Consider the following 57,671-nt stretch of genomic DNA (forward strand, 5'->3'; position numbering starts at 1 on the left):
ATTTTTTAGCTTTTCATTAATTTCTTACGTTAAAAAAAAAAGCTGATAATGTAGGATAATATGACCAATGACAACCGTAATGAGCTAAATAACAAGCTCAAACAATTTAAAAGAAGATACTACCTGAACCAATTATTAAAAGGAGGGATCTTCTCATTTGCCATCATTGCCACAGCCTTCCTATTACTGAACACTGTGGAATTCGCCAGCCGATTCGGCAGCGGAATCCGCGCAGTATTTTTTTACAGTTTCATTCTATTACTGATCGGTAATTTCGCCTACTTTATTCTCAAGCCACTATTACAATTATTGGGAATACTCCAACCGATATCTGATGAAGAAGCCGCCCAAAAAATTGGGAGTTCACTTCCTACCATCGGAGATCGACTGCTCAACCTGGTACAGCTTAAAAAAAATGCTTCCACAGAAGATGGCCTCATCCACGCCTCCATCAATCAGAAAGCTACACAGCTGGATCCATACAATTTTACAGAAGCAGAGCCTGTCAAGAAAAATAAAAAATACCTCAAATACATTTATATCCCCTCATTGCTTATCGTGCTTATCCTCTTGTTCGTGCCTTCCTTTTTTGTGGAAAGCACCAAGCGAATTGTACAGTACGACAAATCCTTCAAGCCAAAAGCTCAATTTCAATTCAACATTCAAAATAAAAAGCTGATCGCCTTCAGGAACGAAGACTTCAATGTACAGCTTGCATTGCAAGGAGAGGCTATTCCTGCACAGGTTTACTTGAAAAATGCCGAACGACGTATCAAACTGAAGCAAAAATCTGCAGACAGTTTTGAATATACCTTCCCTAAAATTCAGCAGGATCAAGACTTTCAGTTTGAAGCTGCAGGTTTTTTTTCCGAAACCTACCATATAAAAGTGGTCCCTCGCCCACAGATCAAAAACTTTGAAGTGACCTTAAAGTACCCCAAATACCTTGGCCGAACAACCGATAAAATGGCCAATACAGGGAATTTTGAGGTTCCCGAAGGAACGGAAGTGTCGTGGAAATTCATGGCGCCTGATGCAGAGGAGTTTCTTGTCCATTTCAAAAATGAAGACAGCACCTATGCGCTTGCTTCAAAAAACGATGCCTTTAATCTTCAGAAAAAGGTGATGAACTCTGATCAATATGAAATTGACCTGAATAACCAGTATGGTAAAAATATCGACCCTGTGGTTTATCAGGTAAGCGTTGTTAAAGACGAATACCCAAAAATTCAGCTTGAGCAATTTCAGGATACGGTCTTGTTCAACTATATTATTCTCGGCGGAAACATCAGTGACGACCACGGGCTACGCGCACTTAGCCTGAAGTACAGAACCAACCCCAAGGGGAAGTTCAGGACGCACCGCTTTAAAATCGACCGACAAAAAACACAGCAGGGTTTTTACCTCAATTGGCCTTTAGATACCCTCGAACTGGCCTCTGACCAGAAGGTTGAATACTTTCTTCAGGTAACTGACAACGACCAGATCAACGGACCAAAATCATCGAAAACAGGTATTTACAGCTTTAATGTCCCCGACAAACAAGCCCTGAAAGAAAAAGTCGCGGAAGGCAATAAAGCCAATGAAAAAAATATTGATAAAAACCTTGAGCAAGCCAAATCTGTCCGTAATGAACTCAAGGATTTGGAACAGAAACTAAAATCTAAAAAGACCCTCAGTTGGCAGGATAAGCAACAAATTGATGACCTGATCAAAAAAAGACAGGAACTTAATGATGGTCTTCAGGAATTGCAGAAAAAGCATCAGGAAGAAATGGCTCGGCGCGAACGGTTCGAAGAGCAGAAGAATAAATCCATTAAAGAAAAGGTGGAAAAATTGCAAGAGCTGATGAATGAGCTTCTTGATGATGAAACCAAAAAACTTTATGAAGAACTGCAAGAACTGATGAAAGAGCAGTCGCAGGATATGGATCAGGTGCAGGACAAGCTAAAAGAGATTGACCAAAAAGAACAGAACCTTGAGGAGGAACTGGAAAGAACAATGGAGCTGTTCAAAAGAATGAAGTTTGACCTCGAGGCCGATCAGCTTACCAAACAAATCGAAGAACTGGAAGATAAGCAGGCAAAACTGAATGAAAAAACAGACGAAGCCCCAAAAAGTGAACTCGAAGAGCTGAAAAAAGAACAGCAAAAACTCAATAAGGATTTTGAGGACATCAAAAAAGAGATGTCCGAATTACAAAAAACCAATAACGACCTGAAAGCACCGAACTCAATGCCTGACCTTTCGAAGGAGGAACAAAAAGTTGAACAGGGGCAAGAGCAGTTCGATCAGGCTGCCGAACAAAAGAAAAAGAAAAAAGCCAAGCAGGCTCAAGAACAGATCAGCCAAAACCTTCAGCAAATGAAGCAAAAAATGCAGCAGATGCAGCAGAGTGCTGAAATGGAAATGGTGCAGGAAAATATGGAAAACCTGCGGCATATCTTGAATAACCTCATTAACCTCTCTTTTGAACAGGAGGCCACCATGAAGGAATTCCGGCAAACAAGGCAAAGTGATCCTCGTTTTCTCGATTTAAGTCAGCAACAGTTGAAAATACAGGCTGACTCGAAAATCGTTCAGGATTCACTGAAAGCACTTGCTCAGCGTGTTTTTCAAATTTCTTCCTTCGTAACACGAGAACTCAATGAGATGAATAGCCATCTTAACCGCTCTTCTTCGTATATTAAGGAACGCAAAAAAGGAAATGCGCTCAGCGAACAGCAATTTGCCATGACTTCAATGAATAACCTGGCTTTACTGCTCGATGATGTGCTCTCACAAATGCAACAGCAAATGGCAGAAATGAAAGGTAACTCTGGTGGGAAGCCTCAAAATAAGCCAATGCCAAGCCCGAGTATGAGCGAATTACAGCAACAACTCAATGAAAAAATCAATCAATTAAAAAAGAGTGGCAAATCGGGAAGGCAATTGTCTGAAGAAGTTGCTAAATTAGCTCAAGAACAAGAGCAAATTCGTCGTGCTTTGCAGGAAGCGGAAAAAGAAGCCGAAGGTAAAAATGGCAAAGGCGGCAAAGATTTGCAAAAAGCCATTGAAGAAATGGAAAAGACTGAACTCGATTTGGTAAACAAACAGCTCAGTGATCAAATGATGAACCGTCAAAAGGACATCATGACCAGACTCCTGGAGTCTGAAAAAGCTGATCGGGAAGACCAACTGGATGAGAAAAGGGAAGCGGAGACGGCAAAGAACTATCAACAGGAAGTGCCTGAAGCAATCGAAGAATATATTCGACAAAAACAAAAAGAGCTCGAGCGGTTCAAAACTATTCCGCTAAAACTCAACCCTTATTATAAAAAAGAGGTCAATCAATATTTCAAAAGATTAGAAAACAACAATATCCGGTGATAACAATGGAGTCAATCAAAATTGAAATTCCGTCATTGAGTGAAAATATCCGTATCGTCGAAAGCTTTATCGACAATACCAAAGAAAAATACCAACTCAACGATGACATTTATGGCAATATCATGATTGCGATAACTGAGTCTGTGAACAATGCCATCCAACATGGCAACAAATTTGATAAAGATAAAAACGTAACCCTTACGGTGCACCACAATGAGGAGGCAGTAAAATTTACGGTCGAAGACGAGGGAATCGGCTTTGACTTTAATAACTTGCCCGATCCTACGGCACCCGAGAATATCGATCAGCCACATGGGCGTGGAATCTTCCTGATTAAACACCTTTGTGATGAAGTCGAATTTAAAAATGAGGGCCGTATTTTAGAGTTATCATTTTATTTAAATTAATGGAAGACCAAATTAATTTTTTCACAGAGGAAGTAGATTTCAATACAGAACAGATCAACAACACCAAAGCGTGGGTTAATCAAGTCATTGAAAATGAAGGGTTTGAGCTTGAAGAAATCAATTTTATCTTTTGTAGTGACGAATACCTGCATAAAATAAATGTGGAGTATTTGGATCACGACACCTATACCGATGTTATCACTTTTGATAACAGCGATACGGCCGGATTTATTGAAAGTGATATCTTTATCAGTATTGAGAGAATCATCGAGAATGCCAAAACCCATGAGCAGTCTTTTGATCATGAGGTCAAAAGGGTTATTATTCATGGGGTTTTGCACTTGCTTGGCTACAAAGACAAATCTGAGCAGGAAGCTTCCCTGATGAGAACAAAAGAAAATGAAGCAATTGCGCTTTTTGAAAAATCTTTTGCTTAAATTTGCGCAAGCATTTGAATATCAAAATGTTCCACGTGAAACACTTCACCTTTAACAGGTAAGCACGTTTCACGTGGAACATTTACTTTTAATACTGTTTTACACGCCAAGAAAATAAGACAAAGGGAAAGCCTATGTTTACAGAATATGATGTGATCGTTGTCGGAGCTGGCCATGCAGGCTGTGAAGCTGCTGCTGCCGCTGCCAATATGGGTATGCAAACACTATTGGTAACGATGAATATGAATACGATCGCACAGATGTCATGTAACCCTGCTGTGGGTGGGGTCGCAAAAGGTCAGATCGTAAGGGAAATTGATGCCCTTGGAGGACAAATGGGAATCATTACCGATAAATCGATGATTCAGTTTAGAATGCTGAACCGATCGAAAGGACCTGCCATGTGGAGCCCGAGAGCCCAAAGCGACCGAATGAAGTTTGCTGAAGAATGGCGTATGCGCCTGGAACAAACAGAAAATCTTGACTTCTGGCAAGAGATGGTAACGGGCTTAATCATTGAAAAAGGGGAGGCCAAAGGCGTAATCACCAGTCTGGGATTGAAAATCCGTTCCAAAACTGTTGTTCTTACAAACGGGACGTTCCTTAATGGTACCATTCATATTGGAGAAAAACAGTTTGGTGGTGGACGCGCAGGAGAAGGTGCAGCAAAGGGAATTACAGAACAACTCGTTGACCTTGGAATGGAAGCTGGCCGAATGAAAACGGGCACACCTCCACGTGTTGATGGCCGAAGCCTTAACTGGGAGGCCATGAGCGAACAACCTGGCGACGAGCAGCCTTACAAATTTTCTTTCAGCGATGAAACAAGCACACTCAAGGAGCAAAGAAGCTGTTACATCACTTACACCAACCCTGAGGTGCATGAAACATTGAAAGAAGGATTCGACCGTTCACCAATGTTCAATGGTAGAATCCAGGGACTTGGTCCACGTTATTGCCCATCGATTGAAGACAAAATCAACCGATTTGCTGAACGCGATCGTCATCAGATTTTTGTTGAGCCAGAAGGATGGAATACTTGTGAAATCTATGTAAATGGTTTTTCCTCATCGCTTCCTGAAGATATTCAGATGAAGGCTTTGCGAAAAATTGAAGGATTTGAGCAGGTGAAAATGTTCCGTCCAGGCTATGCGATTGAGTATGATTTCTTCCCACCGACACAACTTCAGATGTCATTGGAAACCCGCACAGTCAAAAATTTATATTTTGCAGGCCAAATTAATGGTACCACAGGATATGAAGAAGCTGGCGCACAGGGACTGATGGCTGGTATCAATGCCGCTTTGCGCGTAAAAGAGGAAAATCCACTGATCCTGAAACGTTCTGATGCCTATATTGGCGTTCTGATTGATGATTTGGTAAACAAAGGGACTGATGAGCCTTATCGCATGTTTACTTCACGTGCTGAATATCGAATCTTGTTACGTCAGGATAATGCTGATCTCCGCCTTACAGAGCAGGGACACAAGATTGGATTGGCAAGTCAGGAGCGTTTCGATAATATGATCAAGCGCAAAGAAAACGTAGATCAGCTGATTGAAACCTTGAGGGTGTCCAAATTTAAGCCTAAACAGGCAAACCCTCAGCTTGAAACCATGAATTCGGCACAGATCAAAGAATCGCAGTCGGCTTACCGTTTACTGAAGCGTCCCGAGCTTTCCATGCAACAGGTCGGTGTAATCACGCCTGAGTTCGAGCAGCAAATGTCCCAGTATGATCCTTTGGCAAAAGAGCAGGCAGAAATACTGATCAAGTACGATACTTACATCGAGAAGGAGCAGAAGATGGCGGAGAAGATGGATAACCTTGAAAACCTTTACATCAAGGACAGCATTGATTTTGCTGAAATAAAGGCACTGTCCTCTGAGGCAAGGGAAAAACTGACAAGGTTACGTCCAACTACATTAGGGCAAGCATCAAGAATTTCTGGTGTATCACCTGCTGATATTTCGGTATTAATGATTTACCTTGGCAAGTAGGAACAAGTGTTCCACATGAAACACCTTTTTCGGTCTACTGGTTTATGTTAAAAGAATTTAAAGATTGCCCTGTTTGTCAGGGCAATCATTTTACGCATTTTTTAAATTGTACGGATCACACCACCACTCAGGAGCAGTTCAATATTGTTACCTGTGATGATTGTGGTTTCAAATTTACCAATCCATATCCTGCGAATTTAGGGGCATATTATAAAGATGAAAGTTATATTTCGCACACCAACAAGGCGCAAAATTTAACGCAACGGATTTACAAAATTGCCCGAAAATATACGCTTGGTCAAAAGGAAAAAATGGTATCAGGGCTCTCTGATGGCCGAAAAATTCTTGATTTTGGTTGTGGTACAGGTCATTTCCTGAACAAGTGTGCTGAAAGTGGCTGGCAGGTTCAAGGCCTGGAGCCAAGTGATCAGGCACGGAGTCAGCATGGTCTACTTTTGCAGGGAAAAATTGTCAATAGTATCGACCTGCTAAGCGATGAAAAAGTGGATATCATCACCTTGTGGCACGTGCTTGAACATATTGAAGCACTCAATGAAACCCTTGACAAGCTTCGCCAAAAACTTTGTTCCACGGGAAAATTACTCCTCGCAGTACCCAATGCGGCCAGTCTGGATGCCAAAATTTACCAGGAGCACTGGGCGGCTTATGATCTGCCGAGACACCTCTATCATTTTGAGCCCCAAACGATGGCTTTGCTGGCTAAAAAACATGGCTTTAAAATCAGCGCGCAGAAACCCATGAAATTGGATTCCTTTTATGTAAGTTTACTGAGTGAGGAATATAAGACAGGCAAACAAAACTACCTGCCAGCCTTCATGGCGGGGCTAAAATCAAATTTGGCTGCGCGAAAAGACAATAATTACAGTAGTTTAATCTACATTTTGGAACATGAAAGTAAATAAATTAGCGAACCTCTTACTGGCATCGGGGATTTCTGCCCTATTTGTAACCTCCTGTGCGAATGTCAGACAACCCGCTGGTGGTCCTCGGGATACTATTCCGCCGACCCTGGTAAATTCGGTGCCTCAGGTAGGCTCTGTAAATTACAGGGGGAAAAAGTTCGTGCTTACTTTTGATGAGTACACGCAGGCTAAAAACCTGAAAACCAAGCTACTCATTACGCCTCAAACAGATGTGCGTTATCAGTTCCGCACCAAAAAGAAATCCCTGATCATTGAATTCGAGGAACCTCTGAAGGAAAATACCACCTATACTTTCAACTTCCAGGATGCCATTCAGGATATCAATGAGAATAATCCGTGGAAAAATGCCGTATTTGCATTCAGTACCGGGGATTATATCGACAGCCTGAAAATCAATGGAACGGTACGCGATGTACTCACTGGAGCACCTGTAAAGGAGGCGACAGTCGCTTTGTTTGACATCAAAGATACCTTGGACATTTACACTGGAAAGCCAGAATATTTTGCCAAAACAGATGAAGAAGGCCATTACAATCTGAGTCATATCCGTCACGGTAAGTTTAAAGCTTACGCTTATCTGGACGAAAATAACAACCTGATCAACGAGCCCAAAAGTGAGCCCGCAGGCTTGTATCCCGATACACTCAGCCTTGATACCGACCGCGACAGCCTTCATTTCAACTTAATTCTTGCGGATGCACAGCCATTCAAAATGAATTCTGCCAAAGAAAATGGAAAGTACTTTGATGTGCTGTTCAATAAGTATGTGAAAAGTTATCAGTTGTCATTTAAAAATGACGATCAGCTGATGCTGTCTACTTTCAGTCCTGAGCATAATGGTGTTCGCTTTTTTAATGCGACACAAATCCCAGAGAATGACAGTATTCCAACGCAGATTATTGCCACAGATACAGTAGGAAATAAGGTAGTAGAAAATTTCCACGTGAAATTTGCGGATGGGACAAAGCGTAAATATGCTGTACTTGAACAAGAAGTTCAGAAATATGCCAACGACAACCCCATTCAGGATACTTTAATTGAGAAAATTCAGTTTTCAAAACCAATACGAGTTGTACATCCTGACTCTATGATGGTGATTTACGATTCCTTGAACTTTATTCGCCTCGATATCGATAAAGACTTAAGCTGGAATAAACGCTTTGATGAAGTAACCATCAAAAAAGCCATAAAGCTGGACTCAATTTTCCTTCCTCCTGCAGATACGCTGTTTCTTGACAGCCTGAAAGCGGATAGTATTTATATTCAACAGCCTGAAGCACGAACTTTTACAGATATGAAGCTTCATATTCCACATGGAGCTTTTATCAGCATTGAAAGTGATACTGCCCAGGCGATTGATGAGAAGTTTACCCTGGCGAATAAGGAAAATCTCGGAAGTATCGAAGGAACAATTACGACAGACTATAAAAATTATCAAATTCAGCTGGTTACTGCTGATTTTAAAGTTGTAAAAACAACAACGGCTGATAAAAATGGCCATTATAGCTTTTATAATTTGAAGCCAGCCACTTACAAAATTCGAGTTTTAATCGATGAAAATGGCAATGGGCAGTGGGATATTGGTAATATCCTTAAAAATGAAGCCCCAGAACCTGTATTTTTCTTTCAGGATGAGGTAGCAATACGCGCCAACTGGGAATTAACCAACATTGATTTCAAAATGTAATCCCTCGATTAATCATTCAAAAATCGCCGACTCCTTAATGGAGTCGGCGATTTTTTTTGCCCTCTTTTTCACGTGGAAAATTAAAAAGGCCGTCAATTTCATGATTGACGGCCTTTTTTTTGCTCGCGAAACTCCTTTTTCCACAATGCTTTTTTCACCATTCTGAAAATCCGTTTCAAAATTTATTTCTGAACCGCCTTACCCACATTAATCGGTCGTTTTGCTGCTTTTTTTGTCGATTTTTCACGTACAAATTATTACCGGAGGATAACCCTGTGGATAACCGTTGAAAAGTCCGGAATAAGTCCGATTTTCACTAAAAGTTATCCCCACTTACCCACACTTATCTTGGGCGTTTCCCGAAATTCCAAATCCACGTTCATAAGTTCGATTTATACACCCCGAAATCCCCCATTTTATCCACTTGTGGACAGTGTGGAAAAAAGTTATCCACAAAATAATTGTTTTCGCGAAATTCAATGTTAATTAGCTTAAAAACAAGTAATTTCATGTGGATAATGGCTGTGGATAAGTCCCCATATCGGTTTACTGATCGTGCAAAAATCGCTGATTTTTAAATAATCAGTAACTTATCCACTAATCCACACCGTAATAAATACAATAACTCTTTTTAAAAAGAATATATATAAACTAATACTATCTATCATGTGGAAAACATCCCTCGCTTTTAAGATTCTTGGATTTACTGCTTTTTTAAGTTTTGGAATTCTTTCAAGTCAAGCACAAGATTTTCAAAAAGTGAGTATTGCTGAAGAATACTTAGGAAGGGGAGAAATTGAGAAGGCTGAGGATATTTATGAAAAATTGGCGCGAAACAATGAAAACCTTCCGCTGATTCATAAACCCTATCTCGATTTGCTGTTCAGCACTAAAAATTTCAAGCAGGCAGAAAAGTACCTCAACAGGGCGATCAAGAAAAATCCAGAAGATATGATTTACCAGGTCGATCGGGGACGGCTGTACGAATCGCAAGGGGAGATGAGCCAGGCGGAAAAATATTTCAATAATTTGATTGACGATCAGGCTAAGGACTTGAACAACCTACGGAACCTGGCGCAGGAGTTTTACAGAGCGCAGGAATTTGACTGGGCTGAGCTTACTTTTTTGAAAGGTCGCAAGGTGGCCAAGAATGAGGGGTTATTTGCTCATGAGCTGGCAAATATCTATCGCATGACCAACCAAAAAGACAAGATGGTCAATGAGTACGTTCAGATGGCCGTTAGGAACCCCAAGAATCGATCCTACGTCAAAAATGTACTCCAGTCAGCTTTAACCGACGAAGAGGACCTGGAGGCTTTTGAAAGCTACCTGATCGACAGGATACAAAAAGACGGCAAGGAAGCCTTCTATCCCGAGATGCTCATTTGGGCAAACATGCAACAGCGGAATTTTTACGGCGCCTTCGTTCAGGCGCGCAGCTTGGATAAGCGAAGCAAGAGCAATGGCGACTACCTGATGAATGTGGCACAGATGGCGTTGCGCCATCAGGATTATGAACATGCCGTCATGGCCTACGATTACGTCATTGAGCATTATCAGAAAAGCCCGAATTATTTCCTGGCCCGCAATGCAATTATCAAGGCAAGGGAGGAACAAGTGAAAAATACCTATCCTGTAGAGATGAATTCTATTGATGAGCTCATCAGTAGCTATGAGAAGCTCATCACGGAGGTTCCGACCTCGCAGACAACCTTGGAGGCCAAAAAGAATAAGGCGATGTTACACGCGCTCTACAAGGGCGAATACGACATCGCGATTAATTTGCTGGAATCTGTGGTTGGGCAACAAAAGGTTTCAAAACAACTGAAGCTGGAGTGCAAGATCGCCCTTGGTGATATTTATCTTTTGAAAGATGAACCCTGGGAATCTCGATTGCTGTATGCACAGGCAGAAAAGGAGGGGAGGGAAACCCCGATTGGTTATGATGCGAAGTTGCGCAGCGCCAAATTATCCTATTACACGGGGGACTTTAAGCTTGCCGCTGCCCATCTCGATGTACTGAAACTCGCTACGACAAGGGAAATTGCCAACGATGCCATGTCGTTGAGCTTACTGATCAAAGACAACACCGCACTGGACAGTACCGAAACGGCCATGAAAACCTATGCGGCAATTGATCTGTTGCTGTTTCAGCACAAAAACGACCAAGCGCTCGCGGGGCTGAAAAAAATGCTCACCGATTTTCGGGGGCACAGTTTACAGGATGAAATTCATTACCTGATGGCTGAAGTTTACAAAAAGCAGGGAAGCTTTCCGTTGGCACTGGAGCATCTGCAGAAGGTGATCGACCTGAACCCTGCCGATATTAAGGCTGATGACGCCATGTTTGAAAAGGCCAAAATCTATGAAATTTATCTGAAGGAAAAACAGGCGGCAATGGAAACCTACGAGCTGCTAATGAAAAATTACCCTGGAAGTATTCATGTCGATGAATCCCGAAAGCGGTTTAGAGCCCTTCGGGGGGATTTTCCGAATTAACCGAAAGAATAAATGTAAAGGAAGGAATAATATTTCTTCCTTTTTTGTTCTTTTGTTGTGTAAATTGAAATATTACAAATCATGAACCTCCCAACAGACTATATCGACCAGCTGATCGCCAAACGCAGATCCATCTATCCCGACCAATACACTGGTGAAGTGATTGACGATGGAGTTATTGAACAGCTTCTTGAAAATGCCCGTTGGGCACCTACGCACAAACTGACGCAGCCTTGGGCATTTACCGTATTCACTGGTGCTGGCCTGCAACAGCTGGCTGATTTTCAGTCCACACTTTACAAAAAAGTAGCAGAGGAGCAGGGGACTTTCAAGGAAGAAAAATTTCAGAAATTGGCCAATAAACCATTGAAATCCTCCCATATCATTGCGATTGGAATGCGCAGAGATCCCAAGCAATTAGTGCCTGAAGTTGAGGAAGTCGCTGCGGTGGCTATGGCCGTTCAGAACATGTACCTTTCCGCTACCGCCTATGGCATCGGCTGTTATTGGGGATCGGGGGGCGTAACTTATTTTCCTGAGGCCAAGGCATTTTTTGATCTTGGAGAGGAAGATCAGCTCTTAGGATTTTTATATTTAGGAGTACCAGAAAAATGGCCCCTAAAACATAAAAGAGCACCATTGTCTGAAAAAGTTCGTTGGGTTCGTTAATATTTATATTGCTAAGAACATCGCTTAAATTTGCTAATGCAAGCCTATATGCATCGACTGTTAATATTATTTTTTATTGCCTTCATTTCCTGCTTTTCGAGCAGCTATGCACAACGTATGAAGCCTGCGGAACATATGGATTCGCTGAATATTCGTGTGCTTGAAGTTATGAAAGCAGGCAAGTCTGACCGTTTTTTATCAACAGGTCAGCAATTTGATTCCCTTTGGACAGGTGGAAGCCTGTCATCAAGTCAGAAAGATAGAATCTATAAATTGTACAGTAAAATGGTGGAGAAGCAGTGGCGCGCGAAACCCTTCCTGTACGAGGTTACTTCCACCCTGACATCGGCCCGATACGTTACTGGTCTTTCTGTTGTGCAGTACGATGCACTACTCGATCAGCTTGAAAAAGGGATCGTCGAATTATCTCCCAAGGATTTTATTATGATGACCGAGGCGCTGCATACCTTTATGGCAAATCAGGCGCTTAATTATACCAATTTCTTTAAACTGATAGGGGAAGATGCACAATTTTCGCTAAAGTATGAGAGCGTTGCGGCTTATGTACCAACAGAGGAAAGCAGTGAAGAAGAACAGCAAAGCAGCGATGATGACTGGAATACTGAACCTGCGGATGATACAGAAAACGATAGTTCGGAGCAGGAAAGTGACGATAATTGGGGAAGCTGGGACTGGGGCGACAGCACGGACGATAGTACCACCGACGACAGCAGTACCGATGACGACGGAGGCTGGAGTTCCGCCGATGATGTTGCCGACAATTGGGGCGACAATGTAATTGTGGAGGATGAGAATAAAATGACGCTCGAGGAGCGGATCGATAGCTTTATTCAGGATGATGCTCCTGCGATCGAAGGTCCTTATATTCATTTTGATCGGGTAAACCTGGTATTTCAGACGCCTTTTGATTCCGTTGTGGTGATGGATGTTCAAGGGGATTTTTTATTGAAAGAGGGTATTTTTGTCGCCTATTCAGGAAAAATGGATTGGTCGTCTACGGGCGGATGGGAAGAAAACAGCCCTTACTGTACATTTACAAAATTTCACTTCAATGTTAGGCAACCCAAGTTTGGTGTAGAAAAAGCAACACTTTACTACCCAGAAAAACTTCGCCAGCCCACCCTCGGTGTATTTGATTTTAAGAGTGTTCGCAAGAAGAAAAATGCGGTTCCCTCCTATCCAAGATTTACTTCCTACGGAAGCGACATTGAACTTAAAACTTTCATAGATAATAATTTCAGCTATCAGGGAGGTTTCTCCCTTTGGGGATTGCGATCGTCTTCCAATTCTATATTTGGTGGCGGAAGTGAAGTCAAGTATGCAGGTACAGGCAACCGCTCGTTCAGGATCGCTTCAGGTTTGGTAGAATATACCGACTCGGCATTCCATGTTAATAATGGTGCACTGACGATAAAATATGGGCGAGATTCTCTCTTTCACCCAGAGATGGAAATTGATTACCGTCAGGCAGATACTACCCTTCACGCCCTCAAGCGAAAAGGCGTAAACGAAATGGCCCCCTTTCAGGTCACCTTTTTTGATATGGACATTAAGGCAGATTACCTGCGCTGGAAGCTGAATCAGGATTCTCTTGACATTTCTATCTTTCAGGCCAGAGATCACCGTCCCGCTTTTTTTGAGTCGAGAGATTATTTCAATAAGAAAAATTATCAGTCCCTGACCTCCATTTATGGCTTTCATCCACTGAATGCCCTGAACTATTATAGTCAAAAGATACGGTCGAAATCTTTCGGGATGTACGATTTTGCTGAATCGATCAAAAAAGACCCCAAGATTGTACAGCAGGCGATGTTTAAGGCACGTGAGGGTGGTTTTATTGACTACGACCCAGAAACGACCATCATTACGGTAAAGGATAAAACCAATCATTACAACGCCTCCTTCCGTCACAAAAAAGATTATGATGACCTGACGATACCTTCGCGAACCAATAGTGCTCCGAATGCGACTTTGCACCTCGATGAGAAAAAGATGACTGTACGCGGGATCAATAAGTTTTATATCAGTGAAAAGCTCGATGTGTATATTCAGCCTGAATCTGAGCAGATAGATTTGATTGGTAAGCGGGACTTTACCTTTAACGGTCACCTGTTTTCAGGAAATTTTGAGTTCATCGGAACGGATTTCGTTTTTCGCTACGACAGCTTTTTGATTCAGCTTAATAAAATTGACTCCATCAGGTTCTATTTGCCTGACTCCGTAAGTGGTGAGCGCAGGCAGGTAGACAACTCCCTGGTATCAGCAGAAGAGCAACTCACGGCCAGTCTAAACTCCAATATGGGCGCGACCAACGGAACACTTTATATCAACAACCCAAAAAATAAGTCGGGAATCAGGCAGTATCCAAGTTATCCTCGATTCGATGCAGAACGCGGTGCGGTGGTGTATTTTGATAACCACAGTTACCTTGATAAGGCCTATGACCGTCAGGTTTATTTTATCATCCCTCCTTTCTCCATTGATAGTCTGGCAGGTGGCGATCCTTCCGCTATTGGTTTTCAGGGGCGCTTTGTTAGTGGGGGAATTTTCCCTGACTTTGAAGAGAAATTGTCGATTATGCCAGATAATTCCCTGGGCTTTGTACATAAAGTCCCTGAGGAAGGATATGCGCTTTATGATACCGACGGCATTATTTATGATGAAGTAAGACTCGATAAACAAGGGCTACAAGGAAAGGGGCACTTTGAGTTGCTTTCCAGTAAAACCTTTGCCACAAAATACACCATGTATCAGGATTCCATGCGGGCATCATCAAGTCATTCAACCATTGAGGCGGGAGGTTTTGCAGGGATCAGCTACCCTGCCGTAGATGGCGAAGGCTTGGAACTGTTGTGGTTGCCACGCGAGGACAGCCTGTTTCTGCAAACTACGGAAACACCGATCAAAATTTATGAGGAAGGTGATTTGACAGGGGCGACAGTACTTACGCACAGTGGATTGCGGGGTAAAGGAAATTTTGATATTCGGGGTTCAGAAACCGCCTCCGACAAGTTCAGGTATGAGGAACTGAAGTGGCAAGCTGAAGAAGCACAGTTTAATATTAACTCGGAAGATTCCACCAAGGCGACCCTTTATGGCGATAATGTTTCTGTGGATTTCAACCTCGAAGAAAACCTGGCAAAGGTATCTCCAGAGGTCGAGGGTGATGCCGCAATTTCATTCCCTTATGCGATGACCAAGACCTCGATTACGGAAGCGAATTGGGATTTGGATAAGGACATCATTACGATGAACAAGCCTAAAGAGGTTGATATCAAGGACTCCTACTTCTACTCCACCCGACCCGATATGGACAGTCTGGTGTTTTCAGCAGAAGGTGCCTCTTATGATATTGCACGACAGGAAATGGAGGTGACAGGTATTCCGTACATTACAGTGGCCGATGCCCTGATTAGTCCAGACTCCAGCAGAATTACCATTCAGCCGAATTTTGTTTTACCACAGCTGACCAATGCGAGCCTGGTTATTGATACCCTCAATGGCTACCATAACCTGATCGACGGAAACATCAATATCCTTTCGCGTAAAGCATTTGAGGGCGATGCCTCCTACCGCTTTGTAAATGCGGTGCAGGATACTTTCAATATTAAATTTAATCAGTTTGAATTATTGCCTGACCGTAAAAAGCAACTTCATACAGAGTCCAATGGTGAAATTCATGAGGAAGATAACCTGCTGATTTCTCCAGGAATGTACTTTAAAGGTACCGCAACCATGTACGCAACCAGTAAACCACTTTTGCTGAATGGTTTTGTCAAACTCGATTTGAAAAATATCCCTGATTACGATACCTGGATTGTGTACGAAAGTAATGATGAAGAACAGCAGGAAATCATTTTCGATTTTGCTTCAGCAATCACCGAAGAAGGCGATCCTCTGACTGCAGGAATTCACTTTGAAGATGGTACCAATCAGCTTTACACCACCTTTATTTTTGAAAAGCACCAAATGTCGGATCAGGATTTCTTCGTTCCCAATGGCCTGCTTTCTTATGATCGGGAGAAAGGCCACTACATTGTGGAGGATACCATGAAAACACGTGGGCATTCTTTTGCAGGTAAGTTCTATACCTATAACGAGGAAACTTCAGACATTACCTTTGAGGGGAAAGTGGATCTGATGAATAACCTGAACCCGAAGGTCTTTAAATTCAGGCTGAATGCTTCTGCAATTGGTTCTGGAAACCTGAACAACAATACGGTTAAGTTCAATGGTTTCACAACCATAGAAACCATCCTTCCGAGTGCTTCCCTGACCTCCATGGCCAATACCATTAACTTGGCAGCAGAGGATAAAGGATTAGCCAAAGCCAACGATGACCTGACGCAACTATTCTATAAGGTCAGTGAAATTATTGGGGATCGGGCAACGAAGAATTACGAAACCATGCTATCGACAGATTATGCTCCTTTGGTAAAGATGTCGAGAAAATTGCAGCGGGGAATTGTACTTTCAAACTTCGACATGGAGTGGTCGCAGGATCAGACGGCCTGGTACTCGGTTGGAAATATCGGTATCTCCAATATTTTGGGTATTGATATCAACGCCAAAACCGAAGGCTATCTGGAGGTGAAGAAAACCGTTGATGGCGATATTGTCAATCTCTTCCTGAGTGCAGGGCAAGAAGCCTGGTATTATCTGAATTACAATTATTCGGAAAATCGCTTCTCCACCTACTCTGCCGACCCTGTTTACAACGAGGCGGTGATCAAGAAGAGTAATGTTGACAAAGCGAAAATGGGAGAGTTTATTATGGCGATTTCTGATAAGGAGGAAGTGATGAACTATGTCAATAGATTCCGACTGATTTATCTTGATATTGAAGAGGAGTTTGTGATCTCAGAACCATCGCTCACCGAAGACTCAGGAGATCCGTTCTTTGATGCGGGTAGCCTTGAAGAAGATGAAAATACGGAAAATATTATCTTCAGCGACGATGATGAAAGCCTGTATGATGATGCCGTGGAGGAAGACGAAAATGAAAGTAATGCCCCTGTGAGTGAGTCTGTAGAGCAAGATGAGGTTACTGAAGACGATGGCTTCGGAGAGGAAGAACTGAAAAACGAGGAGGCGCAAAAGCCCAAGAAGGAAAAGAAAGGGCGCAAACGGAAAGGGAAAAAGAAAAAAGAGGAAGAAGTCGTAAAACCTGAACCTCAGCAGGAACAGCAGGACGATGAAGACAGCCTTTATGATGATGAAGATGATGGCTTTTAGTGCTGAATTTATGTGACATTGCAAGGATTTTTCCTTGACATTGTGCTTCTTTGTTAGGATATAAATTTGATTTAATTTTTTATGGCAACATTAGGTAAGTATAAAAATATCGCCTTGGTGGCGCATGACAATCGCAAGAAAGCGATGATGGATTGGGCTAAAAAGCATAAAGAAAAATTGGGTAAGCATAATATCTTTGCTACTGGAACAACAGGAAAACTGCTCGAAGAGACGCTCGATATTAAAGTCAACCGATTCTTCAGCGGACCTTTAGGCGGTGACCAGCAGATTGGTGCTAAGATTGCTGAAGGAGAAATAGATTTTTTGATTTTCTTCTGGGATCCATTGGAGCAACAGCCTCACGATCCAGACATCAAAGCTTTATTGCGTATTGCAGTGGTATATAATATTCCTGTTGCAAGTAATATTGCTTCTGCGGATTTCTTATTGAGCTCTCCGTATTTTGAGTCGGAATATGCCGCTGATGCCGTTGATTTTGATGAGTACCTGAACCGTACGATTGAATAGATAAAAAATGATGACGCAAGTGGAATCATACACCTGCCAAGTCAACAATACACTCTCTTTGTGATTTTATAAGTAAATTATTAAAATTATACCATAAATAAAGCCTCAGTTTTCGCTGAGGCTTTATTTTTATCCACAGTGTGGATAACTACTGTGGATAAGTCGGTGTCATTTGTTGAAAACGTTATTTGCAAGCAAATTACCCACAAAATAGCGCTGAGAATTCATGATTTTTATCAGTCTGAGATAAGCTATAACGGGCTGTTTTTGAGGAATTAAGCCTGTTTACAGCTATTACTTCCCCTACTGATAGTTCAATTTTCTTTATTTTTCTTTTTGGCGTAATAATCAACCAAATACGCCACACCGATCACCCCTGCAGCACAGAAGGTCAGCAGCACTTTATGTTGCTCAAAACGCAATGAGGCATAAAACATGATCATCGCACCGATCACCAAAATCCACGCTAATTTATGTAACCACCCACTATTCATATATCATTATTTTTTTTAACCGCTAAAGGAGAATATTTTAATTAATGCAAATATTCAAAATATGGATTGAATCCACACGCTTACAAAGTAGTTTTCATTTCATTAGTTGAGAAATTCCCTTATTTTGCGTATTCACGAATAAATTATTTTTGATGAAAGTAGCCATTGATCAGCCGTTTAAGCTCATCTATTCCCTATTTGAACATGAATACCTCGGGTACCTTTTTGAGTCTTTTGTGGTGCAAGTAGACCATAAAAACCAGCTGACCCTGAGTTATCAAAATATATCCTCACAAAATGCCCCTGAGTTTGCCAAGGGACTTGATCGCCGTGACTATGAATTGATAGACATTATTGATTCTATGCAACAGGACGCCATCATGCGAAGGTATTCTAAAAAGCATACAAGCCTGAGCGATTTTTTTGTAAAGCAGTACAAAGAGGACAAAGGGGGAATCAAGGAACAGATTGATCTCTACCTGGAAAAGCAACGTGCCCTGCTCCTGAGTAAGCTGGTCGGTAAGCCAATTTATGAAATGGGCAAAGACGGCTACCCCGCTGATGGAGAATTGCATTGGGCGCCCGAAAAAGCCACCTTACGCTTTCATTTCTATCAGAATTTTGGACACATCCGCTATTTCCCTATTGTGTATTGCGAAGGGGATCAGGTACAGTTCAAGCAAAACAACTCCTTTTTGCTCTGCGATGACCCAGCCTGGCTGGTGGCCAATAAAACAGTATATCACTTCAAACTTCCTGTTGATGGCCGTAAGCTGAAACCATTCCTGAATAAGCACTACATCAAGATTGATGATGCCATCAAGGGGAATTATTTCAGAAAGTTCGTTAAGCCGATGGTGGCGACCTTCAATGTAAAATCAGATGTTTTTCAGGTTTTTACGGAAGAGAAAAGTCCGAAGCCATTGCTGCGTTACCATGAAATTGTACCTGAATCTACAGAAAGCAAAGCCGAGGCGATGATCTCGTTGAAGCTTGATTTTGCTTACGGTGACTATATTTTCGATGGCGGAGAGTTTCACCCTTTTGGGGTGGAAATGCAGGAAGCACAAGGGCAGTTTACTTTCTTCAGAATTAAAAGAAATTTAGCACAGGAGAATAATTTTAAAAAACAGCTTCGGGAACTTTCTGGAGAAGAGCATACCGAATGGGTAGCGCCTCTGGCGGAAGGAATGGCGTGGCTGAACAACAACCACAGCTATTTGGAAGACAAACAGTTTGTATTCCTTCAGGAAGCGCAGGAAAATGGCCGCAGCTTCTTTGTTGGAGAATCCAAATTTGAGCTGGAGATCAATGAAAACATTGACTGGTTTGATATCAATGCCAATATCTATTTTGGGAAGTATAAAATCAGCATTAAGGAGCTTCGCCATGCCATGCGCAAAGATGGGATGATCAACCTGCCCAATGGCGAACTGGCTTTGGTGCCTACTGAATGGTACACCAAATATGCAGACCTTGTCGGATTTCTCGAAGAGCACCCTGATGATCAAGAAGGCTTCATACTGAAGAAGCATCACCTGACCCTCGTTGAAGCTCTCGAAGAAGAACATTCGGCCAAGGTGGCTATGGATGAAAAGCTGCAGCGACTTAAAGACTTTGATAAAATTGAAAATTATTCCCTGCCCGAGGGCTTTAAGGGAGAGCTTAGGCCATACCAGCATGCAGGTTACAACTGGATGCGCTTTTTAGCGCAATACAACTTCGGTGGTTGCCTTGCAGATGATATGGGGCTTGGGAAGACCGTTCAGACTTTGGCTCTGTTACAAGCCAATAAAGAGGGTGCCAGCCAAGGGACTTCCCTACTTGCCATGCCTACTTCCCTGATTTATAACTGGGAAATTGAAGCTAAGAAGTTTACCCCAGACCTGAAGGTTTTCATTTATACAGGAACAAATCGGGATAAGGATGTCGCAAAGTTCAGTCAGTACGATTTAATCCTGACCTCCTATGGAATTGTCCGTCTTGATATTGATTTGCTGTCGAAATTCTATTTCAACTATGTGATTCTCGATGAATCGCAGGCCATTAAGAATCCAGGCTCGAACATCACCCAAGCTGTTCAGCAATTGAATTCCAAGCATCGCCTGATCCTGACGGGAACACCGCTGGAAAATAGTACAATGGATTTATGGTCGCAGATGTCCTTTGTAAATCCTGGCTTGCTGGGCGGGCAGACGTTCTTCAAAAACGAATACCTTAACCCTATTGAGAAGAAGAAGGATGAGGCCAAGACGCTCAAGCTGAACAGTCTTATTAAGCCTTTTATTCTCCGCCGACATAAATCGCAGGTGGCTAAAGAATTGCCAGAGAAAATTGTGAATGTGAAGTTCTCGACCATGTCGCCTGAGCAAAAGAAATGCTATGATCAGGTGAAGAGTTATTACCGTGACCTGATCATGGGACAGATAGAAATGGAGGGCATCAAGAAATCTCACTTTACCCTTTTGCAGGGCTTGTCGAAGCTACGGCAAATTGCCAATCACCCTGCGCTGGTGGAACCCAACTTTTCTGGGGAATCGGGGAAAATGAACGATATGATGACCACTTTGGAGAATGGTATTTCTGAAGGACACAAAATTTTGATTTTCAGCCAGTATGTGAAGCACCTGAGCCTGGTGAAAAATCAGCTCGAAGCCAAAAATATTGATTACGCTTACCTGGATGGTACCACGAAGGATCGCCAAAAGGCGGTAGATCATTTTCAGCAAAATGAGGAGATACAGGTATTCCTGATTTCTCTGAAGGCAGGAGGTGTAGGCCTGAACCTGACCAAGGCAGATTATGTGTTTATCCTTGACCCCTGGTGGAACCCTGCAATTGAACAGCAGGCCGTTGACAGGGCGCACCGTATTGGGCAAAAGAATAAGGTCTTTACCTACAAATTTATTGGTAAAGGAACGGTGGAGGAAAAGATTTTGGCACTTCAGCAGAATAAAAAACAGCTTGCAGATGCTTTAATCACCACGGAGGAACACTTTGTGAAAGAACTGACGCCCCATGATATTGAATCGTTGCTGAGTTAATTTTTCGGCGGTTTACGGCTCATCAGAGCTAAAAAAAAGGCTTAACCCGAAGTACAGGTTAAGCCTTTTTTGTGCTTTATTTTTGCGGGTGTTTAGCAACTCGAGATCCTACTGCAAATTCAGATTTTTGGAATTGATTTTGAATTATTGATCACCAATAGCGATGCTATTTTTCAGAATATTCCTTCACACTGCTAAAGTGCTCCAAATTTTCGTTTCGAATTTAAGCTTTAAACACGCACTTAATTAGTAACATTCTTTCTCATTCGGGAAATCACGTCCTTTTACATCTTCAATATAACTGCCTACCGCATCAGTGATGATCTCGTGAAGGTTTGCATATTTACGTAAGAAACGAGGGGCAAAATCATTGTTAATGCCGAGCATATCGTGCATCACCAATACTTGTCCGTCAACATCCTGCCCAGCACCAATACCAATTACAGGGATAGAAACCGCCTCAGCAACACGCTTGGCAAGTTCTGCAGGGATTTTCTCTAAAACCATAGCAAAACAACCCAGCTCTTCGAGTAATTTGGCGTCTTCAATCAGCTTGTTCGCTTCTTCCTCTTGCTTGGCACGCACGGCATAGGTACCATATTTATAAATCGATTGTGGCATTAGTCCTAAATGCCCCATTACAGGAACACCAGCACTCAGAATACGCTCAATAGAATTTTTGATTTCAGCACCACCTTCCATCTTGACAGCATGCCCACCAGTTTCTTTCATAATGCGAATGGCAGAATCCAGCGCTTTATGGGAATCTCCCTGGTAAGAACCAAAAGGAATATCCACCACAACCAAGGCTGTTTCTACGGCTTTCACCACTGAGCTTGCATGGTAGATCATGTGATCGAGCGTGATCGGCAAAGTTGTTTCGTTACCTGCCATTACATTGGAGGCAGAATCCCCTACCAGAATGATGTCAATACCAGCACCATCAATAATTTTTGCCATAGAGTAATCGTAGGCAGTAAGCATAGAGATCTTCTCTCCTTTTTGCTTTAATTTAAGTAAGCTGTGTGTCGTTACTTTTTTCTTGACTTCTTTTTTATGAACCGACATTGTCGTTATCCTTTAGTTGCCCCGATCCTGTAATGGATCAGGATTAAATGAACCTATTTTATCTGGGGAGCCAAATTAAGCAATTCATTAGGTAATTCCACCGTTATCGTTGTTCCTTCTCCAACGGCAGACTGAACGTTAATGGTACCCTCCAACTTTTCAATTACATGTTTTACGGTATAAAGCCCCAGGCCTGAGCCACTGCGTTCATTCACTCGGACAAACATCTCGAATATTGATTCGTGCTTGTCTTCAGGAATGCCGATACCGTTATCTTTGACGATCAGCGTAAATTGCTGAGCCGTGCAACGAACCGCTATCGAAACAATCGGTGCATCCTTTTGCGGGTCTTTAAATTTGATTGCGTTGGAAATGAGGTTGTTGATGATAATCCTTACACGCGCCATGTCTGAAAAGAACGGCACCGCTTGGCGAATATCAGTCTTAAAAAATAATCCTTGGTCTTTGTATTCTGTGTAGAAGTGCTCGATGGCATTGTTGATCTCCACCATTGTATTGATCGACTGTATTGGATCGTTAATATTACGATTCCTCGACAGGCTCAACATTTCGGTGACAATCACATCCAGACGATCCACACTGTCCTCGATCAGATCGAGGCATTTATTACGTTCCTTTGGATCAGAATCTAACTTCAAGATTTGTACCAATCCTAAGATAGACCGCAAAGGAGATCTTAAATCATGAGAAGAATGATAAACAAAGTTGTCAAGTTCTTGATTTACCCGCTGTAATTCCGCCAGATTTTCCTGTTGCTGGGAAATATCCCGAAGGATGACATTAAACACATCGCTTGATGCTGACGGCACAGCCGTTAGGTTTACCCATACGAGTTGCCCATTGGAGGGGCGAACCAACTGAATTTCCCTTTGAGAAACAGGCAGGTTTTTATGCAGAAGTTGCTTAACGTCCTTGATGTCGTCGGTATTTGCAAAAAAGCTGAACAGGTTGCCTTCATCATAGGGCTCGGTGCCTACAATGTTACTGAACACATCGGTGTATCTGATGATGTTTCCTGTACTGAGCCTGCAGGTTACTCTTGCCAAATCAGCTTCTTTGAGTAACAGACTTCTTTTCGCCTTAATAGAAATCACAGGTTCATCATTACCCTCCGAGGGTTCAGAGTTTGTTCCAGAAGATAACTTTAAATTAGAATAAGGCATAAATAAAAATAAGTAGCAATGGCGAACCAAGTGGGCACAACTTGTATATCACGTTAAGATACAAAAAATTTATCTAAAATAAATAGACCGATTCTTTGTCTTTCGTTAAATCTACCTCAATATGTTCAGAAAGTACCGTCGATAACTCATATCCTGAAAAATTTACCGCTACAGGATAAACCGTATGGCTTCTATTGACCAGTACGGCGGTTTGTAGTTTTTTCAATGGGACTGTCATAAAAGGCTGAAGTGCATAAAAGAAAGTCTTTCCCGTATTCATAACATCATCCACTATGATAATTGTTTTATCAGTCAGGGAATCTGCGGCTTTGTCGAGGGTGATTTCCTTCATCAGGTTTTTCTTATCGACATTAATCTTGATCAGCTCTACAGGGATGTCAGTGATGTTTTTCAGCTCTGCCCGTAACATTTCAGCAAAAGCATATCCGTCCTGAGGGATTCCCGCAAGGTAGATCGCCTCTTCGAGGTAGTTTTGTTCGTAAATTTCAAAAGCGATCCGTTTGATTTTTTGAAGGACTTGTTGACGATCCAGGATTTTGTTCTTTGCAGTAGCCATGATCTTTTGAGTATATGAATTTAACGATTGGTTTTATGATAGGTGCTCCCGCAACTTTCGGGGGAAATTGGGCAATATTTGCCCTTCAAATATAAGCAACAAAGGGCTATAAAATAAAAAATCAGAAATCTACTCTTGAAAAATTCAATTGTAAATTTCTGATTGATTTATTGGTGTCAGTTCCTTGATCAAGGAATTGGCATCACTTTACTGTCTTTTAAGCTTGACAATACGACCATTGACTGCATATTGTCCACCTCTGGAATCGCCGAGATTCTGTCGAGCATCAATGACTGATAAGAAGCGATATCTTTGGTGATTACCTTAAGGAGGAACTCTCCTGAACCAGTAATCAGATGGCATTCTACAACCTCACAGATCTCATTAATATGTTCCATGAACTTATTATAGGTCTCTTTATTGTGACCTTTGAGATTAATAATCAGGAATGTCGCCACTCCCAGGCCGATTTTTTCAGTATCCAGCTTGGCGTGATAACTCTTGATAATTCCAGATTGCTCAAGTTTTTTTACGCGTTCCAAGGTCGGCGCAGGCGATAAACCAATTTCTTTCGAAAGTTGAGCATTGGTGATTTTGGCACTTTTTTGCAAGATTTCTAAAATCTTACGATCGATATTATCAAATTTTTGTTGATAGGCCATAATCAGTGATGATATAATTATTTTGACGAATGATCATTTATTTACTTGGTAAATTTAGCAAATAAAATTTCGCAAATACACTATTATATATTTTTTTATTTGGAATGGATGAAATTAGAATAAATCCAAAGTAATCCCAATCTCATAAGGATTTCCAGTATCAATAGCGCCAGAAGGGGTTAAATCGCCATTGCTTCTGAGTTTATTGGATTGGAAGATATCACTCAAACCATAGTAGAATGAAACGTTGAACCAAGAGTAACCAATGCTTGAGGTTAGCCCGTAGCGCCAGTCATTCAGGAAGAAATCTTCTTTGGCTTTATAGATTTTTTTGTCGCCATCAATTTTGAGGGTCTGCTTGGAATTTCCTCCGCCCAAGCGGTAGCCTACTTTTCCCCCAGCGGCAAAACGGAAACCACGGTTGCCGTCAGCTCCTTTGGAAGTATATCGGAACTCTAAAGGTAAATCAAGGTAAGTTACCGTTAGTTTCGATTTTTTGATCTGCGACATGTTTGCGAATGGAAAATCAGTCGCATTGTCAGAAATAACGGTTACCTGCTCTCCTGTATTTGATCGGTCAGTAGTGATTCCTACCTGATCCTGAAAAGCCCAGTTGTTGATACTGATTCCGAGTCCAGCATTGAAAGAGATTTTCTCTGTCAATGGCATTGGGTACATATAGTAGGTATTGAAAAATTTCGATTGCCACCAATTAAGACGGAAGGCGTTGTCGCCTCCAGCGGTATTATTGAAACCAAATTGTACCAAAAAAGAACCTGGTAGGTTTGGGCGAGGTGTTTTTTGGGTAACATTAATATTGTTTGTTACTGCTTGGTTAGCATCTGTATTGTCTTGCGCCATGGCCTGAACTGAAAGGAACAAGGTAGCAAGGAGTAATATCCAGTTTTTTTTCATGATCAATTATTGATTACATCTAAGCAAAGATAGTCTTTTATCTTTTTTGGCTTCTTTAAAAAGTGTTAATTTTTTATCCAAATTTGGTTTGCGGTCGCGTGATATTGATTTCTAAGATACGGTAACTGAGCCAGGAGCTTCGGCATCGCATTTTTTTGATCAATAATGACTTGCGGAGGCTGTTGCCCAAAGCCGAGCAATAGCCGTTGTTGCGCCATGACGGTCGGCTTGTTCAGGTCATATTCTAAATCTTTCCAGCGAACATAGGGCATCACTGCTGTGGCGCCCAGGTACGGAGTCATGTCGTTACCCATCACCCAAACTGTTTTTCCCGAGTAAACGTTTTGCGTATCTGCTTTCAGCACATAATCTACACTCTCTCTTTCCAAATCGGGCAATATTCCTTTGGGGATCCCAAAATGAATTAAAATGGAACTGACCACAAAGGTGAACATGATCAATTCAGCAAACCATTTTTTATTGACTTTCAGCAAAAAGAAAGGGACATAAAAACTGAGCCACGGAATCAAGATCAGGAAAATATATGGCTGCTTGGGGCTGTACAAAAAGGTTACGATTGTGGAGACGACAAGCAAGCTGGTGATCATGATGGTTACGAGCGTCTGGCGGTTATTGAAGTGCCAGTGCGTTAATGCCCGAAATTGCCCTAACAGCGACAGGGCGGCCAACACCCCAAAGAAAGGCAACAGCTTGAACCACTCCAGGAAGTTACTCAGATGTGGCGTAAGGTCCCGCAGGTTGGCGGCCACAAAAAAGTGGAAGAAATTCTCGCCAGCATCATGCCAGTAATAATATACCGCAACAATACCGATCGGCAATAGTAAACCATACATAATTACCGCGTATCTTCGCACAATGGTACTGGAGAACATCACCATCATCAGGAAAATACCGAAAGTCAGGAAGAAGTAGATTGGCCAGAACAGGCAGGCGATCCCCATGGTGATTCCCATCCTGATCACGATTTCATCATTTCGTTGCCTGGAGGTTACGTGCTCAATACACAAATGGAGCATCAGCAGGATGAAGGTCATCCCCATCAGTTGAGGGGAAAGCACCCCAAGATCGAAGAAGGCAAGCCCACCGAAAATGTAGATAAAAGCTGGCAGGTAATTATGCTCATCGTAGATTTTAAACCGATTGAGGATGTTATTGAAAAAGGTGGCCTGAAACAAAGTCAGTAAGATGGCAAACAGCCGAGGTAAAAAGACACTTTTACCTGTAAGGGAACTGAAGAACCAATATACTCCTGCAGAAAAAGGACCGATATGGCTGAAAATTTCACCATAAAGTAATTTGCCCTGACTCATCTGATCACCAATTACAAACCATTGGAGTTCATCGTGCGTCAGGCTGTGTCCGCCTAAAAGAAAGGGCATTCTCACTGCAATCAGAACGATTGCAATAATTAAAAGACGAAAAGGATCGTTGATTCTAAAAAACCTTAGCAAAGAATTCTACTTTTTAAGTTAATTTTGTGAAATATAAATTTGGGAGCTCATTTTCAGGTGGCTACCCTACACAAAAGTAGTATTCTTTTTGACCAATAGTAAAGGCAAAGAATGCTTTTGTGTTAAAAACAGAATCAGAAAATAAATCATTAATATTATATGGAAAGTAAAAGACAACAGAAATTCTCGAAAATGATCCAACGGGAGTTGAGTGATATCTTCCAAAAAGACATGCGTCACCATTTTGGCAACTCATTCATTACTGTTACGGATGTAGAGATGAGTCCTGATTTGAGCTTCGCAAAAATCTACCTGAGCTTCATGATGGTGGAAGATAAAAAAGGAAAGCTGGCAGAAATTACAGACCTCAAGAGTGAAATTCGTAAGCACCTGGGCATGCGTATCGGGAAAATCGTTCGTATTATTCCATCGTTGGCTTTCTTCCTTGATGAAAGTCTGGACCATGCTGACCGCATCAATCAGTTGTTGAATAGTATTGAGATTCCTGAAGATGAAAGTGATGATCGCTACAAATTGGGCGATTATGATTTCGATAAACTGGAAGAGGACGACGACTGATCAGCCGTTGTTGAACAATAAAATAAACCACGGGGTCGGGAGATTTCGTGGTTTTTTGTGCTTTTTTTTGAATGATGGACCGCGGAGTTACTTTTGCCGAAAATCATTCCTACCTTGGTAAAAGAATACATACACCTTTTGGTGGGCGCAACGCCCTTATAACATTTCACCAATGAACACCTCCTTTTTTATTGCAAGCCGATACTTCAAATCCAAGAAGAAAAACAGCTTCATCAGTATGATTTCCATGTTCTCCATGTTCGAGGTTGCGGTGGTAACGATGGCACTGGTTATCGTGCTGTCGGTTTACAATGGCATGTCAGAGATGATCAAAGATCTCTATAATACTTTTGATCCTGAATTGAAGGTGGTGCCTGCACACGGAAAATCTTTTGAGCTGGATTCCCTGACCATGCAGCAAATTCATGCGCTTCAGGGGGTGTCGGTTGTTACAGAGGTGATCGAGGATAATGCGTTTGTCCGTTATCGGAATGCGCAGGTGGTGGTAACGATGAAGGGTGTGAGTGATAATTATGTCGATCAGCACCGACTGGATTCTATGGTCGTTGAGGGGAGTTTCAAGCTGCAGGACGGTCATAAAAATTATGCTGTTATTGGTCGGGGGGTACGTAACGTCCTTTCGTTATCGCTGAAGAATGACTTCTACCCTTTGCAGTTTTTCTATCCTAAACGTGGGAAAGTCAATTCCATTGATCCTACAAAATTGACCAACCGACTCATTATTGCCCCTGCGGGAGTGTTTGCGATTGAGCGGAAGTTCGATTACAACTATGTGTTCGTTCCACTGAATTTTGCCGCCAACTTGCTCGAATACGGTAAACGACGAACGGCTCTGGAGATTCAGGTGGTTCCTAAAAGGGCAGTGCCCGATGTAGAACAAGCATTGAAGAAACTTTTGGGGAAAGATTTTATTGTACAAAATCAGGATGAGCAACATGCCGAAATGATCCGTGTGCTGAAGCTGGAGAAGTTCTTTGTGTTTCTGGCTTTCGCCTTCATTATTGCGGTGGCCTCTTTCACCATTCTTTTTACCCTTTCCATGTTGGCCATAGAAAAGAAAAAAGATATTGCCGTTTTATACACCCTCGGTGCTACGCGCGATGAGATCAAGAAGATATTTCTGTTTGAAGGGATGCTGATTGCCGTTACGGGAGCCGTGATAGGTCTTGTACTTGGATATGGGATTCTTTATATGCAAGAAACTTACGGACTTATAAAAATGGGGATGCAAACGGCGATTTTCGATGCTTACCCTGTAAAAATCATCTGGTCAGACTTTTTCATGGTTGCCTCTTCCCTGATCGGAATTACCGTACTGGCCTCCTATCGCCCTGCGGTGATGGCGACCAAATATGACGATAACCGACTGTTACAATAATGGGTTGATCCGCTGATACAGGTGGTGAAAGTATTGTTGATAGCCTTTTTTACGGGCGTAAAACTGCCCATACAATAACGGGTAACACAGTACATCGAAAAGGCGGTTGCCACAGCTGTAATTGAAATCATCCGTGATGAGTGTGTGTTCGCTATCTTGTGCCTCAACAATATGGCGATGCTCCCAGGTGCTTAAAAAAAAGGGTAACTTTCGCCCCTTGTCCTTAAAATAATAGAGGAAATCTCCTTCGCGCACTTCGGTAATTTCACTTACCCACTGCTCCTTGAAAGCAAAAAAATCAAGTTCAACGGCCACCTTTCCACCAACCTTATTGCCATCATATTGATGGACGGTAAGTTTCGGGAAAGCTGGACTCAATGCCCGAAATAGCTCCTCGCCAAAATTATTCCTCACAATATCCAATGGCGCACCTACTTTTGTTGAAATCTTTATTCGCATGCTATCACTATTTTGAGCATAAAAAAAGCCACATCTGATTGATGTGGCTAACGGTATTTTTAATCGCTTGGTTCTTTTAGAACGAGAAACCGATACCTACTTCGCCGTAGTTTTTTACTGGATCGTATTTTGCAATTGCCGCAATAAAAGCAACGTGAGCAGTTAGCCCGAGATCAAGACCAAATTCGGTATCTCTTGTAAAGTTCTCTGAGGCATTTTCAATATTTGGCTGGCTGTAACCATTCAAACCAACGATCGGCGCAACAGAAACCAATGGTAACTTGATCAGCTTATAAGCAACACCAACATTCCAGTTGTGTGCTTTGCCATCTTCAAACATGGCGTTTTCATGTTTTACAGAACCCGTACTGTAACCCGCATTAATCCCCCACTTTGTTGTTGGAATGAACACATTCACTTCAGCACCAAAAGTGTTGAATGATTTGTCAGCACCCTGATTAGAGAACTGATCAAAACCATAAACAAAGAAACCCTGTACAATCTGAGCTTTGGCAGGTACAACAGCCATGCCCAATAGGAATAAGGAAGCAAATAGAAATTTTTTCATAATGAGTGGTTTTGTAATATTCGACTAATGAATATTGATTTAATCGTGTTGTTAATGATTCAATCTTTTAAATCAGCATTTTCATTTTAAAATAATGAAAAATTAAGGGCAAATATCTGAAAACGAATGAATTTTGCAATATTATTTAGCCGGAAAATGAAGGGTGGTTTTGTGGTTGTTTCAATGGTTTTTTCGCTAACTATTCTTAATAATCCTCTTGAATTCCCATCGGATTGCTTAATTTTCCTTTTTGTTTTTTCCTTGAAATTTAGTCCCGCACGGTTTTTATAATGTCACTCAAGCATAGCAGATTCTTCACTTGTCTTTTCTTTCTTCTACTATTTACCCTTCCCCAAATCGCTTTTTCCCAAAACAGCCACGAGTTTGTTAAGGCAAAGGTGCTGAAAGGTGAAGGTGTATTTGCATTGCTGAGGAGGTATCAGTTGGTGGACTTCAGTCAGAATATAGATTATTTCTACGGCCTCAATCAGCTCGGTCCCAACAAACACCTGCAGGAGGGGGTGGCGTATTCGTTGCCCATGTATCTTGTGAAATACAATGGCAAGAGTATTCGCTCGACCCTGGGGATTGACAGCTGGGCAATAGCGCAGGACATTGCGGATTATAATGATGCCATGGTCAAGGGGAAGCTGAAAGCAAAAGATTTCAGAAAAGACCTGAACCTCTGGGTACCTTACCACATGACACAGGACCCTGTGCTGGCTTCTGCAAAATCGCAACTGGAAGAGCAGGAAACCATTTTTCCGATTTTTGGAGATGATTATGCCAAAATAGAAATGAAGGATGAAGCCCTGAAAGGTTGTGTCTATTATATCGTTAGTGGGCATGGAGGCCCCGACCCCGGAGCGATCGGTAAATACGGCAAGTATAAATTGTATGAGGATGAATATGCCTATGATGTTTCCTTGCGACTTGCCAGAAACCTGATAGCACGAGGCGCCAAAGCGTATGTGATTATTCGCGACAAAGAAGATGGCATTCGTGATGAGGCCATTCTGGAACCCAGTCATCGGGAGGTTTGCTGGGAAGATCAGGAGATTCCTTTGAATCAGCTCGACCGCCTGAAGCAACGGGCCGATGTGGTGAACTCTTTATATAAATACAATAAAGCCAAAGGCTATAAATATCAGCGGGCAGTGATGATTCATATCGACAGTCGGAAGAAGTCCAAGCGCATCGATATGTTTTTTTACTATCAGGACCATAACGAGGAATCGAAGCTTTTTGCAAGTTCACTGTATAAGACGATCAAGGCCAAATACAAAAAGAAAAGAAGCGGACGCGGATACGAGGGCTCACTCGGTACAAGAGATTTGTATATGCTGAGAAACCTCGAGGTACCTTCCGCCTTTCTTGAGTTGGGGAATATTTCCAACCCATTCGATCAGCGCAGAATCGTAGAACCTGATAATCGGCAGGCTGTGGCCAACTGGCTCACTTCAGGCATGCTCAAAAAAGAATAATATCAGCCCATGAAAAAGAAGTTCATCGTTTACTACCCATCGCCATTGGGGGTACTGAAAATAATATCAGACGGAAAAGGCATTACGGCACTGACCATCGTGGAGGAAGCCAAGACCAATTTGATGCACCCTATTTTGCATGAGGCAGTACAGCAACTTGCGCAATATTTTCAGGGCAAGCGGAAACAGTTCCGTCTGCCACTGCAGCCTGAGGGTACGCCCTTTCAGCAGAAAGTATGGGCGGCCTTGCAGGAAGTACCCCACGGGACAGTCATCAGTTATAAAGCCCTTGCATTGAAACTCGGGGACGAAAAACTGGTGCGTGCGGTGGCAAATGCCAATGCGCGCAATCCTGTTGCGATATTAATTCCTTGCCACAGGGTGATTGGGAGCGGTGGTCAGCTTACGGGTTATGCCTGGGGGCTGGAGAAAAAAGCAGTGCTTTTGCAGCTTGAAAAAGGGATCAGGCAGGGAGCCTTACCCCTCTGATGATGTAATAAAATCAGAAAAAAGGTGATCCCCTTTATTAAAAAGAAAGGCCACGACTTCATATATTACATGAGGTCGTGGCCTTTTTGTATAGGGGTTTTATTCTTGCTCAAGAATTGGCTGTAAATCGGGCGGACTGTAACGCTCGGATTTTATCACTTTGCCATCGGCTCTGCGAATGGGTAGCCCTTGCTCATCGAGCTTACTCATATTTGATCGGTGCACTTCATCAAAAAGTGCTTCAAACTTATCCTGCATTCCATATTCCAGTACCGTTCCGAGCAGCAGGTATTGAATATCGACCAGGGCATCAGCCACCTCGGTGAGGTCTTTATTGGCAACGGCTTCTTTAAGTTCGTCAAGCTCTTCCTGCAATAGTCGGTTGCGAAGTGCCTGTGTGTTTTTATCAGGAAATTGAGGGGTGTTTTGAATGCCCACTTCAAAAGTTTCGTGGAACTCACGAACCTGCTCCATTTGTTTTTTCATGGTATGATGTTGTCAGTAGGTGATTTAATCGTCTTTGCGGTCATCGCGCAACCGTCGGAAGTTCAGGTGACGAACGGGCTTTTCTTTGGGCTGCTCCTCCTTATTCTTGGGGCGCGCACTATGGCGTTTACCAACTTTTTTAATGCCGCTTTTTGATTTCTTCTCCAGAGGTCTGAAAGATTTCTCGCTTCGCTCTGCACGGGCTTTGGGTACAAATGTTCGGCCATTGAAAAGGGCTTCATAAATGTCTTTTTCTGTCATGGATTTCACTTGCCCGATGCGCATTCCCTCAATATCCAATCGTTCGATTTTTGCACGAACCAATCGAAGACAAGGAAAACCGACTGAAGCAACCATCTTTCGGACTTGTCGGTTTTTTCCTTCGGTAATGGTCAGGCTAATCCACGAAGTAGGAATATTTTTTCGTTCCCTGATCGGTGGGTTTCGGGCTTCCAAAACGGGTTCAGGGATTTTCTTGGCCCAGGCAGGAGCCGTGAAGTGCTTCTTTTTTTCGACGGAAATCTCTACTCCCGAAGCGAGCTTTTCTAGTGCCTCAGCAGTAATCTCCCCTTCTACCTGTACCCAGTATTCTTTTTTATGCTTGAATTTGGGGTGTAGCAACTGGTGGTTGATGTTCTTATCATTGGTTAAAATCAGTAGTCCCTCACTGTCTTTATCCAACCTCCCGACAGGGTAAACCTCCTTCGGGAACGGATGAAGATCAGCCAGCGTATCTCCTTCTCCCCTAAACTGCGTTAGCGTATTGAAGGGCTTATAAACCAAATAATAATATAATTTCTCGTCCATCATACGACAAAGATACAACGAAATTGGTTAAGAATTGAAGCCTTTCAGAAACACCAGGCAGCAAGGCTGACCACTGCCCTTCATTATCTAAAAGAATTTGGCAGTACCCTTTCCATACCGAGGCGACCGCCAAAGCTGAAAATGAGCTGTCGCCGAGCGGCAAAACAGATGGAGCAATGGCCATTTTATATTATATTAACAGTAAACCCACTGACCTTTAAACGTTATATGCTATGCGAATCAAAATAGGGAATTTCAATCTTTTTAACCTTGTAAAACCAAACGTCCATTACTACGGCAGCAGGAAATATTCCCATACCGACTATGGGAAAAAGTGTGAATGGATCGGGCATCAGCTCGATAAAATGCGCTCTTCGATTGTTGCCTTTCAGGAGGTGTTTCATCATGAAGCATTGAAAGACGCCCTCTCCAAAAGTGAATTCATGAAAGACGCCTATTATGTTACGGCCTCCTGCGATGGGCAACGTCCAACAGTTGGGATTGCCTCCCGCTACCCTATTTTGGAGTCTGAAGTGATTTGTGATTTCCCTGCTCCACTAACTATCGATGGCAATCAAATGCCTTTCACCTCCTTCAGTCGGGCTGTCTTGCGGGTGGAAATACTGGTGGAAACCATCCCGATGACTTTTTATGTTACCCACCTGAAATCCAAAAGACCTTTAATGGAAGACAGGGAAGATCCTCATGATCCAATCGACAGGGCGAAAGGCAAAGCCCGTGCACTGTTAATCCGTTCGCTGGAATCGGTAGCTTTGCGTGAAATTCTGGTCAAGCGTATGCGTGGAAACCATTCCTCTCCTGTTGTTGTGGTGGGCGATCTTAACGATTCGGCGCTTGCTGTTACCAACGACATCATGAGTGGAACCCCGCCTCACCGACGGTTTCCTTTTGAGGTCAAATCAAAAATATGGGATGTCCTGCTTTATGCGGTCAAAGATATTCAGGCAAGGCAAAGCACTCAGGACGTCTATTACACCTATATCCACAATGGTTATTATGGTGCCCTGGATCACCTGTTGGTCTCTCAGGAATTGCACCCCAAAAATCCGCACCGACTTGGGGCTGTGGAATACGTCAAAACATTTACCGACCATCTGGTGGATCAAACCCTTTCGAATGATAAAATTCCAGTATGGATGTCTGATCATGGGCAGGTGATTTGCTCCATCAAGCTATACACACCCGATAAAGCCAAGCGTGAAAAACACGTGAAACGTGAAGATAAAACCGATGATCCTCAGTTTTAATCTTTTAATTAATTGTTATTCTGTGATTTATAGATGTTCCACGTGAAACGTTGTCTGATGGTGTGATGAAAATTAAAGGAATTTTCACATCAGTGTTCCACGTGGAACGTTTGCTAATCCATTCCTATGGCATGAAAGAACTTCCCTTTCAGTTGCCAGTTGAACCGCTTCCCCACCACGAAACGAAATGAGCCGTTAATATTGTTCAGGCCTGCGGTATCATAAAATACAGCATTCCACTGAAGGGCAGAATGCAACCCAAAGAAATAGGACGCCTTATTGTAGCCGATCGAAAAACGCCCCACTCCCGCAAGCCCAAACCGGTATTCGTCAATGGTTGGCTCATCCTCAATATAGGTGAGTTTGGTGTAGTTGTAAGAAATACCCGGCATCATGGTCAGGCTTATATAGAAGTTCTTCTTCAGCACATAGGTATAGCCATAACCGCCCATGAGTCCGATGCCGAAAGTAACGGATTTCTGAAAGTTCATCTCTGGAAAATCAATGGTCGTCCCCCCAAGAATGCCGTCGCCATCGTTGTAAATGGAGTTGGCAAAATAACTGATTCCCGCCATCCAGGAGCCCGCACTTTTGAGTTGCCGCTGCGTTTGAATATAACTTGCCCGATAGGAAAATTGCTTCCAGTTGAAGATATAGGACAGGTTCCCCGTGAAAGAATTGGTGGTGAGGTTGGGATAGGCAAGCCGAAAATTTTCACCGTTATGCCCTCCGATAATGTTGGGCAGCTTCCAGCCGAAATGATTAATATAATACCCTTTGTAGCGTTGAAGCCTGAATTCCCCAACGAGCTTAACATCATAAACATTGACCTGAATATCAAACATGGAGGTGTTGATTTCATTCTCGTTGTTCATCACGCGGTCAATGGACGGAACACTGAAAGAGGTATTCACCCCAAGCCAGTTATGATTGAAGCCAAAGCCGAGGTTAAGGTGCGGAGTGGGTTCATATAATAAAGACTGATCGCTTTCACGGTCATGGTTAAAGACCAGAAACTGATTGAACTTATTTTCCATCAGGAAGCGGAACGTCCAGGCTTTGGAGTAATCGGTAATAAAGCTGGAGTCATAATAGGACCACTTTACGGCGTTATGAATGCCGAGCAAGCGCTGAATGAAGTTACGGTCATCGACGGTTTCTTTTGTAGGGTGCGGAGCAGCATTCAATGTTACCTGGGCGAAGGCCGACTGAAAGCTCATCAGCAATAATAAAAGGACGAGGAAGTATTTTCTCAATGTACTGAATTGGTTTTGGGTTCAAGGTCAGAAAATTTTGGCCTTATATCATATTGCAAGTTGTTAAAATATGTTAGAAGAAACTTTATGCCTGTAAAGATTATTTCATTCTATGGAGTTATACGCTTAAAGGAAAGTGCTGTTGATGATTGATGCCGTGGCCGCACTTTTTTTGTGGGGACCCATGGCCGTGTTCCACGTGGAAACACAAGGGGCCTTTTGTCTGCTGAAAAAAGACCGTCAATCCCCTTTTTCTTCACCGCAATTTCAGGAGGTTTTGATGATTGGCGACACTAAAAATTGTTGTCCATAAATAAAATCCTCCTTTAGTTTTCATCTATTGTAATGGTCAAAAATCATTATCTTTGATTCTATGAGTAAAAAGAAAGAAAGCCAAAATATAGACTTTGAACAACTCGACCCTAAATCGCACATCGTGATTAAAGGCGCCCGAGTGAATAACTTGAAAAATCTAAGTGTTGCCATTCCTCGCAACAAGATGATCGTGGTAACGGGGCTGTCGGGGTCAGGGAAAAGTTCTTTGGCTTTTGATACCCTTTTTGCCGAAGGGCAACGCATGTATGTAGAAAGCCTGAGTTCTTACGCACGTCAGTTTTTGGGCAGAATGGAGAAACCTGAGGTGGATTATATTCGTGGTGTTGCTCCTGCTATCGCTATTGAGCAGAAAGTGAACACCCGAAACCCAAGATCTACTGTCGGGACCTCTACGGAAATTTATGATTACCTGAAGCTCCTCTTTGCCCGTATCGGGGTAACCTATTCGCCTGTCAGTAATGAAGTCGTTACGAAAGATGCGGTGGAAGATGTTGTGGATCAAATTCTGAAAAACGAAGTAGGCACACGGCTGATGGTGCTGGCACCGATGCTCAAGCATGAAGAGCGTTCTATTGAAGATGAACTGCAATTGCTGTTGTCAAAAGGCTTCACCAGGGTACGCTGGAAAGGTGATGTGGCTTTTATTGAAGACCTGTTACCCAACGTCAAGAAGGTGAAAAAGCATACCGATGTTCAGGTACTGATCGACCGTATTGCCATTCCTGAAACGGTGGAAGATGAACTGCAATTCCGCATAGCGGATTCCGTACAGACGGCCTACTTCGAAGGGGCAGGCACCTGTCTGCTTTCCTACACCGATGGGCGCGAGGAGTCTTTTTCAGATCGTTTTGAACGCGATGGAATACTGTTTGAAGAACCTTCAGCCAACCTTTTCACCTTCAATAACCCTTATGGTGCCTGTCGCCGTTGCGAAGGTTTTGGCTCCGTTTTGGGGGTAGATCCCGATTTGGTGATCCCGAATAAAGAGTTGTCGATTTTTGAAGATGCTATTGCGCCCTGGCGTTCAGAGACCATGAAAAAGTGGAAAGATGCCTTGGTCAGTTCTGCAATGGATTTTGACTTTCCAATTCATCGCCCATACGAAGATTTGGACCCTGCGCATCAGGAATTACTATGGACAGGCAACAAACACTTTAAAGGGCTCAATAAGTTCTTTGATTTCTTGCAGTCCAAAACTCACAAAATTCAGTACCGCGTAATGCTTTCCCGTTACCGTGGGCGCACCAGCTGCCCAGATTGTCGTGGTACCCGATTGCGTAAGGATGCCAGCTATGTGAAAATTAATGGCAAATCAATTACTGATGTGGTGCTACTGCCTATTTCAGCGTCGAGTGAATTCTTTAATAACCTTCAGCTGACAGATTACGAAATGAGCATCGCAAAGCGTATTCTGAAAGAAGTAACAAACCGACTGGAATACCTCCAACAGGTTGGGCTCGGTTACCTTACACTGAACAGGCTTACCTCTACCCTTTCGGGGGGGGAGTTTCAGCGGATAAAACTGGCCACATCACTCGGAAGTGCGCTGGTAGGCTCGATGTACATTCTCGATGAACCAAGTATTGGCCTGCACCCCCGTGATACCCAGCGCCTGATTGGTGTACTGGAGTCTTTGCGTGATATGGGCAATACGGTAATTGTGGTGGAACATGAGGAGGAAGTGATGCGTTCCGCAGACCAGATTATTGATATTGGACCCGATGCTGGTTCGCATGGTGGCGAGCTGATGTATCAGGGAAGCTTAAAGGAAATGAATAATGCTGACACCCATACGGCAAGGTACCTGAGTGGTAAAATTGAGGTGCCATTACCCGAATTCCGCAGACCGTGGACACGTTCAGTAAAGGTGCGGGGGGCGCAGGAAAACAACCTGCAGAATATAGATGTGGAATTCCCTTTGGGGGTACTGACGACCGTAACGGGGGTGTCGGGCTCAGGAAAATCCACTTTGATTAAAAAGATCCTCTACCCTGCCCTTGGTAAAAGGCTCGGAACGGTGAATGAAGAAACGGGAAAAATGAAGTCTATTGGTGGTGATGTGGAAGCCATAACCCGCCTCGAATTTGTAGACCAAAACCCGATCGGGAAATCTTCGCGTTCCAATCCCGTAACTTATGTAAAGGCTTATGATGCGATCCGAAGCCTGTTTTCTGTTCAGCCGTTAGCGAAGCAGAGAGCTTACAAGCCCGCACACTTTTCTTTTAATGTAGAGGGCGGACGATGTGAAACCTGTCAGGGGGAAGGTACCCAAAAAATTGAAATGCAATTTATGGCGGATTTGCACCTGACTTGTGAAAGCTGCAAAGGGCAACGATTCAAGCAGGAAATTCTGGAGGTTATTTATAATGATAAAAATATTGCTGATATTCTGGACATGACCGTGGAGGATTCGATGACCTTTTTCGAGGATCAGAAGCCTATCCTCAACAAACTTCGTCCACTTTACGATGTTGGCCTCGGTTATATTCGTTTGGGGCAATCGTCAAGCTCCCTTTCTGGTGGCGAAGCCCAACGGGTAAAATTGGCCTACTTCCTCGGCCATGGTAAATCAAAAAGTCATGAACATACCTTGTTTATTTTTGATGAACCAACCACCGGTTTGCATTTCCATGACATTAACCGACTCATGAAGGCGATCAACGCTTTGGTGGATCAGGGGAATTCAGCCATTATTATTGAGCACAATATGGAGGTGATCAAATGTGCTGACTGGATTATTGACCTCGGGCCCGAAGGAGGTGCTGGTGGAGGGCAAGTCGTTTTTGCTGGAACACCTGAGGAAATGGTCAAAATAAATGATGGTTATACTGCGCCGTACTTAAGGGAGAAACTCAAATAGGGGCGTCTATTTAACATATTAATTGATAATTAGCAGCAAAAACAGCGATAGGATGATCTTATCGCTGTTTTTGTTTTTTACACTGAAAAATAATGCTTGTGAAAAATACGCTGAAACGATACTTTTTAGCGCCGAAAGTCAAATTTTAAACACTTTAAGCAGGGCTATTCAAATTTTTTCAGACATTTGCTTACCTTTCAGCATCGATTGATCGGGCAAGATAAAAAATACAGAAGACCTCAAAAGTGACTGTTTTGACCATGCTCGCCCAGGTCAGCTTTTAACAACATCAATTTACTCTACCCTTTATGCGATTGCTCAAAATCGTCCTTCCGCTATTGATCATGCTATCCTTTGGTGCAATACACGGATTCGCCCAAGAAGCAAACCCTTCCGATAGTCTAACGCATCAGCAATCGGAAAAACCTGAAAAAAATCTCAAGTTCAGTATTCTCGGAGGCCCAGGCTATACGCCCGACTTTGGCCCTTTGATTGGCGGAAGTATGTTGTTCACGTTCAAAACAAATCCTGACGACAGCCTGATTAATCGTTCGAATGTTCCTGTGGCTTTTGCCTGGCTCATCAACGGCGGATTCAATACGGTAATCCGTCCACAGCTGTTTTTCAATCAGGACCGCTTCCGTATTTTTGGTTCTTTTGTATTGAAGAACAATGTAGAGAATTATTATGGGGTTGGTTACGAAAACAACAAATCCCAGGTGCGTTCAGATTCTACCACGGCTTATGCTTCCGTAGCGCTGAACTTCAACCCGGTGTTTTTATTCCGTTGGCAGGAAAGTGACTTCTTTATTGGTCCGCAGATTGATATTTCGAAAACCAACATTACCGATCCTGCAAATGACCTTTGGCAGTCAGATTCGCTATATATTGCACAGGGAGGAACGGAAGCAGGGGCTGAATTTACCAATGTGGGACTCGGCTTTCAGGTGAGTTATGATACCCGTGATTTCCCTGCCAATGCCACCAAAGGCCTTTATTTTACCGCTTCAGCCCTGTTCTACGAACGTTTCTACGGAAGTGATTACCGCTTTCAGTCCTATCAGTTTGAGTACCGCCAATACAAAGCATTACCTTTTCTCGGAGAGCGGAGGAACCTCGCCTGGACAGTGGCCAATACTACCGTAAGTGGTGATGTGCCATGGACGAGCATGGCAATGCTGGGCTCTCCTTTTGATCTTCGGGGCTATTATTTGGGGCAGTTTCGTGATCAGTCCACATCTTACGCCATTCTTGAATACCGCCACATGTTCAATTTCAATAAAGACCGATGGGCGGGCCGATTCTTCTCTAAATTTGGTTTTGCCACCTGGGGAGGGATGGGAGCTGTTGGTCCAACCCCCTTCGATGTTGAAGGATGGTTGCCGAATTTTGGCGCAGGACTTCGGATTGAGGTTCAGCCACGAATGAATTTCCGAATGGATATTGGGCGAGACCCGATTAATAAGCAGAACTTACTTTACTTCAACATGACTGAGGCTTTTTAGCCGAGGGGGTTTGGCCAGTGAGGAATTAAAGGCCTTTTATTCCTCACCGATCAATTATTTTACCCCCCGCTGCTGGCCATTGGCGTGTATTTGAAATTTGCGTATTGCAGAAGCGGTAAAGGCTTATTTCAGGTGAAAAGCATTACTACTATTGATAAACAACTCAAAACCAATTCCGGTAATCTGAATTGATATTAAGAATTGAAACACACGCTTAGTAAATCTCTTTGATGGAAAATTGCTTACCATTGATCTGATATTGTTCACCGGCTTGTTTTCCGATCAGTTGCTGACCAAGTGGTGAGGCTGGGGAAATGGCGAAAAATACCTGCCCGTCGAGCATTAATTTTCCCGCACTGATACTCATGTAAAACTGACCAGCGGTGGTAATCACCAAGCTTCCTAACTCGGCAATAGCCATCGGTTTGTCAGCAATAATCATATCCAGCGCCTGTCGGAGTTTTCCTGCCTCGCTAAGTTGTGTCAGTGCTTTTTCCTTCTCGATCTGTGCCATTGCGCGGGCGGTTTCATACTTATCACCTGCACTACTTTTGGTTTCGTTATTTGAAGCCTCCTGTGCAGATTGTATGTCTGCCTTGGACCGTTCTATGCGATCATTCACATAGGCTTCACACTTGTGGTATAAGGCGATTTTTGTATTGATCATCGTCAATGGTTATATTTTTTATCAATTTAAAAGCATACGGAAATGGGGTGTTATGGGCGATTAAAAACGATACCCAATTCCGAGTTGAACCCCAAGCCTGTCGGCGTTCATATAGTAATCGGTACTGATTTCAGCAAGCCATCGGTTATCGAGGGATTTTTGAAATCCGCCCCCCAATGCCACATCAGCAGAAGACCAGAACAACCCTCGGGCACGGAAAAATAAGCCATCTGTCGGGTAGAGTCTAACGCCGAAAGTGGCCTGGCTTTTCTGTTCCCAGCTCTGAAATCCAGCCGTAAAAGTAGCGATTTTCGATAGCCCGAACTGCCCCTCTACATTGAAAAGGAATTTTGCTGGCCGATTTAAAAAGGTCGCTCCCATGCCACCTACAAGATTGAAATTCTGATTTTGTGCTTTGGCGGGCACGATGCTCAATAAGCCAAAAATAAACGGGAGAATAAAATAAAACTTCTTCATTAATGGGGATATTTAAAGCGCCCAATAAACGAAGAAGTCTTAGCATTTACCTTATTGATCTTTAATAAAAAATGATCTGAAAGGGTTTATTTGTACCAATAAGAGGCGATCAGTTGCTGAAGGTCGCCAACAATGCCTCCACCGGCAATGAGTTGTTTGCCAAAAAGGAAATTATCCTGCCCGTCAAAGTCAATGACTTTTCCGCCGGCCTCCTGTACAATGATAATGCCTGCGGCCACATCCCAAGGCTTTAAGTTGTACTCGTAAAAGGCCTCAAAGCGTCCGCAAGCCACATACGCAAGGTCTATGGCTGCGCTGCCGAGCCTGCGCAAGCCGTGTGTGTTGTGCATCAGGTGGTCGAGAATTTGCAGGTAGGCATCCATTTTATCGAATCGTTGATAAGGGAATCCTGTAGCGATCAGGCTGTCCTCGATGGTTTCCGCCTCACTGACGTGAATAGGCTTCCCGTTGCGTGTTGCTCCCCCACCCTGGTGCGCCGAGAATAGTTCGTCGGTTTCGGGTGCATATATTACCCCGAGGATGGGTTGGTCACCTTTCAGTAAGCCGATACTGGTACAGTATAATGGCAGTTGGTGCAGGAAGTTTGTTGTCCCGTCCAGTGGGTCGATCACCCAGGTGTAAGTGGATTTTCTCTGTTCGGTGGTGCCCTCTTCGGTAATAAATCCAGCTTCAGGGAACAATGCGGAAAGTTCCTTGACCAGCATTTTCTCTGTTTCTTTATCCACATAAGAAACAAGGTCATTTCGTCCTTTTTTCTCGATGCGGTTTTTATCCATTTTCTGACATTCAGACTTCATGAATGCACCCGCTTTCTGGCTCAGGATTTCTACTTCCCTGCGTAAGGTTTGGAGGTCTTTCATACGATAATATTTTGAGGTTAGTATTTTAAGCGTGCACAACAAGCCGAAGAAACATGACCCTGGGATGGGGGGAAACCAGACGGATTTCCTGTGGCTGTTCACGTCTATTTTATCGGCCATTTTACTTTGGGAAGATAACAGCCTGTGGCCTCAAAAAAAAATAGAGATGCTGATAACAACATCTCTATTTTGAGGCTAAAGTTCTTCATCGATCAGCCCTTTGGTCTTACCTTTTACGAAGGCGCTTAAAAGGAAAAAGATCGCCAGCCATTGTGCCGTTCTTCCGATATAGTCGCCATTTTTGGTGTAGAAGGTTAATGCCTTGTTGGCATGAAGCTTTTCTTTGATTACTGCCTGTGTCCAGTATTTGGTAGGCTGAGAAACATCTCCCCTTTGGTTAATAAAGGCTGAAGTTCCTGTATTGGCCGACCGCGCAACAGAACGACGGTTTTCAATTGCCCTGAGTCGGGCATAATCCAGGTGCTGTCGGTGCCCAGGAGTATCCTTCCACCAGCCATCATTGGTAATGATGGTAATGAAGTTGGCGCCATTTCGCACATAGGAGGCCATGAAATCGCCGTAAATGGACTCGTAGCAGATGGATGGCGCAATACCGATACTGTCTTTACTGTAAAAGACGGTACGTTCTTTCTGTACCCCGTAATTGCCCGTTGTGCCTCCCATATTGAATACCGTTTGGGTCAGGAAGTCGAACAGCCAGGGATAAGGCGTGGCCTCCACACCAGGCACCAATTTGGATTTATGGTAAAAGGACTCCTTCATCTGGTCGCTGACAAACAGGCCAGCGTTATACACATCGTAATAGCCGACATCTTTACGGAAGCGTGCAGTTACGGTCGGTTTCTCCTTGGCTTGCTCATAGCGGACGTAGGTGGTCAGGCCGGTGAGTAAGTTTAAATCAGGGTGTGACTTTTTGAACTGGAAGATGCGTCGGCCTTCCGAATAATTATTGAAATCCTTTTGAAGGAAAAGCTTGTCAAGCGCACTTTCAGGCCACAATAAAAAGGCGGTGCTGTCGGTAATTTTTTCTTCTGATAAAGTGATGAACCTGTTGAGTTGTTCAGCGAAAGGAATGAAATGTTCCGTATTGGCGAACTTCTCGGTGTAGGGGTCAATATTAGGTTGCATCACCACAAATTCTACCTCTTCGCCTTGTTCAGTGTAGGTGTTGTACATCCAATAGGAAATCCCGACAGGCAGGCCAATACCGAACAGCGTCAGGTAGCTTAAAGATAACCACCGAAAAATGCCTTTATAAATAGCATCGAACTGAAAAAGGATTTGATAAAATGCTATGTTAAGCAAGAGGATCCAAAGCGTCCCCCCTCCTACTCCTGTTACTGAGTACCATTGTATCCATTTGTAATAATCGGCGAAGCCATTTCCGAGGTTGAGCCACGGCCAGGAAAGTCCCCAATTTAAGTGGATATTCTCGAAGGTGAGCCAGAAGATGACAAACGACAGGTAGCTGAAAAATGCAGGCATGCGTTTGCGGACGAAGTGATAGCCCATCAAAGGGAGGGTCATCAGCAATGAGTTGGTCAGCAACATGGCACCTGCGCCAACGGCTGTGGCGTAGCCTACCCACCAGGTGGTGGTGATGTTCCAAAGTAAGACGGTCAGGTATGCCCAGCCGAAAAATTTCCGACCGACTTTTTCTACTTTTCGGTCGATCAGGTTTTGGCGGATTGCAAAAACAGGAACGAAGATAAAAAACAGCAGGAAGGTCAGTGGCATATCAGGCCAAGCCAGCCAGAAAAACAAACCGCTTACTCCAGAAAGCAACAGCGGAAAAATTTTCTTGTATCGAAGTTGATTGTTCATGGTTATTGATGATTCGTTGGGCAATGTAAGGTTTGCCCAACGTTAAAAATAGGGTATGATCAGCAATGAAAAAGTGATTACTTCTTCTTTCCTTCAATCACAATTACAATCTCCCCTTTTACTTTTTCTTTGGCAGAAAAATGAGTGATGAGCTCTTTTAGTGTTCCGCGGGCATTTTCCTCATGGAGCTTCGTCAGCTCTCGGGAAACACTCGCGTTACGATCTTCTCCCATAAACTCAGCAAGCTGTTGCAATGATTTCACCAGGCGGTGCGGAGATTCATATAAAACGATTGTGCGCTCTTCTTCAGCGAGTGCCATCACTTTGGTTTGTCGTCCTTTTTTATGAGGAAGAAAACCTTCAAAAATAAATCGGTCATTAGGCAGCCCCGAATTTACCAGTGCTGGCACAAAGGCAGTCGCACCAGGGAGGCATTCCACAGCAATACCCTGTTTGATACATTCCCTTACCAGCAAAAAACCGGGGTCAGAAATGGCAGGTGTTCCAGCATCGGAACATAGCGCAATATTTTGCCCTTCGCATATTTGCTGTGCCCAATACTCCACAATTTTGTGCTCGTTATGGATGTGGAAGCTTTTCAGTGGCTTGGAGATTTCGAAATGTTTCAGCAGCCCGCCAGTGGTGCGGGTATCTTCTGCCAATACAAGGTCAACTTCTTTCAGAATACGGATGGCACGGAGGGTCATGTCCTCCAGATTACCAATCGGTGTAGGTATTAAATATAACTTTCCAGTTTCCATGGATGCTTTTAAAGATAAGGTGCCAGCAGGCACAAAATAATAGATAGTACGAAGGTAAGAAAGCCTATTTAATTGAACATCAGCGAATCAAAAAAAATGTCGTTTATGCCTGCAAGTGCGGTATTAGGCAAACAGTGCGTTTGCCCATATTTTGAGGGGTTATTTTAAGAGGGCGTCAATGGCATTGGCCAGTCGGTGGTCTTTTTCAGTGACTTTATTGCCCGCATCGTGGCTTGTCAGCTCAATGGTTACCTCATTATAAACATTCGACCAGTTGGGGTGGTGTTCCTGTTTTTCGGCCAGCAAAGCCACCTTGCTCATAAAGCCAAAGGCATTTACAAAGTCCTCAAATTCGAAGGTACGGGTTAATTTATCGTCTTTGTGCTTCCAGTTACTTTCCATTTTTTTGTGCGTTTTAGGGTGAAATAAATCGGTGATATGATTTAAAATATGATTTTTTTTTTGGTACTTTTAACATAAATTGTGCTTTTTAGTTTTAATAGTAAGGCCCTCTGAGTGAGGGATCGGATTGATTTGCGTACTTTTGCGCGAATAATAACCTGTTGAGAATAGAATAAAATAGATATATGAGTCCTTATTTCGAAAAAATTAAATCAATTCTTATTGGATTGAAGGTGCCAGAGGAAACGATCCACCTTGATGCAGATTTGATTGACGACTTGGGGCTTTCATCCGTAGATGTTGTGGATTTGATTTTCAGTATAGAATCCGCCTACGACCTGAAAGTGCCTGAAGAAGAAATTCACAATTTGTTAACGATCCGAGATATTGAAGAGTACATCAAAAATAATGTATCTCTTTATCACCGTGAGCATTAGTATATCATAACATATTAATTTGTTACCGACAAAAAGCCTGACTATATCATGTATAGTCAGGCTTTTTTTATGTCAGATCAGGGATGTTTTCGCTAAAATATAGTTATCTTCTGTAAGTCGCCCTTTGTATGGTTTAGGAGGTTTTTACTTCAGCAAAGATGGTGTGGGGAACTATTAATTTTACGGCAATGCAAATCGATACCTTGTACGCTTTGGCATATCCTGTTTGGGAGATGTCGATTATCGCCCAATTATGGCTGACCGCCTCCATATTTGGGGGGTTATGGTTTTTATGGTTATTTGCCCGACTGAAACCGCACGCCTGGTGGGTGGCTATTGGTGCTTCCTGTTCTTACCTGCTTTTCAATATTGTACATGGTTTTATGGTGGAGGCACTTTGGGCCGTTTTGTATTTTTTTGCGTGCATTTATGGGCAATATAGATCGATGAAGTCCCAAAAGCTCTGCGATAAATGGACTTTTCAGGAACATTGTATCTTTTTGGGTACAGGCGGTTTGGTGCTCTTAGCCCTTGTAGCACATGCCGTTGCCCAAAACCTTTCCGCCACAGGCTACCTGTCGGCATTTATTTCCCTGGTGGTTGTGGTGGCACTCGTGATGTCTGCGAGGCGAGTTTTGGGGCACTGGGTTTATTGGGTGGTTATTGGTACGCTCGGCACTACCCTGCACGCCTTTTACGGAAACTATACGATAGTATTGCTGATGGGCGCTTTGGCAGGGCTGAGTGTTTATGGGTATTTTCAATGGATGCAGGCCTGGAAACTTGAGCAGGGCGAGGAATTGTGGGCCCGAGATCAGCTGTAAGTTCGGTCATAAAAAAAGTAACGCCCGATGATCTGAGCGTTACTTCAGCGCATGCCTGAAACTTGCCGCCCACGCCAAACTTAGCCGTGAACTTTCAGCTTAAACATGCTCTTAATCAAAAAAACATATAGAAAATTTACAAAGGAAATACTGTTCTTCTGGATTAACTATGCGCAAGCACATAGGTGTTAAATAGCATTACAGGGCATTTAGATTCTTTCACCACCTTTTCGGCGACACTTGATTTGAAAATATTCAGAATTCCGTCGTGTGCGGAGGTCAGCATGGTGATCACATCAATGTTGAACCATTCGGCAGTGTCAATAATCGATTCAGAAATATTGGAACTGATCTCTTTATGCAAGATGTAATTGTCGAGGCGGTGCCTTCTTGCAAAAAGCTCAAGATTCAGATTGATCTCATCTAATGTGCGCTCCTTGCCCTGCGAGATGTACAAAACATGCAGTACGGCATTGAATTGTGTTGCAAAATTCTTGATCTTCTCGATGGCCACTTCATCTTCGTTGACAAAATCGGTGGTCATCAATATATTATTGATTTTGAAATCAGTGCTCTCTCCCTCTTTGGTGGTAATCACTGGGCAGCCAGAATGGCGGATGACATAATCCGCATGATTGCCGATCAGGTATTCCGACATGTCAAGCTCGCCACTCGTTCCCATAACAATCATGTCCACATGATTATTTCGGAAGAAGTTGTCAATCCCATGTTCAAAGGAGTCTTCAACAATACGGGTTTGAATCATCACATCGTGAATTTCCAGCGTTGAAACCCACTCTCTCATTTGTCTTCGGGTATTGGTGTCAAGGCCTTCTTCTACACCCTCTACTTCTGCATCAATATAGTCATAGCCCAAAAGGTAGCCGCTTTGGGCACGGTGCAATTGGGAGCAGTTCAGAAAAGTGATTTGCCCTTCAGCTTCACGGGCTAATTTAAGCGCCAGTTTTGCGCCTTGTGTTGCAATGGAACTAAAGTCAGTCGGGACTAGGATATGTGGTGTCATGTTGTGTTTGATTATTGGGTATTAGAAATGACGAAAGGGTGCTGATTCCGTCTGCGATAAAATGCAAACCTCCGATGAACTATATGATAATTTATGTATAATTTTACACTTAAATAATAATATAAGTTTCTTTGGTTCATGATTTTTACTACTCTCTCGCAGGACCGAAAGTTACATGTATCCTCATTTTATTTTAACGTACAATTTAGCGTCTTTTTTACAAATTTGACCCATTAAATCGCTTGATAATTAATGAGTTGATACTCCTTTTGTCATTATTATATCTAAAAAGTGTGCATTAGGTGATAAACATTACATTAAAATTAGGAGGAATTGAGGCCTTTTATTGATGATCAATTTGGTCATAGGATCAGTGACCGAATAAATAGGTTGAGTTGCAGTCTTTTACCCAATATTCTTTTGAAGGGGTGTGTGCAGAAGTGAAAATTTATAGGAAAAATGCCTTTTCAATGAATTACTTCTATTTTGTTGTGTATATTGGTCGGGATATAATTTCAGGCTCTTTACTTGTCAATCTCTTATTTTCAATAAGCTTTTGTTGTATATAGTGTATTCATTAGAGCCTTTTTTTGATAATTTTTTATTTTAAATAGCTTTTGGGATCTATGAAAGTCTTGAAGTTTGGAGGAACCTCCGTAGGATCGGCAGAAAGTTTGGCCCAAGTAGTGGGAATCTTGAAAGACAATCAGGAGAAAGGTACTCCTGTGGCAGTGGTAAACTCTGCCTTGTCGGGAATCACGAATTTATTGGTGGAAGCAGGGCAGTTGGCTTCTGCAGGTGATGAGCAGTACAAAACCGTACTGAGCACCATTGAACGTCGCCATATTCAGATGATTGAAGAAACGATGGCTACGGCGACGCAGGCGCAGGTTCTTGAAAAAATTGGGGCTTATCTTCAGCAACTCAGAGATATCCTTCATGGGGTGTTTTTAATCCGTGAACTTTCCAAAAGAACAGGCGATGTTGTGCTGAGCTTCGGCGAGCGCATGGCCAGTTACTTACTCAGTACTTATGCCAACCAGCACGGCTTGGCCACCGAGGTGCTTGATGCCCGAAAGATTATTGTAACTGATGCCAATTTTGGGAATGCCCGAGTGTTCTTCGATAAAACGAACAAGAACATTGTCAATCATTTTGCATCAAGCAGTAAAATTCAGATCATCACGGGCTTTATCGCCGCTACGGAAGAGGGCGTAACCTCTACCCTTGGGCGCGGAGGTTCAGATTATACCGCGGCCATTTTTGGCTCAGCGCTTAATGCCGAAAAGATTGAAATCTGGACGGATGTTGACGGGGTAATGACCACCGACCCACGGCAGGTAAAAAAGACCTATTCCCTCGCTTCGCTTTCTTATGCTGAAGCCATGGAAATGTCGCACTTCGGAGCCAAGGTGATTTACCCGCCGACCATCGCTCCTGCCATGATCAAAAATATTCCTATCAGTATTCGGAACACTTTCAACCCCGAATTTGAAGGAACCCTGATTTCTTCACAATCCTCGAATTGGGATTTTGATGTCAAGGGGATCTCTTCCATCAGTGAGGTTTCTCTGGTCAACTTTCAGGGCAGTGGAATTATGGGGGTACCGAATGTGCCTTACCGCCTGTTCAATGCCCTTTCTGAAGCCGAAATCAATGTCATATTCATCACGCAGGCCTCTTCTGAACGGTCGATTTCTTTTGCCATCTCTCCTGAAGATGCACAGCGCACCAAACAGGTATTGGAGGCAGAATTCAGCCCTGAGTTGTCTTTGCACAAAGTAGATGCGATTGAGATTCGTCATGACCTCTCGGTCGTTGCCACCATCGGAGAGAACATGCGCCACCAGCCAGGGGTTGCTGCAAAACTTTTTGGGGCACTGGGCCGAAATGGTATCAATGTGGTGTCGATTGCACAGGGAACATCAGAGCTGAACATTTCCGTAGTCGTTGAGAAAAAAGACCTCGGCAAAACACTGAACTGTCTGCATGATATTTATTTCCTTTCTGATGAAACCCGCCTGAATATCTTTATCGCGGGTGTGGGGCTGATTGGCTCTACCCTATTGGCGCAGATGAAGGCACAGTACGAAAACTTGCTCAAAGAGCACCTTAAAATAAACATTGTCGGGATTGCCAACAGTAAGCAATTCTATTTCGATTCTGAAGGCATTGACCTTGATAACTGGAAAGCATTACTGCTGGAAAAAGGAACCAAGGGAAATATCGACGGTTTTGTAGATCAGATGGTTGATTTGAACCTCTCCAACGCTGTATTTGTCGATAATACCTCAAGTCAGTTGGTGGTAGAGAACTATCAGCGGATTCTTAACAACTCGATCTCGATTACCACCCCGAACAAATTGGCAAGTTCGGGCGATTTCATGAAACTGCAGGAAATCAAGCAGACAGCCATGCGTCGTGGGGTGAAATTCTTCTATGAAACTTCCGTAGGGGCAGGCTTGCCTGTGATCACGACTTTGAATGACTTGCTGAACTCTGGAGACAAAATTCAGCGGATTGAAGGCGTGCTCTCGGGGACCTTGTCTTATATTTTCAACTCCTTTAAGGTCGGAACCTCTTTCAGCGAAATTGTGAAGCAAGCGCAGGCCGCAGGTTTTACAGAGCCTGACCCTCGTGACGACCTCAACGGAATGGATGTTCGCCGTAAAATTCTGATCCTGTCGCGTGAGGCGGGTTATCAGATGGACATTTCCGATGTAGCCATTGAGGGCATCCTGCCAGATTCCTGTATGCAGGCACCTACGGTGGATGATTTCTTCACCGAGCTGGGCAAGCATGACCACCATTTTGAAAATATCCTGAAAGAGGCCGAAGCCGACGGTAAAGTGTTGCGCTTTATTGCCTGTATGGAAAAAGGGAAAGCCACCGTTTCTTTGAAGGCGGTAGGTCCTGAGCACCCATTCTTCAGCCTTTCAGGCAGCGATAATATTATCTCTTTCACGACCTCGCGCTATTTGGAGCGCCCATTGGTAGTCAAAGGACCTGGCGCTGGTGCAGAGGTAACCGCTGCAGGTGTATTTGCTGAAGTCATCCGAATCTTTAATCACTTGTCTTAAACGAACAAGAAATATTGAAAAGAGGAGGAAATTGAACAGTTTCCTCTTTTTTTTTGTCCAAAATCTTTTCGTCCTTTAAAGGGATGACGCCCACCATTAAGGTGCTATCAATCAAACGCTACCAAACAAATATTACCTATGGATAAACCAAACGCTATCACTGTATTTGCCCCCGCCACCGTGGCCAATGTTACCTGTGGTTTTGATGTGATGGGATTTGCCATTGACGCTCCAGGAGATACCCTCGAGCTTAAACTGACGGATTCCAAAGAGGTCCGTATTGTTGAAATTACGGGTGATGAAGGCCGTTTGCCTTTAGAAACCGAACGCAATACAGCAGGTGTGGCTGTGCAAATGTACCTGGAGCATTTGGGCATCCGTCAGGGAGTTGATATTCGCTTGCACAAACAGATGCCGCTCGGAAGTGGCTTAGGCTCCTCGGCCGCAAGTGCCGTGGGTGGTGTTTATGCAATAAATAAACTGATGGGCGAACCCCTGAAGGTGGAAGAGCTACTGCCTTTTGCACTCGAAGGCGAGCGTGCCGCTTGCGGATTTGCCCACGCCGACAATGCCGCAGCCTCTTTAATGGGGGGCTTCATTTTGGTCAGAAGTTACGCCCCGCTTGATGTGGTTCGTATTCCTGTTCCGGAAAACCTTTACATTACAGTAATTCACCCTGATGTGGAAGTACCCACCAAACAGGCACGCCGACTGCTGAAGGAGCAGGTGCCTTTGCGTGATGCCGTTACCCAATGGGGGAATGTCGGTGGACTGATCGCCGGGCTGATGAGCAACGATTATGGCCTCATTGGAAGATCAATGCAGGATGTGATCGTGGAGCCATTACGCTCTACATTGATTCCTGGTTTTGAACAGGTGCGTACAGCCGCTATGGCAGCAGGCGCCCTGGGCTTCGGGATCTCTGGTTCGGGACCCTCACAATTTACTTTTTCTGAAGGAAAAGCAACCGCAGATCAGGTAGCCGCCGCTATGGAAAAAGAAATTCAGGCACTGGGTTTTACCTATCAGGTATATGTGTCGAAAGTCAATGCGCAGGGGCCTGTTATTCTGCCTGAAGAAGTCCGCCTGACATAACAGCGGTACTTTTAACAGTCCTGCCCTCTTGTCCTCAACATTCAAAAATCATTCACCATGAAACTTTACAGCACCAAAAATAACCAACATCAAGTCAATTTTGAACAGGCACTTTTCAAGGGGCTTCCGCCAGACAATGGTTTATATATGCCTTCGGAAATTCCACAGCTGCCAGCAACATTCTTTGCGCAACTGCCAGAGCTGACCTTGCCTCAGATCGCATTTGAAGTCAGTAAGGCATTTCTTGCTGATGAAATCCCCGAGCAAGTACTCGAAGAAATTTGTAATGATGCGTTTAATTTCGACGTGCCCGTGGTAAAGGTGGAGGAGCAGATTCATGCACTTGAGTTGTTCCATGGCCCTACTTATGCTTTCAAAGATTTTGGTGCCCGCTTCATGGCTCGGGCAATGGGTTATTTTCTGAAAAAAAGCGGCGAGCAAATCCACATTTTAGTGGCGACTTCGGGAGATACAGGAAGTGCGGTTGCTCATGGTTTTCTTGGTGTGGAAAATATCAAGGTCAGTATTTTATACCCAAGTGGTAAAGTGAGCCCATTGCAGGAAAAGCAGTTGACCACCGCTGGGCAGAATATTACTGCCCTGGAAGTGGAAGGTACTTTTGATGACTGCCAGCGCATGGTGAAGGCGGCTTTTTTGGATCAGGAATTATCGGAAAAATGTGGACTGAGCAGCGCGAACTCCATCAATATCGCCCGCCTGATTCCACAATCTTTGTATTACTTCTGGGCATATGGTCAGTTGCAGAAAGAAGGCAAGCCATTGAATGTTTGTGTTCCTTCGGGTAACTTTGGAAACCTGACAGGCGGCTTGTTTGCGCAGAAAATGGGCTTGCCAATCAAGCATTTTATTGCTGCAACCAACCTGAATGATATTGTTCCGCAGTACCTGAAATCTGGGAATTATCAGCCTCGCCCTTCCATAGCAACAATATCAAATGCCATGGATGTGGGAGCGCCAAGTAATTTTCAGCGCATGGAAGCCCTGTTCAATAAAGACTGGAAGGCCATGACCTCCGCTGTGTCGGGCTATGCTTTTGATGATGACGCCACACGGCAGGCGATGGTCGAGGTGCTGAAGCACCAAAAATACCAGCTCGATCCGCATGGGGCCGTAGGTTATCTGGCCCTGGCCGACTATCTGAGTGATCGACCAGATGAAATTGGTGTTTTCCTTGAAACTGCCCACCCTGCTAAATTTCATGAGGTGGTTACCGCCACTGTGGGGAAACAGCCCGAAATTCCCACTCCTTTATTGCAAATATTGGACAAGGAAAAGCACAGCCTGAAGATTCCTGCGGAAACGGAAGCCCTGAAGAAATACCTACAGTAAATCCGAAAGCGGTTTATAATAATATTTTTGGTGAAAATACATACAAAATAAAGGCGAAAACTTCGAACTACGATTGAATTATTCTATTATTGCTATCAACGATGGAAAAATTCAGCATTTTTAAAGTTTTTGTTTTTCTTTGTTTGGCAGGAATTTGTTTTGCCTGTGAGCAAAATTCAACCCAAATCGTGGGAAAGCAAGCTGAATTGCTTCAGGAATTGCCCCCTTTTTGTAAATTATCAGTTGATGGAAATTTTGCCGTAGAACTGCAGCCTGCCAATGCCCCTTCTGCCCATTTTATAGGAGCACAGGAGGCCATTGATTCCCTGCAGATCGATTGGCGAGGAGATTCCCTGCTGATTTATTTTCCGCCAACTTACCACCCTTTGTTTCCTGTGAAGGTGTGCCTGGACTATCAATCCATTAATGGTATTGTACTGAAAGGAAAAGCCAGTTTGGAGAGCCCCCAGCCATTGATCTTTCGTCAGCTTGCCGTTACCCTTACAGGTTGGGGAAGCCTGGATTTGGTCCTGGATGCCCTCAGGCTTTCCGTAGAAATGCAGGGGGCTGGAGATGTATTGCTGGAAGGTCGTGCCAGGCATTTCTCTGCAGAGATGAACGGTGCAGGAAGCTTGAAGGCAACAAAGCTGGAAGTGAACAACGGCAGGGTTAGCGTGAATGGTATTGGTGGGGCAATGCTGAGTGTGACAGACAGCCTGCAGGCAGAGGTGAATGGTATTGGTGGAATTTTGTGTAAACAAAGACCCAAAATGCTTCGGCGGAAAGTGCTCGGAGCAGGAAAAATAGAAATTAAGGAATAAGAGGGTGTTTAAATTTGATGACGAAAATTTAAAATATTGCTGAATTGATGAAAGGTTATTTTTGAGCGAATAGCATCGCTTTCATTGAAAAATAATTCAAAATCAATTCCAATATTCTGAACTTGCAGTAGGCAAGTTAATTTTTAAACACGCGCTAAAACGATTGAGAAAGATCGATAAATAAAGCAATGGAAAATTTAGATGATTTACGAAAGAAAATAGACAACATCGATGAAGAGATGTTAGCGCTGCTGAATAGCCGCATGGAGGTTGTGAAGCAAGTTGGGGAGCTTAAAGCAGCACAGAAAACGGTGATTTATCGCCCTGAACGCGAAAAGTCTATCATTGATCGGCTGGCACGTAAAAGTACGGGTGCCTTTAACCGTGATGCTATTGAAGCAGTTTTTCATCAGATTTTTGCCATTAGCCGAAATCTTGAGCTGCCCGAGCGCATTGCTTTTCTTGGCCCACAAAATTCTTTTACCCACCAGGCGGCAGAAAGCCGTTTTGGAGCTCTTTCTGAGTACCTCGCCCTGAGTACTATCGGGAAAGTGTTTGAAGCGGTATCTACAGGAAAAGTACGTTTTGGGGTTGTACCTATTGAGAATAATCAGGAAGGTGTTGTTGCCGATACCATTGATCTGCTCGGCAAGCACGATTTAAATATAGTGGCTGAGGTGGCGATGCCAATTCATTTTGCTTTTGGGAGTCAGGCAAATTCTGTAAGGGAAATCAAACGGGTTTATTCTCGCGATATTGCCTTCCGTCAGTGTAAACATTTTTTGGAGGAGTACTTTCCAGAAAAAAGTGTGGAGCTGATTCCTGTGAACTCGACCTCCAAGGCGGTGCGCATGGCTTCAGAAGACCCTAATGCCGCGGCACTTTGTTCGCATATCGCCGCCCGTGAGGGGAACCTGCCTATTCTTTATGATAATGTGGAGGATTCTGAAGATAATTTCACCCGTTTCCTGATTTTGGGTAAAGACATTCTCAATAAGCAGAGCGGAAAAGACAAAACCACCATTTTGGCAAAAATTGGGCACAACCCTGGCGCCTTGGTGAACATGCTTCAGGAGTTCTATCAGGCAGGTATTAACCTGACCAAAATTGAAAGCCGTCCCGCCAAAGAAGGAAAGAATTTCAAATATTGGTTCTTTATTGATTTTGAAGGACATGCAGAAGACGAAGCCGTTAAAGCTGTGATGATGATCAACAGAGATAAGATCAAATTCTTGGGCAGCTATGTCAAGATGTGCTAATCAAAATACATAAAACATTACGGAAGGGACATTGTACGCAATGTCCTTTTTTTTATGTGCGCCGTGCATGGCGATTAACTAATCGGTGCAAGTCCGTAGTGGGGGTTAGTAGTGTCAACCACATAGCAGAAGGCAGGGGTGTTTACCGTGAGGTATAATCTGAAGGAAGCCGTATGCAAATCTCTGGCCTGAGGGACACGAACATCATGAGGCAGTATTGTTTGGATAAGCTTGCATAACAAAGTAAAGTCCGAAACTACTCGGAAGGCAATGCTGTAGATGGTGCAGGTAGATGGAGAGAAAGTTAATCGTCTTACCGCGGGAGATCTCGCAGGGGTGTCTACTAATAGTAAAGGGCACGTTCGAAAAAGGTTTACTGCGAGAAGTCAGCCGAAGTCATAGTAGTCGAGACCGATGGCGAAGGACTGAACTTTAATTAGGAATCATTATAGAAAGTTACCGAATGAAAGGTAGAAAGCAGAAAGTACGAAGAAACAGTAGCTTGTTCGGAAAAGCACCTGCAGAACAGGAGAAAGCCGATCGAGTGCCGACTTTTGTTTGGATAACTGAAGCGGATGATTTCACAGTTACACAGAGAAAGGAAGGATTGTTAGACAAAATCTTGTGTCCTTATAATTTGAACCGAGCTTATCAGCGAGTGGTCAAGAACAAAGGGAGCCATGGAATTGATGGAATGAAGGTCGGCGCTTTGGCGTCATATCTGCAAATTCATGGAAGGGAAATTGTACAATCCATACGTCAAGGGAACTACCGCCCGAACCCAGTCCGACGTGTAGAAATACCGAAGGACAATGGGAAGACACGCCCTTTGGGGATACCAACGGTAGTGGATCGTTGGGTACAACAGGCGATCAGCCAAGTTTTAGTTCCGATTTACGAAAAGGAATTTTCACCTCATAGCTATGGGTTTCGTCCTGGCCGCAGTCAGCACCAGGCACTACTTCAGAGTCAAGAGATCTTATCAGAAGGCTATCGCTATGCGGTGGACTTAGATATGGAGAAGTTCTTTGACACGGTAAATCATAGTTATCTTATCACTTTACTGTCAGAACAAATCAAGGAAGGATCGGTGATTTCACTCATTCACAAATATTTGAATGCAGGTGTTGTGATCGGTCATAAATTTGAAGCAAGCACCGACGGCGTACCGCAGGGTGGACCATTGAGCCCATTATTGAGCAATGTAATGCTTAATGTGTTGGATCAAGAACTGACCAAGCGGGGACACCGATTCGTGCGCTATGCTGATGATATGATTATCTTTAGTAAAGGTAGAAAAGGAGCGGAACGACTCAAAAGAACAGTTACCCGATTTATTGAAGGTAGGCTGTATTTGAGGGTGAACAAGGAGAAAACGCAGGTAGTACCAAGACGGCAAATCAAATTTTTGGGATACTCCTTCTACATGTGGAAGGGAAAAGCACGTTTTCGAGTTCAAGCCAAAAGTATCAATCGGCTAAAGGATAAAATGCGTGCTATCACCAATAAAAGTAATGGTCTGGGCTATCAAAGGCGGAAAACCCTGCTATCTCAAACGATAAAAGGGTGGATCAATTACTACAAATTTGCCGAGATGAAAACCATCATGCAACGACTCGACGAGTGGTTACGCCGACGAATTCGGGCATTTACTTGGAAGAATTGGAAGCGGGTAAGAACACGGTTCAAGGAACTAAAGCGACTGGGTGCCGATACATCGAAAGCCTGGGAACACGCCAACACAAGAAAAGGACATTGGCGGATCGCAAAGAGCCCTGTATTACACAAAACCCTGACTGATGAAGTGCTTCGAGAACAAGGCTACGTCTCTCTAAAGACATACTATCTCTCTGTACACTGAATTAAGGAACCGCCCTGTACGGATCCGTACGCAGGGTGGTGTGGGAGGTGCACTGGTGAAAGAGGAAATTCTCTTTCACCAGCCATCTACCCTATTGATTTTAAATTAAAATATTGTGTTTTATATATGATGGGTTTTTTGTAGATTTTGAACATCTACTTTATTTACTGGTCGTAGAT

Annotated in this window: 45 protein-coding genes; 26 read left to right on the forward strand and 19 right to left on the reverse strand. The window is 43.4% G+C overall.

Annotated elements, in window-relative coordinates; genetic code table 11:
• Nucleotides 1–60 precede the first annotated feature (60 nt).
• From AABK40_RS00005 to AABK40_RS00050, 10 genes are all read left to right on the forward strand, one after another.
• Nucleotides 61–3,369: a coiled-coil domain-containing protein gene (locus tag AABK40_RS00005; protein WP_338397324.1), complete on the forward strand. Its 3,309-nt coding sequence runs from the start codon at nucleotides 61–63 to the stop codon at nucleotides 3,367–3,369.
• A 5-nt stretch (nucleotides 3,370–3,374) separates the two neighbouring features.
• Nucleotides 3,375–3,776 carry an ATP-binding protein gene (locus AABK40_RS00010; RefSeq protein WP_332919401.1) on the forward strand — a complete coding sequence of 134 codons (402 nt, stop codon included), beginning with the start codon at nucleotides 3,375–3,377 and terminating at the stop codon, nucleotides 3,774–3,776.
• The gene (ybeY, locus tag AABK40_RS00015) at nucleotides 3,776–4,213 is read left to right on the forward strand and encodes an rRNA maturation RNase YbeY (RefSeq protein WP_332919400.1); all 438 of its coding nucleotides are present in this window, start codon (nucleotides 3,776–3,778) and stop codon (nucleotides 4,211–4,213) included. Before AABK40_RS00010 ends, ybeY begins: the two co-directional genes overlap by 1 nt.
• A 134-nt stretch (nucleotides 4,214–4,347) precedes the next feature.
• A complete protein-coding gene (gene mnmG, locus AABK40_RS00020) occupies nucleotides 4,348–6,213 on the forward strand; it encodes a tRNA uridine-5-carboxymethylaminomethyl(34) synthesis enzyme MnmG (RefSeq protein WP_338397325.1) in 1,866 nt (621 codons plus the stop codon).
• Nucleotides 6,214–6,257: 44 nt separating this feature from the next.
• A complete protein-coding gene (locus AABK40_RS00025; protein WP_338397326.1) occupies nucleotides 6,258–7,136 on the forward strand; it encodes a class I SAM-dependent methyltransferase in 879 nt (292 codons plus the stop codon).
• Entirely contained in the window at nucleotides 7,123–8,844 is a 1,722-nt protein-coding gene (locus AABK40_RS00030; RefSeq protein WP_338397327.1) for an Ig-like domain-containing protein, read from the forward strand. The genes AABK40_RS00025 and AABK40_RS00030 overlap by 14 nt, the downstream gene beginning before the upstream one ends.
• 666 nt (nucleotides 8,845–9,510) lie before the next feature.
• A complete protein-coding gene (locus AABK40_RS00035) occupies nucleotides 9,511–11,343 on the forward strand; it encodes a tetratricopeptide repeat protein (protein WP_338397328.1) in 1,833 nt (610 codons plus the stop codon).
• A gap of 81 nt (nucleotides 11,344–11,424) precedes the next feature.
• Nucleotides 11,425–12,012 (forward strand): nitroreductase family protein, encoded by a 588-nt coding sequence (locus AABK40_RS00040; protein WP_332919395.1) that lies wholly within the window; start codon nucleotides 11,425–11,427, stop codon nucleotides 12,010–12,012.
• A gap of 48 nt (nucleotides 12,013–12,060) precedes the next feature.
• Entirely contained in the window at nucleotides 12,061–17,268 is a 5,208-nt protein-coding gene (locus AABK40_RS00045; RefSeq protein ID WP_338397329.1) for a hypothetical protein, read from the forward strand.
• 81 nt (nucleotides 17,269–17,349) lie between these two features.
• Complete coding sequence (locus AABK40_RS00050) at nucleotides 17,350–17,796, forward strand: methylglyoxal synthase (protein WP_332919393.1); 447 nt, start codon at nucleotides 17,350–17,352, stop codon at nucleotides 17,794–17,796.
• A 314-nt stretch (nucleotides 17,797–18,110) separates the two neighbouring features.
• Here AABK40_RS00050 and AABK40_RS00055 read toward each other — a convergent pair whose 3' ends face one another.
• Nucleotides 18,111–18,290: a hypothetical protein gene (locus tag AABK40_RS00055; RefSeq protein WP_332919392.1), complete on the reverse strand. Its 180-nt coding sequence runs from the start codon at nucleotides 18,288–18,290 to the stop codon at nucleotides 18,111–18,113.
• Between the two features lie 152 nt (nucleotides 18,291–18,442).
• Here AABK40_RS00055 and AABK40_RS00060 point away from each other — a divergent pair, with 152 nt between their 5' ends.
• Nucleotides 18,443–21,334, forward strand: coding sequence for a DEAD/DEAH box helicase (locus AABK40_RS00060; RefSeq protein ID WP_338397330.1), 2,892 nt, complete (start codon nucleotides 18,443–18,445; stop codon nucleotides 21,332–21,334).
• Nucleotides 21,335–21,580: 246 nt separating this feature from the next.
• Here AABK40_RS00060 and panB read toward each other — a convergent pair whose 3' ends face one another.
• The 6 genes from panB to AABK40_RS00090 form a co-directional block, all read right to left on the reverse strand.
• Entirely contained in the window at nucleotides 21,581–22,402 is an 822-nt protein-coding gene (gene panB, locus AABK40_RS00065; RefSeq protein WP_332919390.1) for a 3-methyl-2-oxobutanoate hydroxymethyltransferase, read from the reverse strand.
• A 53-nt stretch (nucleotides 22,403–22,455) separates the two neighbouring features.
• Nucleotides 22,456–23,586: a sensor histidine kinase gene (locus tag AABK40_RS00070; protein ID WP_338397331.1), complete on the reverse strand. Its 1,131-nt coding sequence runs from the start codon at nucleotides 23,584–23,586 to the stop codon at nucleotides 22,456–22,458.
• A gap of 73 nt (nucleotides 23,587–23,659) precedes the next feature.
• Nucleotides 23,660–24,163, reverse strand: coding sequence for a phosphoribosyltransferase family protein (locus AABK40_RS00075; protein ID WP_338397332.1), 504 nt, complete (start codon nucleotides 24,161–24,163; stop codon nucleotides 23,660–23,662).
• A gap of 188 nt (nucleotides 24,164–24,351) precedes the next feature.
• Nucleotides 24,352–24,825: an Lrp/AsnC family transcriptional regulator gene (locus AABK40_RS00080; protein ID WP_332919387.1), complete on the reverse strand. Its 474-nt coding sequence runs from the start codon at nucleotides 24,823–24,825 to the stop codon at nucleotides 24,352–24,354.
• 114 nt (nucleotides 24,826–24,939) lie between these two features.
• Entirely contained in the window at nucleotides 24,940–25,740 is an 801-nt protein-coding gene (locus AABK40_RS00085) for a porin family protein (RefSeq protein WP_332919386.1), read from the reverse strand.
• 65 nt (nucleotides 25,741–25,805) lie between these two features.
• On the reverse strand, nucleotides 25,806–27,140 hold the full coding sequence (locus AABK40_RS00090) for a DUF6427 family protein (RefSeq protein WP_332919385.1): 1,335 nt from the start codon (nucleotides 27,138–27,140) through the stop codon (nucleotides 25,806–25,808).
• 231 nt (nucleotides 27,141–27,371) lie between these two features.
• Between AABK40_RS00090 and rbfA the strand changes: the two genes are divergently transcribed.
• Both rbfA and AABK40_RS00100 read left to right on the forward strand, forming a co-directional pair.
• On the forward strand, nucleotides 27,372–27,791 hold the full coding sequence (gene rbfA, locus AABK40_RS00095) for a 30S ribosome-binding factor RbfA (RefSeq protein WP_332919384.1): 420 nt from the start codon (nucleotides 27,372–27,374) through the stop codon (nucleotides 27,789–27,791).
• Nucleotides 27,792–27,963: 172 nt separating this feature from the next.
• Nucleotides 27,964–29,190: an ABC transporter permease gene (locus AABK40_RS00100; RefSeq protein ID WP_332919383.1), complete on the forward strand. Its 1,227-nt coding sequence runs from the start codon at nucleotides 27,964–27,966 to the stop codon at nucleotides 29,188–29,190.
• Here AABK40_RS00100 and AABK40_RS00105 read toward each other — a convergent pair.
• The gene (locus tag AABK40_RS00105; RefSeq protein ID WP_332919382.1) at nucleotides 29,182–29,649 is read right to left on the reverse strand and encodes a hypothetical protein; all 468 of its coding nucleotides are present in this window, start codon (nucleotides 29,647–29,649) and stop codon (nucleotides 29,182–29,184) included. The two genes, AABK40_RS00100 and AABK40_RS00105, sit on opposite strands and share 9 nt — an antisense overlap.
• A 76-nt stretch (nucleotides 29,650–29,725) precedes the next feature.
• On the reverse strand, nucleotides 29,726–30,217 hold the full coding sequence (locus tag AABK40_RS00110) for a hypothetical protein (RefSeq protein ID WP_332919381.1): 492 nt from the start codon (nucleotides 30,215–30,217) through the stop codon (nucleotides 29,726–29,728).
• 290 nt (nucleotides 30,218–30,507) lie between these two features.
• Between AABK40_RS00110 and AABK40_RS00115 the strand changes: the two genes are divergently transcribed.
• Nucleotides 30,508–31,701 carry an N-acetylmuramoyl-L-alanine amidase family protein gene (locus tag AABK40_RS00115; protein ID WP_332919380.1) on the forward strand — a complete coding sequence of 398 codons (1,194 nt, stop codon included), beginning with the start codon at nucleotides 30,508–30,510 and terminating at the stop codon, nucleotides 31,699–31,701.
• 9 nt (nucleotides 31,702–31,710) lie between these two features.
• The gene (locus tag AABK40_RS00120) at nucleotides 31,711–32,190 is read left to right on the forward strand and encodes a methylated-DNA--[protein]-cysteine S-methyltransferase (RefSeq protein WP_338397333.1); all 480 of its coding nucleotides are present in this window, start codon (nucleotides 31,711–31,713) and stop codon (nucleotides 32,188–32,190) included.
• 99 nt (nucleotides 32,191–32,289) lie between these two features.
• Here AABK40_RS00120 and AABK40_RS00125 read toward each other — a convergent pair whose 3' ends face one another.
• Nucleotides 32,290–32,676 carry a pyrophosphohydrolase domain-containing protein gene (locus tag AABK40_RS00125; protein ID WP_338397334.1) on the reverse strand — a complete coding sequence of 129 codons (387 nt, stop codon included), beginning with the start codon at nucleotides 32,674–32,676 and terminating at the stop codon, nucleotides 32,290–32,292.
• Between the two features lie 24 nt (nucleotides 32,677–32,700).
• Nucleotides 32,701–33,486, reverse strand: coding sequence for a pseudouridine synthase (locus AABK40_RS00130; protein ID WP_338397335.1), 786 nt, complete (start codon nucleotides 33,484–33,486; stop codon nucleotides 32,701–32,703).
• Between the two features lie 230 nt (nucleotides 33,487–33,716).
• Here AABK40_RS00130 and AABK40_RS00135 point away from each other — a divergent pair, with 230 nt between their 5' ends.
• A complete protein-coding gene (locus tag AABK40_RS00135; protein ID WP_338397336.1) occupies nucleotides 33,717–34,751 on the forward strand; it encodes an endonuclease/exonuclease/phosphatase family protein in 1,035 nt (344 codons plus the stop codon).
• Nucleotides 34,752–34,864: 113 nt separating this feature from the next.
• Here AABK40_RS00135 and AABK40_RS00140 read toward each other — a convergent pair whose 3' ends face one another.
• Nucleotides 34,865–36,007, reverse strand: coding sequence for a DUF4421 domain-containing protein (locus AABK40_RS00140; protein WP_332919375.1), 1,143 nt, complete (start codon nucleotides 36,005–36,007; stop codon nucleotides 34,865–34,867).
• Nucleotides 36,008–36,380: 373 nt separating this feature from the next.
• Here AABK40_RS00140 and uvrA point away from each other — a divergent pair, with 373 nt between their 5' ends.
• Nucleotides 36,381–39,203, forward strand: a complete 2,823-nt coding sequence (gene uvrA / locus AABK40_RS00145) for an excinuclease ABC subunit UvrA (protein ID WP_338397337.1) — start codon at nucleotides 36,381–36,383, stop codon at nucleotides 39,201–39,203.
• Nucleotides 39,204–39,511: 308 nt separating this feature from the next.
• Nucleotides 39,512–40,708, forward strand: coding sequence for a BamA/TamA family outer membrane protein (locus AABK40_RS00150; protein ID WP_332919373.1), 1,197 nt, complete (start codon nucleotides 39,512–39,514; stop codon nucleotides 40,706–40,708).
• Nucleotides 40,709–40,922: 214 nt separating this feature from the next.
• Here AABK40_RS00150 and AABK40_RS00155 read toward each other — a convergent pair whose 3' ends face one another.
• The 6 genes from AABK40_RS00155 to AABK40_RS00180 all read right to left on the reverse strand — a co-directional run bounded on the left by AABK40_RS00155 (nucleotide 40,923) and on the right by AABK40_RS00180 (nucleotide 45,741).
• Nucleotides 40,923–41,375: a 3-oxoacyl-ACP synthase gene (locus tag AABK40_RS00155; RefSeq protein ID WP_332919372.1), complete on the reverse strand. Its 453-nt coding sequence runs from the start codon at nucleotides 41,373–41,375 to the stop codon at nucleotides 40,923–40,925.
• Nucleotides 41,376–41,435: 60 nt separating this feature from the next.
• Nucleotides 41,436–41,852, reverse strand: a complete 417-nt coding sequence (locus AABK40_RS00160; RefSeq protein ID WP_332919371.1) for a hypothetical protein — start codon at nucleotides 41,850–41,852, stop codon at nucleotides 41,436–41,438.
• A gap of 86 nt (nucleotides 41,853–41,938) precedes the next feature.
• On the reverse strand, nucleotides 41,939–42,733 hold the full coding sequence (locus tag AABK40_RS00165) for an inositol monophosphatase family protein (protein ID WP_338397338.1): 795 nt from the start codon (nucleotides 42,731–42,733) through the stop codon (nucleotides 41,939–41,941).
• Nucleotides 42,734–42,928: 195 nt separating this feature from the next.
• On the reverse strand, nucleotides 42,929–44,578 hold the full coding sequence (gene lnt / locus AABK40_RS00170; protein ID WP_332919369.1) for an apolipoprotein N-acyltransferase: 1,650 nt from the start codon (nucleotides 44,576–44,578) through the stop codon (nucleotides 42,929–42,931).
• Nucleotides 44,579–44,655: 77 nt separating this feature from the next.
• The gene (gene rsmI, locus AABK40_RS00175) at nucleotides 44,656–45,339 is read right to left on the reverse strand and encodes a 16S rRNA (cytidine(1402)-2'-O)-methyltransferase (RefSeq protein WP_338397339.1); all 684 of its coding nucleotides are present in this window, start codon (nucleotides 45,337–45,339) and stop codon (nucleotides 44,656–44,658) included.
• Between the two features lie 159 nt (nucleotides 45,340–45,498).
• On the reverse strand, nucleotides 45,499–45,741 hold the full coding sequence (locus tag AABK40_RS00180) for a 4a-hydroxytetrahydrobiopterin dehydratase (RefSeq protein WP_332919367.1): 243 nt from the start codon (nucleotides 45,739–45,741) through the stop codon (nucleotides 45,499–45,501).
• A gap of 185 nt (nucleotides 45,742–45,926) precedes the next feature.
• Between AABK40_RS00180 and AABK40_RS00185 the strand changes: the two genes are divergently transcribed.
• Both AABK40_RS00185 and AABK40_RS00190 read left to right on the forward strand, forming a co-directional pair.
• Nucleotides 45,927–46,178, forward strand: coding sequence for an acyl carrier protein (locus tag AABK40_RS00185; RefSeq protein WP_332919366.1), 252 nt, complete (start codon nucleotides 45,927–45,929; stop codon nucleotides 46,176–46,178).
• Nucleotides 46,179–46,366: 188 nt separating this feature from the next.
• Nucleotides 46,367–47,002 (forward strand): nicotinamide mononucleotide transporter family protein, encoded by a 636-nt coding sequence (locus AABK40_RS00190; RefSeq protein WP_338397340.1) that lies wholly within the window; start codon nucleotides 46,367–46,369, stop codon nucleotides 47,000–47,002.
• A gap of 163 nt (nucleotides 47,003–47,165) precedes the next feature.
• Here AABK40_RS00190 and AABK40_RS00195 read toward each other — a convergent pair whose 3' ends face one another.
• Complete coding sequence (locus tag AABK40_RS00195) at nucleotides 47,166–48,026, reverse strand: universal stress protein (RefSeq protein ID WP_332919364.1); 861 nt, start codon at nucleotides 48,024–48,026, stop codon at nucleotides 47,166–47,168.
• Nucleotides 48,027–48,652: 626 nt separating this feature from the next.
• On the opposite strand from AABK40_RS00195, the gene thrA reads away from it, so the two are divergent.
• The 6 genes from thrA to ltrA all read left to right on the forward strand — a co-directional run bounded on the left by thrA (nucleotide 48,653) and on the right by ltrA (nucleotide 57,492).
• The gene (gene thrA, locus AABK40_RS00200) at nucleotides 48,653–51,106 is read left to right on the forward strand and encodes a bifunctional aspartate kinase/homoserine dehydrogenase I (protein WP_338397341.1); all 2,454 of its coding nucleotides are present in this window, start codon (nucleotides 48,653–48,655) and stop codon (nucleotides 51,104–51,106) included.
• 138 nt (nucleotides 51,107–51,244) lie between these two features.
• Nucleotides 51,245–52,201, forward strand: coding sequence for a homoserine kinase (locus tag AABK40_RS00205; protein ID WP_332919362.1), 957 nt, complete (start codon nucleotides 51,245–51,247; stop codon nucleotides 52,199–52,201).
• A 57-nt stretch (nucleotides 52,202–52,258) separates the two neighbouring features.
• Nucleotides 52,259–53,551 (forward strand): threonine synthase, encoded by a 1,293-nt coding sequence (thrC, locus tag AABK40_RS00210; RefSeq protein WP_338397342.1) that lies wholly within the window; start codon nucleotides 52,259–52,261, stop codon nucleotides 53,549–53,551.
• A gap of 188 nt (nucleotides 53,552–53,739) precedes the next feature.
• A complete protein-coding gene (locus AABK40_RS00215) occupies nucleotides 53,740–54,372 on the forward strand; it encodes a GIN domain-containing protein (RefSeq protein ID WP_338397343.1) in 633 nt (210 codons plus the stop codon).
• A 188-nt stretch (nucleotides 54,373–54,560) separates the two neighbouring features.
• Complete coding sequence (gene pheA / locus AABK40_RS00220) at nucleotides 54,561–55,631, forward strand: prephenate dehydratase (protein ID WP_332919359.1); 1,071 nt, start codon at nucleotides 54,561–54,563, stop codon at nucleotides 55,629–55,631.
• Between the two features lie 463 nt (nucleotides 55,632–56,094).
• Nucleotides 56,095–57,492, forward strand: coding sequence for a group II intron reverse transcriptase/maturase (gene ltrA / locus AABK40_RS00225; protein WP_338397344.1), 1,398 nt, complete (start codon nucleotides 56,095–56,097; stop codon nucleotides 57,490–57,492).
• The last annotated feature ends 179 nt before the right edge of the window (nucleotides 57,493–57,671 follow it).

It is taken from the genome of Persicobacter psychrovividus, assembly GCF_036492425.1.
In the GTDB taxonomy this organism is placed as follows: Bacteria; Bacteroidota; Bacteroidia; order Cytophagales; family Cyclobacteriaceae; genus Persicobacter; species Persicobacter psychrovividus.

Bases quoted from the DNA above. Each gene is read 5' to 3' on its own strand.
- AABK40_RS00005 (WP_338397324.1), top strand. From the start codon at position 61: ATGACCAATGACAACCGTAATGAGCTAAATAACAAGCTCAAACAATTT.
- AABK40_RS00010 (WP_332919401.1), top strand. From the start codon at position 3,375: ATGGAGTCAATCAAAATTGAAATTCCGTCATTGAGTGAAAATATCCGT.
- ybeY (WP_332919400.1), top strand. From the start codon at position 3,776: ATGGAAGACCAAATTAATTTTTTCACAGAGGAAGTAGATTTCAATACA.
- mnmG (WP_338397325.1), top strand. From the start codon at position 4,348: ATGTTTACAGAATATGATGTGATCGTTGTCGGAGCTGGCCATGCAGGC.
- AABK40_RS00025 (WP_338397326.1), top strand. From the start codon at position 6,258: ATGTTAAAAGAATTTAAAGATTGCCCTGTTTGTCAGGGCAATCATTTT.
- AABK40_RS00030 (WP_338397327.1), top strand. From the start codon at position 7,123: ATGAAAGTAAATAAATTAGCGAACCTCTTACTGGCATCGGGGATTTCT.
- AABK40_RS00035 (WP_338397328.1), top strand. From the start codon at position 9,511: ATGTGGAAAACATCCCTCGCTTTTAAGATTCTTGGATTTACTGCTTTT.
- AABK40_RS00040 (WP_332919395.1), top strand. From the start codon at position 11,425: ATGAACCTCCCAACAGACTATATCGACCAGCTGATCGCCAAACGCAGA.
- AABK40_RS00045 (WP_338397329.1), top strand. From the start codon at position 12,061: ATGCATCGACTGTTAATATTATTTTTTATTGCCTTCATTTCCTGCTTT.
- AABK40_RS00050 (WP_332919393.1), top strand. From the start codon at position 17,350: ATGGCAACATTAGGTAAGTATAAAAATATCGCCTTGGTGGCGCATGAC.
- AABK40_RS00055 (WP_332919392.1), bottom strand. From the start codon at position 18,290: ATGAATAGTGGGTGGTTACATAAATTAGCGTGGATTTTGGTGATCGGT.
- AABK40_RS00060 (WP_338397330.1), top strand. From the start codon at position 18,443: ATGAAAGTAGCCATTGATCAGCCGTTTAAGCTCATCTATTCCCTATTT.
- panB (WP_332919390.1), bottom strand. From the start codon at position 22,402: ATGTCGGTTCATAAAAAAGAAGTCAAGAAAAAAGTAACGACACACAGC.
- AABK40_RS00070 (WP_338397331.1), bottom strand. From the start codon at position 23,586: ATGCCTTATTCTAATTTAAAGTTATCTTCTGGAACAAACTCTGAACCC.
- AABK40_RS00075 (WP_338397332.1), bottom strand. From the start codon at position 24,163: ATGGCTACTGCAAAGAACAAAATCCTGGATCGTCAACAAGTCCTTCAA.
- AABK40_RS00080 (WP_332919387.1), bottom strand. From the start codon at position 24,825: ATGGCCTATCAACAAAAATTTGATAATATCGATCGTAAGATTTTAGAA.
- AABK40_RS00085 (WP_332919386.1), bottom strand. From the start codon at position 25,740: ATGAAAAAAAACTGGATATTACTCCTTGCTACCTTGTTCCTTTCAGTT.
- AABK40_RS00090 (WP_332919385.1), bottom strand. From the start codon at position 27,140: ATGCCCTTTCTTTTAGGCGGACACAGCCTGACGCACGATGAACTCCAA.
- rbfA (WP_332919384.1), top strand. From the start codon at position 27,372: ATGGAAAGTAAAAGACAACAGAAATTCTCGAAAATGATCCAACGGGAG.
- AABK40_RS00100 (WP_332919383.1), top strand. From the start codon at position 27,964: ATGAACACCTCCTTTTTTATTGCAAGCCGATACTTCAAATCCAAGAAG.
- AABK40_RS00105 (WP_332919382.1), bottom strand. From the start codon at position 29,649: ATGCGAATAAAGATTTCAACAAAAGTAGGTGCGCCATTGGATATTGTG.
- AABK40_RS00110 (WP_332919381.1), bottom strand. From the start codon at position 30,217: ATGAAAAAATTTCTATTTGCTTCCTTATTCCTATTGGGCATGGCTGTT.
- AABK40_RS00115 (WP_332919380.1), top strand. From the start codon at position 30,508: ATGTCACTCAAGCATAGCAGATTCTTCACTTGTCTTTTCTTTCTTCTA.
- AABK40_RS00120 (WP_338397333.1), top strand. From the start codon at position 31,711: ATGAAAAAGAAGTTCATCGTTTACTACCCATCGCCATTGGGGGTACTG.
- AABK40_RS00125 (WP_338397334.1), bottom strand. From the start codon at position 32,676: ATGAAAAAACAAATGGAGCAGGTTCGTGAGTTCCACGAAACTTTTGAA.
- AABK40_RS00130 (WP_338397335.1), bottom strand. From the start codon at position 33,486: ATGATGGACGAGAAATTATATTATTATTTGGTTTATAAGCCCTTCAAT.
- AABK40_RS00135 (WP_338397336.1), top strand. From the start codon at position 33,717: ATGCGAATCAAAATAGGGAATTTCAATCTTTTTAACCTTGTAAAACCA.
- uvrA (WP_338397337.1), top strand. From the start codon at position 36,381: ATGAGTAAAAAGAAAGAAAGCCAAAATATAGACTTTGAACAACTCGAC.
- AABK40_RS00150 (WP_332919373.1), top strand. From the start codon at position 39,512: ATGCGATTGCTCAAAATCGTCCTTCCGCTATTGATCATGCTATCCTTT.
- AABK40_RS00155 (WP_332919372.1), bottom strand. From the start codon at position 41,375: ATGATCAATACAAAAATCGCCTTATACCACAAGTGTGAAGCCTATGTG.
- AABK40_RS00160 (WP_332919371.1), bottom strand. From the start codon at position 41,852: ATGAAGAAGTTTTATTTTATTCTCCCGTTTATTTTTGGCTTATTGAGC.
- AABK40_RS00165 (WP_338397338.1), bottom strand. From the start codon at position 42,733: ATGAAAGACCTCCAAACCTTACGCAGGGAAGTAGAAATCCTGAGCCAG.
- lnt (WP_332919369.1), bottom strand. From the start codon at position 44,578: ATGAACAATCAACTTCGATACAAGAAAATTTTTCCGCTGTTGCTTTCT.
- rsmI (WP_338397339.1), bottom strand. From the start codon at position 45,339: ATGGAAACTGGAAAGTTATATTTAATACCTACACCGATTGGTAATCTG.
- AABK40_RS00180 (WP_332919367.1), bottom strand. From the start codon at position 45,741: ATGGAAAGTAACTGGAAGCACAAAGACGATAAATTAACCCGTACCTTC.
- AABK40_RS00185 (WP_332919366.1), top strand. From the start codon at position 45,927: ATGAGTCCTTATTTCGAAAAAATTAAATCAATTCTTATTGGATTGAAG.
- AABK40_RS00190 (WP_338397340.1), top strand. From the start codon at position 46,367: ATGCAAATCGATACCTTGTACGCTTTGGCATATCCTGTTTGGGAGATG.
- AABK40_RS00195 (WP_332919364.1), bottom strand. From the start codon at position 48,026: ATGACACCACATATCCTAGTCCCGACTGACTTTAGTTCCATTGCAACA.
- thrA (WP_338397341.1), top strand. From the start codon at position 48,653: ATGAAAGTCTTGAAGTTTGGAGGAACCTCCGTAGGATCGGCAGAAAGT.
- AABK40_RS00205 (WP_332919362.1), top strand. From the start codon at position 51,245: ATGGATAAACCAAACGCTATCACTGTATTTGCCCCCGCCACCGTGGCC.
- thrC (WP_338397342.1), top strand. From the start codon at position 52,259: ATGAAACTTTACAGCACCAAAAATAACCAACATCAAGTCAATTTTGAA.
- pheA (WP_332919359.1), top strand. From the start codon at position 54,561: ATGGAAAATTTAGATGATTTACGAAAGAAAATAGACAACATCGATGAA.
- ltrA (WP_338397344.1), top strand. From the start codon at position 56,095: ATGAAAGGTAGAAAGCAGAAAGTACGAAGAAACAGTAGCTTGTTCGGA.